Below are 55,367 nucleotides of genomic sequence, written 5' to 3' on the forward strand. Positions count from 1 at the left end.
CGGGATGGGAGAAGACGATATGAGCGAGACCCCATGCTGGAGTGAGCGCAGCGCCGGTCCGCTGCCGATGCTGCTGGTGGCGGCCGTGGCCCTGGTCGATGCCGACGGCCGGGTGCTGCTGGCCCAGCGGCCGCCCGGCAAGTCCATGGCAGGGCTGTGGGAATTCCCCGGCGGCAAGCTCCAGCCGGGGGAAACGCCGGAGGCGGCCCTGGTGCGCGAACTGGCGGAGGAGCTGGGCATCGACACGGCGGAAAGCTGTCTGGCGCCACTGACCTTCGCCAGCCACCGCTACCCGTCGTTCCACCTGCTGATGCCGCTCTTTGCCTGCCGGGTGTGGAAGGGCACGCCGCAGCCGCTGGAGGGGCAGACCCTGGCCTGGGTGCGGCCGCAGGACATGCGGGCCTATCCCATGCCGCCCGCCGACATCCCCCTGGTCGCCCTGCTGCGCGACCTGCTCTGACCGCCGCGGGAGCCGCATCGAAGCTTCTGGCTCCGGCCCCGCGGTTCGGTTATGCTGCCCGTCTGGTCGGCAGTTCACCAAGGCGTCGCCGCCCCCGCAAGGGGAAGCTAAACCTGCCATTCCGTTTCTGAAACGACCGACACCTTGTCCCGTGCCGCGTCGGAAGGGCGACCCCGGCAGTCCATCCGGCGACAGCCCGTCTGGGCAGGCACAGCCACGAGGATGAGCGATGTCCAGGACACCCCTTCCCTATCAGGCGGAGGACATCTCCGCCGTCGCCCGCGCCTTGCACCGGCAATTGGCCGGGCAGGAGCGTCCACCCGGCCATGTGGAGCTGCTGAACATGCTGGCCCGGGCGGCCGGGTACCGCAATGTCCAGCATCTGCGGGCCCAGCATCTGGCCCGGACCACGCTGGACCAGCCCCCGGCGGCGGCGGCGCCGGTGGATTATGTGCTGGTGAAACGGCTGCAGCGGTATTTCGACGACCAGGGCCGGCTGGCCCGCTGGCCCGGCAAGTTCAGCCACCAGCAGCCCTGCCTCTGGGTGCTGTGGTCGCGCATTCCCGCCCGCACCATCTACAACGAGCGTGAGATCAGTCTGCTGATCCAGGCCGAGCATGGTTTCGGCGACCATGCGCTGCTGCGCCGGGCCATGGTGGAGGACGGGCTGCTGACCCGCACCCGGGATTGCCGGGTCTACCAGCGGGTGGAACGCCAGCCCCCACCCGAGTCCCTGGCCCTGATCCGCAGCCTCTCCGTCCGGCGGATCGGTTAGGCCGACCTTCCCTGCCCACCGGCCCCGGTGGGCAGGGTCTCGTCGGCCAGGCGCTCCACATCCAGGTCGAACACCCGCTTCGGCCGCATGGCGGCATACAGCGCCACGATCCCGGCCAGCAGCAGCAGGGCCAGTCCCGGCGCGCGCCAGTCGCCGCTGACCAGCCGGTTCAGGAACAGCACGGCGCAGATGGCGGCGCCCAGCACCGGCACGGCCAGCGGCACCTCGAACCGGCCGCGCGGTTCGCCCGGCCGGCGCTTCAGCACCACCAGGGCCAGATTGACCGCCGTGAACACGGCCAGCAGCAGCAGCACGGTGGCGGAGGCCAGCTGGGTGATGTCCCCGGCCAGCATCAGCAGCGCCACCAGCAGGCCCAGCGCCATCACGGCCACATACGGGGTGCGGCGGCGGCGGTGGACCCGTCCCAGCGGGCCGGGCAGCAGCCCCAGCCGGGCCATGCCATAGACCAGGCGCGAGGCCATGACATAGTTCAGCAGCGCCGTGTTGGCGACGGCGAACACGGTGATGACCACGAACAGCCCGGCCGGGATCCAGGGGGCGGCGCGGTTGACCACCTCCACCAGCGGCCCCGGGGCCGCGGCCAGCTCGCGCCAGGGCACCACCGACACGGCGGTGACGGCCACCGCCAGATAGATCAGCGTGGCCGCCCCCATCGACAGGACGATGCCCCAGGGCAGGGTGCGGCGGGGATTCTTCACCTCCTCCGCCACATTGATCGAGTCCTCGAAACCGATGAAGCTGAAGAAGGTCAGCACGGCGCCCTGCAGCAGCAGGGACAGATCGATGCCGCCCGCCTCCGCCGGCACCTCCATCAGGTCGACCCGGCCCCAGAACGAAACCCCGACCAGGACCACGGTCACCAGCCCCCCGGCCTCCATCAGCGTGCAGACGATGTTGACCCACATGCTCTCGCGGATGCCGCGGAAGACGATGCCCGCCATCAGCAGCAGGAACCCCAGGGCCAGCAGCAGGGTGGGCACCCCGGCCAGGGCCGGCAGGCGCTGCAGGGTGGCGGCCACCACCTGGCTCTGGGTGGCGATGGAGGTCAGGCCCGAGCACATCACCGCCAGCCCCACCACATAGGTCAGCAGCGGCCGGCCATAGGCCCGCTGGGTGACGTAGGCGGCCCCGCCGGCCCGCGGATAGCGCGAGCCCAGCGACGCATAGGACAGGCCGGTCAGCAGCGCCGCCGTCATGGCCACCAGGAAGGCCAGCCAGACGGCGTTGCCCATCACCCCCGCCGCCTTGCCGATCAGGCCGTAGATGCCGGCGCCCAGCATGCTGCCCAGCCCGTACAGGGCCAGCTGCCACAGCCCGATGCTGCGTTCCAGTGCCGGTTCCGGGGCTGGCGTGCCGGTCTCATGGGTCATGGCTCTTCCCCTTTTCCTCCTGGGCCACGGCGCCGGGCGGAAGGCGGCGGGGCGCGGCGGTGGCCTCCTTGTGGGAAAGGAACTCCGCCGACCCGCAGCGGGTTCCGGCAGGGGCGGCGGCAGGGGCGGCGGCAGGGGCGGCGGCAGGGGCGGCGGCAGGGGGCGGGGCCGGTACCCGGTCTTGCCCCCGGTCCGCCCATCGGACCCGCCCATCGGACCCGGGTATCGGACCTGCACACCCGGTCATGCAGAGGGGGCCGGGCAGGCTCCTGTCCCGCACTCCGGCCTAGCCCTCCCGGACAGCCTATGCTAATCAGCCGCGTTCGACAGGTCCCGGATCCTCACCAAAGATGCACTTCCTGGAATTCGAAAAGCCGATTGCCGAGCTCGAAGGAAAGATCGAGGAGCTTCGCCATCTTGCCGATGGCGGCGACCTCAACATCGCCGACGAGGTCAAGAAGCTTCAGGACAAGGTGGACAAGCTTCTGCGCACCACCTACGCCAAGCTCACCCCGGCCCAGAAGGTACAGGTGGCCCGCCATCCGGCGCGCCCGCACTGCCTGGACTATGTCAACGCCCTCATCACCGACTTCACGCCGCTGGCCGGCGACCGTCTGTTCGGTGAGGACCGCGCCATCATCGGCGGGCTGGGCCGTTTCCGTGGCCGGGCCGTCATGGTCATCGGCCAGGAGAAGGGCAACGACACCGAAAGCCGCGTGCGGCACAATTTCGGCATGGCCAAGCCGGAGGGCTACCGCAAGGCCCAGCGGCTGATGCAGATGGCCGACCGCTTCCACCTGCCCATCATCACCCTGGTGGACACGGCCGGCGCCTTCCCCGGCGTCAGCGCCGAGGAGCGCGGCCAAGCCGAGGCCATCGCCAAGTCGATCGAGACCTGCCTGCGCGTGCGCGTCCCCATCATCAGCGTCGTCATCGGTGAGGGCGGATCGGGCGGTGCCATCGCCATCGCCTCGGCCGACCGTGTGCTGATGCTGGAGCATTCGATCTACTCCGTCATCAGCCCGGAAGGCTGTGCCGGCATCCTCTGGCGGTCGGCGGCCAACGCCGCCGACGCGGCCGTGGCGCTGCGCCTGACGGCCCAGGACCTCAAGGATCTGGGTGTCATCGACCGCATCATCATGGAGCCGGTGGGCGGCGCCCACCGCCGCGTGCAGGAGATGCTGCTGGCGGTCGGCAATGCCATCGAGGATGCGCTGGACGGTCTGCGCAGCCAGGATGGCGGGACCCTGCGCCACAACCGCCGCCAGAAGTTCCTGGATATGGGCCAGAAGGGCCTGAGCTGATCCGGCATGGCGAGGTGGGCGCGTCCGCCCACCTCCCTCTGTCCCTCGCTCCTGGCCGGTCCGCCTTCTGTCGATCTGCCCTCAGCCGGCCCGCACGCGGCCGACGAAGCGGTCCACCTGCTGGCGCAGCACATCGGCCTCCGCCACCAGGGCCTGGGCCGACCCCAGCACGTCGCCGGCCATGGCGCCGGTGCGGGCGGCGGCCTCGGTCACGCTGCCGATGGTGGCCGACACCTCCTGGGTGCCGGTGGCGGCCTGGGACACGCTGCTGGCGATCTCGCCGGTGGCGGCACCCTGCTGCTCCACCGCCGCGGCGATGCTGCCGACGATCTCGCTGATACGGGTGATGGTGCCGCCCACGCCCTGGATGGCCTCGGCGGCGTTGGCGGCCACGCTGCGCACCTCGGCGATCTGCTGTCCGATCTCTTCGGTGGCGCGGGCCGTCTGGCTGGCCAGCGCCTTGACCTCGCCGGCCACCACGGCGAAGCCCTTGCCCGCTTCGCCGGCGCGGGCCGCCTCGATGGTGGCGTTCAGCGCCAGCAGGTTGGTCTGGCTGGCGATGTCGCTGATCAGCTTGACCACGTCGCCGATGCGCCGGGCGGCATCCACCAGCCCGGCCACGGTGGTGTTGGAGCGCTCGGCCTCGCGCACGGCCTCGCTGGCGATGCGGGCGCTTTCGGCCACGCGCCGCCCGATCTCGCCGATGCTGGCCGACAGTTCCTCGGCGGCGGCGGCCACGGTGTTGACGCTCTCGGCGGCCCGCTCGGCGCTGCCGGCCACCGTCTCCGACTGGCGGTTGGTCTGCTCCGCCACCTCGTTCAGCCCTTCGGCCGTGCCGCGCATGCGGTCGGCGGCTCCGGCCACGGAGCGCACCACCGAGGCCATGCTGGCCTCGAACTCGTCGGCCAGCCGGTTCAGCGCCGTGCGCTGGTCGGCCTCGGCCCGCTGTTTCAGCGCCTCCTGCTCGGCCCGCAGCCGGCTGGCGTCCCGCATGTTGCGCTGGAACACGGTGACGGCGCGGGCGGTGGCGCCGACCTCGTCCCGGCGGTCGTCGCCGCGCACGGTCACATCCAGATCGCCATCGGCCAGCCGAGTCATGGTCTCGACCACATGGCGCAGGGGCCGCGACACCCCGGCCAGGGTGATGAACAGGGCCAGACCCAGGACCAGGATGGTGCCCACCGCCGCCACCGTCAGCGTCACCGTCAGGGCGTGGCGGTAGCGTTCGGCCGTGGCCGCCTTGCCGGCATCGATGGCCGTCTGCACGTCCTGGGTGGCCACCACCAGACGGTCCAGCAGATCGGTCAGCTTGATGTCGAAGCGGTCGACCAGGATCTGGGCGCCCTGCTGCTGTTTGCCGTTCAGGATCAGGCTGCGCGCCTGGTCCACCACATCCATCATGCGGGCGAAGTCGGCGCGGGCATTGTCCAGATCGGCCTTGCGCTCCGGCAGCAGCGACTCGACCGTGGCCAGATGGCTCTGCAGCGTCTCGGCCTTGAGGCCGATCTCGTCCTTCATGCTGTCGATGATGAAGCTGTCGGTTTCGGCCGCCATGGTATAGGCGATGCGGCCGATGTCGGTGGCGGCGGCATTGGCCATCAGGATGGCCTTGCTGGTTTCTGACCGTTCCAGCATGGCCCGGTATTCGTGTCCCACCGTGCGCATCTGCGACAGGGCGTAAAGGCTGGTGCTGACGGTCAACCCGCCCATCAGCAGCAGCGGGATCAGCAGCTTCTGCACGACGGACAGATTCCGGAACAGCGTCTTCATCATTCCTCCCTGGGGTCGGGCGGTCCCCTCCAGCGTGGGACCATGCCTCTTTATTTCTATTTTTATTGTGATTTATGCAGGACCGCTTGTGCAAGCCCGGACGCACATAGAAAAGGCGCCCGACCTTCTGCAATAGGTCGGGCGCCCCGGTACTCGTGCGATGGTAATAGGGGGGACCGGGCGGTCAGGTCCGCAGCGTGGCGCCTGTCGCCTTCATCACGGCGGCCACGATCTTTCCGGCCACGGCCTCGATATCGGTGTCGGTCAGCGTCTTGTCCTGCGGCTGCAACGTGACGGAGAGGGCGATGGATTTGCGCCCCGCCTCGATCCGCTCGCCCTGATAGACGTCGAACACGGCCACATCACTGACCAGCTGCTTGTCCGCGCCCTTGGCTGCCTTCACCAGCCGGTCCGACTCCACATCGGCGGCGACGGCGAAGGCGAAGTCGCGCTGGATCGGCTGGAACGGCGACAGCACCAGCAGCGGCTTGGCGGTGCCGGGCTTCTTCTTCGCGGCCGGGACCGCGTCCAGCATGACCTCGAACGCCACCACCGGGCCGGTGATGTCCAGCGCCTCCAGGATGGCGGGATGCACCTCGCCGAACTGCGCCAGCACCGTGGGACCCAGGCGCAGCACGCCGGACCGGCCGGGGTGGTACCAGGCGGCGGCATCGCGCGTCACCTGCAGGTTGGCGGCGGGGGCACCGGCCGCCTCCAGCGCGGCGATGGCGTCGGCCTTGGCGTCGAAGGCATCGACGGCGCGGCTGCCGCCGGTCCAGGTCCGCGGCACGGCGGCACCGGCGCGCACGCCGGCCGCCACCAGATCCTGGCCGGTCTCGCTGCCGTCGCGGAAGGCGGCGCCCACCTCGAACAGACCCACATCGGGGAAGCCCTTGGCCGCGTTGCGGGCCACGGCCGGCAGCAGTGTGGCCAGCAGGCCGGGGCGCATCACTGCCATGTCGGCGCTGATCGGGTTCAGCAGGGTCAGCTCGGGGCGTACGCTGCCGAACAGCCCGGCCACCTCCGGCGCCACGAAGGACCAGGTCACCGTCTCCAGCAGGCCGCGGGCGGCCATCTGCCGGCGCACCAGCCCGGTGCGGCGCTGGCGGGCATCGACGGCCGGCTTCGGCGCGCCCACGTCGCGGGGCAGGGGCGTGGCCGGGATATGGTCGAATCCGTGGACGCGCAGCACCTCCTCCACCAGATCGGCCTCGCCCTCCACGTCGCGGCGCCAGGACGGCGCCGTGCAGGCCAGGACCCCGTCCTGGCGGCTGACGCCGAAGCCCAGCGCTGTCAGGATGCGGACCTGCTCCGTCTCCGGCACGTCCACGCCGCCCAGATGGGCCACGCGGGCGGGGCGCAGGCTCAGACGGCGCTGCCAGGCCGGCTCGGCGCCGGCCATGACGGTCTCGCCGGCCTCGCCGCCGCACAGGTCCAGGATCATGGCCGTGGCCTGCTCCACGGCGGCGGCGACGCCGGCCGGGTCCACGCCGCGCTCGAAGCGGTAGCGCGCATCGGACGTCACCTGCAGGGCGCGGCCGGCCTCGGCGATCTTCACCGGGTCGAACAGCGCCACCTCCAGCACCACGTCGGTGGTGGTCTCGGTGACGCCGGTGCTCTCGCCGCCCATGACGCCGGCCAGGCTGACCAGACCGCTGTCGTCATAGATGCCGATCAGCCCCGCCGGCAGCGTATAATCCTTGCCGTTCAGGGCCAGGAAGCGGTCGCCCGCCGCGGTCGGGCGCAGCGACAGGTTGCCCCGCAGCTTGGCGGCGTCGAACACATGCAGCGGCCGGGCCTGGTCCAGGCTGAAGAAGTTGGTGATGTCCACCAGGGCCGAGATCGGGCGCAGCCCCACGGCCACCAGCTGGTCCTGCAGCCATTTCGGGCTGGGGCCGTTGCTGACGCCGCGGATGACGCGGGCGGCGAACTGGGGGCAGTCCGGGGTGTCCAGGCTCACCCGCAGCGGCGCGGGGAAGCGGCCCGGCACCGGGGCCGGGGCCAGGGGCTTCAGCGTGCCCAGCCCGGCGGCGGCCAGATCGCGGGCGATGCCGCGCACGCCGGCGCAGTCGGCGCGGTCGGGGGTCAGGGCGATCTCGATCACCGGGTCGGACAGGCCGCGCCATTCGGCGAAGCTGGCGCCCACCGGCGCGTCGGCCGGCAGGTCGATGATGCCGTTATGCTCGTCGCTGAGCTTCAGCTCGCGCTCGGAGCACATCATGCCCCGGCTCTCCACGCCGCGGATGGCGCCGATCTTCAGCGTGTCGCCGCTGACCGGGATCACCGTGCCCGGCGGGGCGAACACGGTCTTCATGCCGGCGCGGGCATTGGGCGCGCCGCAGACCACCTGCACCAGCGCGCCGGTGCCGGCATCGACCATGCACAGGCGCAGCTTGTCGGCGTTGGGGTGCTTCTCGGCCGAGACCACATGGGCGATGCGGAAGGCCGCCAGTTCCCGCCCGCGGTCCTCCACCCCCTCCACCTCCAGGCCCAGAGCCGTCAGCGTGTCGGTGATGCGCTCCAGCGGGGCATCGGTGTCGAGATGCGTCTTCAGCCAGGAGAGGGTGAACTTCATGGAAGGCGGTTCCGTGTCAGCGTGGAGCGGGGGTGTCGGGGCCGGACGGCCAGCTATTCAAGGCCGATCGCCTGGGCGATGCGGCGGCGGATTTCGGTGAGCTGGGATGCGCCGATGTGGGAGTCGGTCGGCGTGATCCGTCGCTTGGATGTGGTGGTCACATGGTGGGACAGGGCAAAGCAGGTTTTGGTGCAGCCATTTTCGGATGTCGGCGGGATTTCCACCGCCAGATCGGCAATCGCCAGGTCCGCATCATCGGTCAGCGGCACCAGGATCAGATTGGGATAGCTGGGATCGAACAGGTCGCTGTCTTCGACGACCACTGCCGGCCGGCGTTTGTTGGGGTCCTTGGGCAGGGCATCGCGCCAATCCACAAGAACCAGCTGACCAGGGCGCAACATCATCGCTGCGGTCCCACCGGTTCCGGCGTCGTCCACGAGTCCATGAAATCCCTGGCCTCGTCGCTGCCGGCGATGTGGGTGGCCACGGCGCGGCTCTGGGCGCGGATGCGCGCGCGCCGCACCCGCCGGGCCTCGCTTTCAGCCAGTTCCCGCAGATAGGTGGACAGGCCGACGCCGCGATCCCGCGCCGCATCTTCCAGGATGGCCTGGACCGTATCGTCCAGGCGGACGGAAACCGGATGGGCCATGCCTTCCTCCTGTCCTGCCTCTGCGATGCACCGTATGACTTCAGCGTAGTGCGCGATCGCCCTACGGGCAAGTGTGCGTCAGCGTGTCAGGCCCTGGGCCAGGTTCGGCTGGTCCAGCGGCACGAAGCCGTAATGCTTCAGCCAGCGCAGATCGGCCTCGAAGAAGGTGCGCAGGTCGGGGATGCCGTACTTCAGCATGGCCATGCGCTCGATGCCCATGCCGAAGGCGAAGCCCTGGTACTTCGTGCTGTCGATGCCGCAATTCTCCAGCACCTTCGGGTGGACCATGCCGCTGCCGCCGATCTCCAGCCAGTCGCCGAAATTGCCCAGCTTCAGCTCGCCGCCCTTGCGGGCGCAGCCGATGTCGATCTCCGCCGACGGCTCGGTGAAGGGGAAGAAGCTGGGGCGGAACCGCACCGGCAGGTCGTCGATCTGGAAGAAGGCGCGGCAGAACTCCAGCAGCGTCCCCTTCAGATGGCCCATATGGATGTCCTCGCCGATGACCAGCGCCTCGACCTGGTGGAACATCGGCGTATGGGTCTGGTCGTAGTCGGACCGATAGGTCCGGCCGGGGGCGATGATGCGGATCGGCGGCTTCTGCTTCAGCATGGTGCGGATCTGCACCGGGCTGGTGTGGGTGCGCAGCACCCGCGCCGCGCCGTCCGCCGCCGGCGGCAGATAGAAGGTGTCGTGCATCTGCCGGGCGGGATGCTCCGGCGGGATGTTCAGGGCGGTGAAGTTGTGGAAGTCGGTCTCGATGTCCGGCCCTTCCGCCACGGTGAAGCCCATGGTGGCGAAGATGGCGATGACCTCTTCCACCGTCTGGGTGATGGGGTGGACGCGGCCCTGGGCCTCGGGCCGCACCGGCAGGGTGACGTCGATGCGCTCGGCCTCCAGCCGGCGGGCCAGCGCCTCCTGCTTCAGCACGCTGCGCCGGGCCTCGATGGCCTGGCTGACGGCCTCCTTGACCGCGTTCAGCTGCGCCCCGCGCTCCTTGCGCTCCTCCGGCGACAGGGTGCGCATGTCGCCCATCAGGGCGGTGATGCGGCCCTTCTTGCCAAGGGCGGCCACGCGGGCCTCCTCCAGCGCCGTCATGTCGGCGGCGGCGTCAACGGCGGCGATCAGGTCGGATGTCAGGCTGTCGAGGGCGGTCATGGGACGAATTCCGGAAATTGGCGCCGAAACCTAGCGCGGTCGCGGCGGCGATGCCAGCCGATCCTAGGCGAGGCTGGCATGGCTGAGATGCTGGACCAGGGCGGCCCGCGCTTTCAGCGCCTCGATCAGCGCATCGTCCAGGTCGCGTACCGGCAGCGATCCCGCCGATCCCGCGCTCCTTGCTGTCACCGCGGATCGCATGGGGGCGGGACACGGCGCACGGGCAAACCCGTCCCGGGGGGGGCGGACATGAAAAAGGGCGGCCCCGCGGGACCGCCCTTTTCCAGGATCGCAGACGCGAACCGCCGATCAGGCGGCCTTCAGGGCGTCGGAAGCCTTGCCGCACAGGACGGCGAAGCTCTCGGGCTCCTGGGCGGCGATGTCGGACAGGACCTTGCGGTCCAGCTCGATACCGGCGCGCTTCAGGCCGTGGATCAGGGTGCTGTACTTCAGCCCGTGCAGACGCGCACCGGCGTTGATACGCTGGATCCACAGCTTGCGGAAATCGCGCTTCTTCGCACGACGGTCGCGATAGGCGTAACGCAGCGCCTTCTCGACCTTCTCGATCGCAACGCGGTAGCACTTCGAGCCGCGGCCGCGGTAACCCTTGGCCAGCTTCAGGATCTTCTTGTGACGGGCGTGGGTGGTCACGCCCCGCTTAACGCGAGCCATTGTTCAGACCTCCTCACACCACACGCAGGAAATTCTCAAGCACCTTCTCGCCGTCCGCCTTGAACATGACGAACGTGCCGCGAGCGTTGCGCTTCATCTTCTGGGGGCGCTTGCTCATGCCGTGGCGCTTGCCGGCGGCCTGGGCCTTCACCTTGCCCGAGGCGGTCACCTTGAACCGCTTCTTCGAGCCCGAGTGGTTCTTCAGCTTGGGCATTTTCAGTCCTTCCACTAAGGGGGCGGTTGGGCATGCCCCGGGCACACCGGCCCGGCCTCGCCGCCCGATAGAGCCGGGGTTTATACGGGGCAGGGGGCGTGATGGCAAGCTGATTCCGGCGCGGACCCTGGCCCCGCCCGTGCCATCCGCGCTACCCTGGCCTGCGTGGCGGGATCTGGTCGTCAGGGGAGGGGCGGGCATGGATCTGTTCACCATCGGCTATGAGGGCGCGTCCCAGGCGGCGGTGCTGGCGGCGCTGCGGCGGGCCGGCGTGCGCACGCTGATCGATGTGCGCGACCTGCCGCTGTCGCGCCGGGCCGGCTTCTCCAAGACGCCGCTGGCGGCCGGCCTGGCCGGGGCCGGCATCGCCTATGTCCACCTCAAGGGGCTCGGCACGCCCAAGGAGGGGCGGGTGGCCAACCACCAGGGCGACTGGCCGCTGTTCTGGCGCATCGTCGAGGACAGCCTGTCCCGGCCGGAGGGGGAGCATGATCTGGCCCGTGCCGGCGCCCTGGCGGCGGAGGCGCCGTCCTGCCTGCTGTGTTTCGAGGCCAGCCACACCCATTGCCACCGTCTGCGGGTGGCCGAGCTGCTGGCCGGCCGCCAGGGCTTTTCGGTCACGCATCTGTCGCCGGACGCCGGCTTCTGATCCCGGACGGGTCTGTTGCCGCCGGGCCACAAAGTGTCCCTTGCGCACCGGGCCTTAACCATCCGCCGCTATAAAGGGGGCCGGACTGCTGTTGAATGAACACCGGTGTTCCGCCCGTCACACCGGCAGGGCGCCGGGTGAGGCGCGGGAAGGGACCGGGGAGAGGGAATGGACGCCGTCAATCATGCCATCCTGCTGTTCGGCCTGCTGCTGCTGCTGGCCATCGCCGCGGGGCTGGTCTCGTCGCGCATCGGCGCGCCGCTGCTGCTGGTGTTCCTGGCGCTGGGCATGCTGGCGGGGGAGGAGGGGCCGGGCGGCATTCCCTTCGGCGACTATCAGCTGGCCTATCTCGTCGGCAGCCTGGCCCTGACCGTGATCCTGTTCGATGGCGGGCTGCGCACGCGGGTGGAGACCTTCCGGCTGGCGCGCTGGCCGGCCCTGGTGCTGGCCACGGCCGGCGTGCTGGTCACGGCCGGGGTGACCGGGGCCATCGCCTGTCTGGCCCTGGATGTGGGGGTGCCGGAGGGGCTGCTGGTCGGCGCCATCGTCGCCTCCACCGACGCGGCGGCGGTGTTCTTCCTGCTGCAGGTGCGCGGCATCGGCCTGCGCGCCCGGGTCAGCGCCACCCTGGAGGTGGAGTCGGGCCTCAACGACCCGATGGCGGTGTTCCTCACCCTGCTGGGCATCAGCCTGGTCACCGGGCCGGAGCCGGCCTGGTCCTGGACCTTCCTGTCCGGTTTCCTGGTGCAGCTGGTGGGCGGGGCGGCCCTGGGCGCCGCCGGCGGCGCGCTGCTGGTCGGCATCAGCAACCGTCTGACCGTGGCCGACGGGCTCTATCCCATCCTGGCGCTGTCCGCCGCCCTGTTCCTGTTCGGCAGTGCCCAGGCCCTGCACTCCTCCGGCTTCATGGCCGTCTATGTGGCCGGGCTGGTGCTGGGCAGCCGCCGGCACAAGGCCGATCTGCTGATCCGCCGCTTCCATGACGGGCTGGCCTGGCTGGCGCAGATCACCCTGTTCGTGCTGCTGGGGCTGCTGGTCACGCCGTCGAAGCTGGCGCCCTTGCTGCTGCCGGGGCTGGCGGTGGCGGCGGCGCTGGTGCTGGTGGCCCGGCCGCTGGCCGTTTTCCTCTGTCTGGCGCCGTTCCGGTTCCAGCCCGACGAGATGGGCTTCATCGCCTGGGTGGGGCTGCGCGGGGCGGTGCCCATCGTGCTTGGCACCATGCCGGTGCTGGCCGGGGTGCCGGGGGCGGAGACCTATTTCGGCATCGCCTTCGTGGTGGTGCTGGTGTCGCTGTTGCTCCAGGGCTGGACCCTGGGGCCGGCGGCGCGCTGGCTGGGGGTGCTGGCCCCGGCTGGCCCGGCCGGCCCCACCCGCGCCGATTTCGACCTGCCCGGCGCCGAGCGCCAGCTGGCCGTCTTCACCGTGGCCCCCGACAGCGAGGCGGCCGTGCGCCGCCGTGGCCGGCTGCTGATCCCGGAGACGCTCCAGGTCCTGTCCATCATCCGCGACGGCCATCCCGTGCGTCCGGACGAGGCGGAGGGGTTGCGCCCCGGCGATGCTGTCCTGGTTCTCGGCGATCCGGCCGGTCTGGGCCGCATGGACCGGCTGTTCGGGCCGCGCATGGCGGCGGAGGCGGAGGACCGGCCCGCCGGCGACTTCCAGCTCGACGCCGACACGCCGGCCGCCAGCGCCGCCCTGCTCTATGGCTTCGATTCCGGGGCCGATGCCGGCCTCGGCCTGGGGGCGCTGCTGGCCCGGCGGCTGGGGCGGCGGCCGGCCCTGGGCGACCGGGTGCGGCTGGGGGCCGTCGATCTCATCGTGGCGGCCATGGAGGGCGACCGCGTCACCAGCGTCGGCATCGACCTGTCGCCGCCGGAGCCGGGCTGGATGCGCCTCCGCCAGGGCCTGCGCCGCTGGGTACGGGACCGGCGGCTGGGGGACCGGGGGCTGGGCCGGCCTGCGCCCGTGCCCCCGGCCCGGGTGGAGACGCCGGACGCCCGGTGACCGGGCGCCCGGCCACGGGGATTACGACAGCGACTTGAACCGTTCCGTGGCCTGCACCAGGGCGGCGCGGATGCCCGGCTCCATGGCGCTGTGTCCGGCATCGGGGACGATGACATAATCGGCTTCCGGCCAGGCCCGGTGCAGCTCGTCGGCGGTGCGGATGGGGCAGACCACGTCGTAGCGTCCCTGCACGATGACCGTGGGGATGTGGCGGATGCGGTCCACCTGGTCCAGCAGCCGGGTTTCCGGGGTCAGCCTGTTGTTGCGGAAGTAATGGGCCTCGATCCGGGCCAGCCCCAGGGCATGGTTGTCCTCGCCCGACGCCGACACCAGCTCGGGGCTGGGCAGCAGGGTGGAGCAGGCGCCCTCATAGACGCTCCAGATGCGGGCGGCCTGCATGCGCACCTGCGGGTCGTCGGCGGTCAGGCGCCGCCAATAGGCTTCCAGCAGGTCGCCGCGCTCGGCCTCGGGGATATGGCTGGCGAAGCCGGCCCAGGCCTCGGGAAAGATGGTCCGCATCTCATAGAGGAACCAGTCGATCTCCTGCTGGCGCATCAGGAAGATGCCGCGCAGGATCAGGCCGGTCACCCGCTCCGGATGGGTCTGGGCATAGGCCAGCGACAGGGTCGATCCCCAGGAGCCGCCGAACACCAGCCAGCGCTGGACGCCCAGATGCTCGCGCAGGGTCTCGATGTCCTGCACCAGCGTCTCGGTGGTGTTCTCCCGCAGCTCGCCCAGCGGGGTGGAGCGGCCGGCCCCGCGCTGGTCCAGGATGACGATGCGGTAGAAGCGCGGATCGAAGAAGCGCCGGTGCGTGGGCGAGGCGCCGGCCCCCGGTCCGCCATGCAGGAACACCACCGGCACCCCGTCGGGGTTGCCGCACTGCTCCCAGTACAGGGTGTGAAGGTCGCTGACCTTCAGGCGACCGGTCTGGTACGGGTCGAGGGGGGGGAACAGGTCACCGCGATGCATGGGCTTTCCAGAAAAGACGGCCGGGGCCGGGCGTGGCCCCTGGAAGCCAAGGACTTTAGGCCGGCCCGTTGCGCAAGGCAAACCGATCCGGCAATCCCGGCTCCCCGGGGCGCCATGACCTTGGCGGAACGGCCGGGCTTGCGGCTATCCTGCGTCGGTCCGGCCGCGGGGGCGCCGGGAGGGGCCGCATCGGCGCGGCATGGAGCGTGTTGTATGGGCAGTCTGCTGCTGGCGACACTGGCCCTGGTGGCGACGCATCTGCTGTCGGCCTGGCCGGGCCTGAAGACGGGGCTGACGGCCCGGTTCGGGGCTGCCGCCTATCGCGCCGCCTATTCGCTGCTGTCGCTGGCGGCCCTGGTCTGGCTGGTGCTGGCCTGGCAGGCGGCGCCCAGCCGGATCTCGCCGCTGGATCTCGGCGCCGCGGCCAAACAGGCGGCTGTCGTGCTGATGCCGCTGGCCTGGCTGCTGATCCTGGCGCGGCTGACGACACGGCCCCCCGGACCGTCCCCCGCACCGGATTCCGGACCAGCCTCCGGTGCCGCCGCCCGCGGCATCTATTCCATCACCGCCGTGCCGGGCAGCCTGGGCGTGCTGCTGTGGTCGCTGCTGCATCTGTTCGCCCTGTCGGACCTGCGCAGCACCATCGTCTTCGCCGGCTTCGCCCTCATCGCCCTGGTGGCCCTGCTGCGCAACCTCCACGCCGCCCCGGCGCCGCTGTGGGCGGTGGGCTGGCTTCCCTTCCGGGCCGCCCTGGCCGGGCGGGTGCGGCCCGATCTGCGCGGGGTGGGCATCTGGCGCCCGGCCTTGGCGCTGCTGTTGTGGGCGGCGCTGCTATATCTCCACCCCTGGATCATCGGCCCCGACCCGGCCGCCTATCTGGGACTGTGAGCCCTCTCTGGGACTGTGAGCATGGACGCCGCCCCCCGCTTCGACCGCATCGACGAGGACAGCATCGCCGTGCTGGTGCGCGACTTCTATGCCCTGGCCCGGCGGGATGCGCTGCTGGGGCCGGTGTTCGAGCAGGCGGTGGGCCGGACCGATGCGGCCTGGACCGAGCATCTGCTGCGCGTCCATGCCTTCTGGTCCTCGGTCATGCTGGCCACGGGCCGCTATGGCGGCCGGCCGATGCAGGTCCATGCCATGATCCCGGGCCTGGAGGGCGCACATTTCCGCCGTTGGCTGGCCTTGTTCGCCGAAACCGCGGGACAGCTGTTCGTCCCCGATCTGGCCGCCCAGTTCCAGGACAAGGCCGACCGCATGGCCGCCGCCCTGATGCAGGGCATCACCCTGGTGCGCAGCGGCGCCGTCTGACCGGGGCGGGCGGCGGGCCTGGATCTGGACAAAATTCCTAATATGTGGTCCTTTGAACCCGATGCCGTCAGGGTGTCCGGTTCCTGGATAGCGTGAAGAAAAAAGGGCTTAAGGTGACATGACCGCCGCAGGCGCATTGTCGTCGCCTTTGTCACTTTAAGGACAGAAATCCCTTCGACATCAAGCCTGTGGCAGGCGACATCCGCCGGCGGCCGCGTCACCTTAAGGTCGCGTTTGTCGCCTTGGCGTCGCCTTAAGGTAACGCCAGGTCGCCTTTGCGGTGCGCCAGGACAGGCCGCGGCGGGATGCTGTCGGGACGGGGATGCTGCCGGGATCAGACGATGTCCGGCGGCAGCTCCTGTCCGCCGCCGGCATCCAGGCTGTCGGCGACGCGGCTCAGCGCCTCCCCCAGGCTGATGCGGTCGGGGGCGGCACCCAGGCTCAGGCGCAGGGCCTCATAGGGGGCGTCCGCCACGGCGAAGGCCGATCCCGGCACCACGGCCAGCCCGGCGCGGCGCATGCGCTCGGCCGTGGAGTCGGCCCGGTTGCCCCCGGCCAGGCGCAGCCAGACATGGTGCCCGGCCGGATCGGCGGCCACGCGGCCCGCCGGCAGTTGCAGGCCGGCCAGGGACTGGCGGGCCCATGCCTCCTTGCGCACGGCCTCCAGGCAGGCGGCCGCCGTCCCGTCGCCGATCCAGCGGCTGGCCAGGGCGCTGGCCAGCGGCGACGGCATCTGCTGCACGGCGCGCAGGGCCAGCTGCGCGCGGGCGTTGCTGCGTCCCTCCGGCACCACCACATAGGCCAGCCGCAGGGCCGGCATCAGGCATTTCGACAGGGTGGCGATGTACCAGGCCTGCTGCGGCACCAGGGCGGCCAGCGGCGTCTGCCGTTCCGCCGGCAGCAGCCCATAGGCGTCGTCCTCCACCAGGGGCAGGCGGAAGCGCCGCAGGATGGCGGCCAGTGCGGCCCGGCGCGACGGCGACATGGTGGCCGTGGTCGGGTTCTGGATGGTGGGGGTGCAGCAGAAGGCGGCGGGCGTTCCGTCGCGGCAGGCGGCGTCCAGCGCCTCGGGCAGCACGCCTTCCGCATCCATGGCCAGCCCCTGCAGGCGCACTCCCAGCTGGGCGGCCACGGCCCGCAGACCGGGATAGGTGAAGGCCTCGGTCAGCACGGTGTCGCCGGCCCGGGCCAGCGTGCTCAGGATGGCGGCCAGGGCGGCCTGGGCCCCGGCGGCCAGCAGCACCCGCTCCACCGGCAGGTCCGGCAGCAGCGGCGCCAGCCAGGCCGCCCCGGCCTGGCGGTCGGCATCGGCCCCGGCCGATGGCTGATAGCTCAGCAGCCGCGCCCCGTCGGGCTGGCGCAGCAGGGCGGTCAGGGATTGCGCCAGCTGGTCCTGCAGGCCGGGGGGCAGCGGCGGCAGGTTCATGGACAGATCCAGCTCCGGCGCCGTCCCGTCGTCCCGGGCGGCCCCGGACGCCGGCCCGCGGACGCCCGATCCGCGGACGCCCGATCCGCGGACAAAGGTGCCGCGGCCGGTCTCGGCCTGCACCAGCCCGCGGCGCACCGCCTCGGCATAGCCGCGGGTCACCGTGGTCAGGTCCACCCCCAGGGCCTGGGCCAGCGTCCGTTGCGGCGGCAGCCGGTCCCCCGGCCGCAGCACGCCGGCGGCGATGTCGGCGGCGATGGCGTCGGCCAGGCTGCGATAGATCGGCCCGGCCGCCAATACCGGCTGCCAGGGGCGCGCCATCGGCGTGGGCTCGCTGTCCGGTTGCGGATGGCGGACCATCACTCCGCCTCGTCGTCCTGCAACCGGCCCTGGGCCGCCTTGTTGATGTACTGGGCGCAGACCAGCCAGCCCTTCAGCGGCCGCAGCAGGGCCAGCACCGACAGCACCGCCAGCGGCAGAGTCGTCAGAAGATGCACCCAGAGCGGCGCCTGATGGGCGATCTCCAGCCAGGCGGCGAAGGCCACCAGCGGGATGCTGACGATGGACATGACGAAGAAGGCCGGCCCGTCGGCCGGGTCGGCAAAGCTGAGATCCAGCCCGCACTGGTCGCAGCGGTCGGCCAGCCGCAGATAGCCGGCGAACAGATGGCCCTGGCCGCAGCGGGGGCAGCGGCCGCGGATCCCCAGCGCCATGGGGGTGCCGGCGACCCCGGGCGTGGGCGGGATGCTGGCGGGCGGGGTATCCATACTCTTTCCTCCCGGTGTCCGGATTTTGCCGGAACATGTATGCAGACACCGGGCGCGGGGAAAGGGCCGCCGCCGGGCATGGCTGTCCTGCGCCGGCGGCGGGGGCGCAGATCCCCTTGCGGCAGCCCGCCGCCCTCCCCATCTTCCCGGACATTCCTCCTTTCGATCGAGGTTGTCCCCGGTGTCCAGCGCCCCCGTCCCCATCGTGACGGAGACTTCCCCGCCGATGTCGGCGGTGCTGGAACCCCTGCCGCCTGCGGCGGTGCCGGACAGTCTGCCGCCTGCGGCGATCTCTGACAGTCTGTCGCCTGCGGCGACGGCGGACCGCTGGGTCTATGGTCTGGTCGCCCTGGTCCTGGCCCTGATGGGGCTGGGTATCGAGTCCGACCGGACCGCCGCCGGGTCCGGCGCCGGGTCCGGGGTCGTCCTCGACGCGTCCGGCGCGGCCAGTACGGGCACAGCCGGTACGGGCACGGCCGGCGGCCGGCTGGTGCGGGCCGTGCTGGCGGCCGACATGCCGGTCCGGTCCGGGGCCGTGCTGCCGCTGGACGGCAGTGACCCGGTTGCGGCCCTGCTGCCGGCCACCACCGGGATGCGTCCGGCGTCGGGCGGGCGTCATCACTCCTTTGCCGCGCCCCTGCCGGCCCGGCCCATCCGGACCGGGGCGCACCCGCCGACCGGCCCGCCCCTCCTCTCCCGGATCTGAGTCCATCCCCCGGGGGTGTTGCCCCCCCGATCCGCCGGCGGGCCTGGTCCCGGCCGGCTCTGTCCGGCGTCGTCCCTGCTAGGGCGCGCCGGCCTCCGGGAGTTCTGTCATGAAGCGTATGCTTGCCCTCTACGGCGGCCTGCTGGCCGCCGATATCGCCGTCATGCTCACCGTCAGCCGCCAATGGGGCGGGTTCCTGCTGCTGCTGACGCTGCTGGGCTGGTTCCTGCACAGCGTCTTCGCCAGCACCGGCGAGAAATCGGCGCTCTGACCGCCGCCGTGTCGGGACGGGACCAGGCCCAGTCCCGACGCCGCATCCCGATGCGCCATCCCGATGCCCCGTGGACCCGCCCTTGTGTCGGTCGCGGCGCATCGGGCATGCTCGCCGATGGACGGCGCCGGCCGGAACCCGGCTGGCCGCCGGCCGTTCCTGGAACCATGATGTTCCCGGCCAAGGCGAGGTGCCGCATGCCCCTTTCAGCCCCGCTGCCCCGGTCCCGGCGGTCCCGGTTCCGCCTCTGCGGCGTGGCCGGCGGGCTGGCCGCGCTCCTGCTGCTGGCGGCCTGCAGCACCAATCCCGCCACCGGTGAGCGCCAGTTTGCCGGGCTGATGTCGGCGGAACAGGAAAAGGCCGTCGGGGCCGAGCAGGACCCGCAGGTGACGGCCGAGTTCGGCGGCGCCTACAAGGATCAGGCGGTCCAGGCCTATGTGGACCGGATGGGGCAGACCCTGGCCCGTGCCACCGAGCGGCCCGAGATCCAGTACCGCTTCACCGTGCTGGACAGCCCCATCGTCAACGCCTTCGCCCTGCCGGGCGGTTATGTCTATGTCACCCGCGGGCTGATGGCCCTGGCCAACAACGAGGCGCAGCTGGCCGGCGTCGTCGGCCACGAGATCGGCCATGTCACCGCGCGCCACACGGCCGAGCGCTACAGCCAGGGCACGGTGGCTGGCGTGCTGGCCTCGGCGGCCGGGGTGTTCCTGGGGCAGGAGGCGGCGCAGCTGGGACAGGCGGTCGGCCAGGGCGTGCTGGCCGGGTTCAGCCGCGGCCAGGAATTGCAGGCCGACGGGCTGGGCATCCGCTACATGGCGGCCGCGGGCTATGATCCCCGGCAGATGTCGGGTTTCCTGTCCACCATGGGGCGCCAGGCCCAGCTGGACGCCCTGCTGGCGGGCAAGCCGGGCAGCGCCGACCAGTTCAGCTATCTCCAGACCCATCCGCCCACGGGTGAGCGGGTGGAGCAGGCGTCCACCGCCGCCGCGGCCCGTCCGGGCCGGGACTGGACCGTGGGGACCGAGTCCTATCTGCGTCTGCTCGACGGCATGATCTATGGCGACAGCCCGGATCATGGTCTCGTCCGCGGCACCACCTTCCTGCATCCGTCCCTTGGCTTCCGCTTCCAGGTGCCGGATGGCTTCCAGCTGGTGAACGGCGAACAGGCCGTCCTGGCGCTGGGGCCGGGCGATGCGCGCATCATCTTCGACGCTGCGCCATCCCAGGGTGCCGCCAGCCCCGAGGCCTATCTGCGCACGGTCTGGGCGCGGGGCAGCGACCTGTCCGGCACCGCCAGCCTCAGCGTCAACGGCATGCCGGCGGCCACCGGCACGGCGCGGGTCAGCACCCGCTCCGGTCTCATGGATGTGCGTCTGGTGGCCATCCGCTGGAGCGCCGACACCTATTACCGTTTCCTGTTCGTGACGCCGCCGACGGCCACGGCGGGCCTCGATGCGGCGTTCCGGCGGACGGTGGAGGGGTTCCGCCCCTTGACCGACGCCGACCGGCAGGCCTCCCGGCCCTACCGCCTGCGCATCGTCGCGGTGAAGCCGGGGGAAACGGTGGCGGATTTCGTCCGCCGCATGCCCTTCACCGATTATGCGGAGGAGCGGTTCCGCGTGCTGAACGACATCGCGCCGGGGACCGCGCTGCAACCGGGACAGCTGGTAAAGCTGGTCGTGCAGGGCTGACCCACCCGCTCGTCACGGATTGATGACAGGGTGCATGTTGCGGCAGTCCGGGCCGGGCGGTAGGGTCGCACGTCATGACCGTACCGTCCCAGGACTTCGCTCCACCGCCACCGCCGACGTGCCGCCGCTGGAAGCGCAAGCGCATCCATCTGCCCATCGCCGTCGTGCTGATGCTGGGGTTCGGCGGGCTGATGCTGGCCGCGGTGGCCAGCGTCCTCTATCTCGGCGTGCGCGTGTCCGGTCTCAACACCACGGATCTCTTGCAGGACAAGGCCCAGCTGGTCATGGACGGGATGGAATACCGTCTCCGCGCCCAGCTCGATCCCGCCCGCGCCCAGGTGGAATTCGTCGAACGGCTGATCGTCAGCGGCCAGGTCGATCCGGACAACCCGTCGCAACTGGCCGATACGCTGCGCGCCGCCCTGGCGCCGGCACCGCAGATCACCGGAATTGCCTTCCTGTCGCAGCAGAACGGGCTGTTCACCGTCGCCATGCGCCAGGACAATGGCCACGCCCTGGTGAAGCGCGAGCACAATCCGGCCTGGGCGGAAGAGGTGCTGGCCCAGGCACGGATGACGGGGGGGGCGGTCTGGGTTGATCCCGTCTGGTCGCCGGAGGAGAAGACCAGCATCGTCAGTGTGCGCATGCCGGTACGCCGCGGCGGCAAGTTCCTGGGCGTGCTGCTGACCGGCGTGTCCTTCCGCGGTCTGTCCCGGTTCCTGGCCGATATCGACCAGGGCAGCGAGACGCGCAGCTTCATCCTGTTCGACAACCAGTATGTCCTGGCCCATCCCGCCCTGGTGGACCGGCGTCTTGATTTCTCTAAGGTCACCGACCATCCACCGCTTCCGACCTTGTCGGAACTGGGGGACCCCATTGCCGGTGGCATCTGGCAGCAGATCGATGCCGCCGGGCGCAGCACCGGCTATCGCGGGGGCAAGGCCGGCGAGCCGCTGCCCCGGGAGTTCCAGTTCAAGGGCGATCAGCCCCTGGATCTGCGGCTGGCGCAACTGCCGGTCGGCGGTTTCGTCTATCTGCTGAAGCCGCTGGCGGATTACGGGGAGAAGCCCTGGACGCTGGTGATCGCCCTCAACGAGGCCCAGGTCGATTCCGAATATCGTCGCCTGATGCGGCTGACCGTGGTCGGCCTGGGCATCCTGGTCGTCTCCGTTCTGCTGGCGCTGATGCTGGGCAAGGCGATCAGCCGGCAGGTCAAGCGGCTGGCCGGGGCGGCGGCGGCCATGCGCACCCTTGATTTCCAGCAGGTGCCGGAGCTGCAGGACAGCCGTTTCCGGGAGATCTCCGATGCGGCACAGGCCTTCAATACCATGGTCTCCGGGCTGCGCTGGTTCGAGACCTATGTGCCCAAGGCCCTGGTCCTGCGCCTGATCCGGCGGGAAGCCGGTCAGACCGGTGTGATATCGGAAGAACGGGATGTCACCGTCCTGTTCACCGACGTCAAAGGCTTCTCCGCCATGGCGGAAACCATGACCCCGCAGGAGACGGCCTGCTGGCTGAACCACCATTTCACCCGCATCGCCGCCTGCATCGAGGCGGAAGGCGGCACGGTGGACAAGTTCATCGGCGATGCCGTGATGGCGTTCTGGGGCGCGCCCGAGCAGCAGCCGGACCATGCGGTGCGCGCCCTGCGCGCCGCCCATGCCATCGCCAGGGTGATGGCGGAGGAGGCGGAGGCCGCCCGTCTGCAAGGGCGTCCTGCGGTCTGTCTGCGGATCGGTGTTCATTCCGGTCCGGTGGTCGTCGGCAATATCGGGGCCACGACCAGCCGCATCAACTACACCATCGTCGGCGATACGGTGAACACGGCGGCCCGCCTCGAAGCGCTGGGCAGCGACCTGCTGGGCGACCATTGCTGTGTCGTGCTGACCAGCGGCGACACCATCACCAGCGCCGGCGACTATGCCCGGACGATCCCGATGGAGAATATCGGCGATTTCAGCCTGCGCGGGCGTGTCGGGACCGTCACCGTCTGGCGCCTCTGCATGTGAGCGCCCGGCCTAGGCTTCCAGCAGCAGATCCTCGGCGGCGCCGACGCGCTTCATCATGCTGGCGCGCAGCTTCACCATGGCGCGGTTCTCCAGCTGCCGCACCCGCTCCTTGCTGACGCCCAGGACCCGCCCCAGCTCTTCCAGGGTGGCGCCCTCGTCGCGCAGGCGGCGCTCGGCGATGATGGTGCGTTCACGCGGGCTGAGTTCGCCCAGGGCCTCCATCAGCCAGCGCGAGCGCATGCGGCTGTCGCGCATGCCGATGACCACCGCTTCGGGCGACGGGCGCTCGTCGGCCAGGAAATCCTGCCACTCATCCTCGCCGCCATCGGCCAGCGGACTGTTCAGGGACTGATCGGCGGCGGCCAGACGCATTTCCATGGTCTCCACCTCCTTCTCATCCACATTCAGGGCCTCCGCTACCTGTCGGCGCCCTTCGGCGGACAGGCCGGAGGATGACGGATTGCCTTCGATCCGGGCGCGCAGCCGGCGCAGATTGAAGAACAGGGATTTCTGCGCCGACGTTGTTCCGGTGCGGACAATGGACCAGTTGCGCAGGATGTAGTCCTGCATGGCCGAGCGGATCCACCATGCCGCGTAGGTGGAGAAGCGCACCTCGCGGTCGGGCTCGAAGCGGGCGGCGGCCTGCATCAGCCCCACATTGCCCTCCTGCACCAGATCGCCCATGGGCAGGCCGTAATTGCGGAAGCGGCTGGCCGTGGCCACGACGAGGCGGGTATAGCTGCGAACGAGCTGGTGCAGGGCGCGTTCATCCCCGTGTTCGCGCCAGCGCCGGGCGAGTTCCTGCTCCAGATCGCGGGCCAGCAGCGGCTCCTTCATCGACGCCTTGATGAACAACAGATTTGCCCGCTGCGTCTCGGGATCGTCGATGTGCGCCATCCGCCAGCTCCCTTTGCCAACTGGAGGCGCGATCGGCCTCCTTTGTGGTCTCGCAGGCTTTTACGGAAAGGCCAGGCAGCCGGATCACCGGTCTACAGAAAAAAAGTGCAACGATCGAATGATCCGCCGGCGGGTGGTCACGCCTCGACGATTTCCAGAAGACTGCCGTCCGGGGCGAAGCAGCCGCAGATCAGGTGACCGCCATGGCCTGTGCCGCCATCCAGCGTCACCGCGTGCGGGCTCACCACCGGGCCGGGGGTGGACCGGGTCGGATCATAGCCGCGGACGATGCGCATGAACTCGCCATAGGGCGCATCGATGCGGGAAAAGCCGCTGCCGCCCCACCAGAAGCGGTCCCCTTGCACGGCCAGAGGCCGGTTGACATCCAGCCCGGCATTGACGAACAGCAGCGGGCCGGGCTGACCGGCGGCATCGCTGCTGTAGGCGGCGCGCTTCAGGGCGCTGAACAGGGCATCATGACCGGGTGCGGCACGCTGGGCGGCGCGCAACTGGTTGGTCCAGCGGGTCAGGCTGACAGCGCCATCGCGGGCGGCGGCAAGACCCTGGGCCGCATCACCGCCATAAGCGGCCAGGGTGGCTTCCAGCCCCTGGCCCAGCATCCATTGCAGCACCGACGACGGGTTCGGCGCGAACTGGAGCTGCAGCAGCTTCTGCCACATCTCCTCCTGCCCGCCACGCAGATAGACGATATCCGTGGCAATGACGCTGCGGATGGCCAGCACCTGGCGGCGGAACGCCAGCACCTCGTCCAGCGTGGCGCGGACGCCGCTCCCGCGTCCCACCATGTTGCCCAGATAGACCAGCCGGTCACCGGCCAGAAATCGGGTGCCGATATCGTCATGCAGGGCGGCGAGACGGTCGGCTTCGCCATGAATGGCCCCGACCGCCCAGATCCGCCGAGGGCGTCCGAGCAGGGCGAATTTCTGGTCGTCTGGCATCCGGTTGCTGGTCATTGCGGGCGGGACGGGGCCTGAGTGTAAGGGTCGTCCGGATACAAAAAAAGGGGCGACCGCGTGGGCCGCCCCTTCTTATCCGGAAGTGTCGCACCCTTGGGGGCGCACCTCAAAAGACAGCACGCTCCGACCGTGTCAGGCCGCCTTGCTCAGGACGGCTTCCAGACGCTCGGTGGCCTTGCGCTCGTCGATCTTCTCCACCACGGCCAGTTCGCGCGCCAGGCGCTCCAGGGCGGCATGATAGATCTGCCGCTCGCTGTAGGACTGGTCGGACTGGTCCTCGCCGCGGTAGAGGTCGCGCACGACCTCGGCGATGGAGACGGGATCGCCGGAATTGATCTTGGCCTCGTATTCCTGGGCCCGGCGGCTCCACATGATCTTCTTGACCTTGCTGGGACCGGTCAGGGTTTCCAGCGCCGCCTTGATCCGGTCCTTGGACGACAACCGGCGCAGACCCGAAGCCTTGGCTTTGGCGATCGGCACCTTCAACGTCATCCGTTCCTTCTCGAACTGGATGGCGTACAGGGTCACGGAGATCCCCGCGATGCTGTGGTTCTCGATGCCGATGATCTTGCCCACGCCGTGGGCCGGATAAACGACGTGATCCCCGGTGGTGAAATCGAAGCTATCGGACATTTTGTGTCGGCTCTCACTTTCCGCGCAGGCTGCGCGCCTCGGGAAAACACGGTGGCGATACCAGCCGGGCGAACCAGCCGGATCGAACAGACACCCATGCTTGACGAAAGCGGATAGGGCGCACACCGTCCCAGAAGCTCGGCGCGCCGAACCTGACCGACAATATAGTAGATATGACGCCTTGGTTACAGCCCCCCTACACCGGCGTTCGTGCAAAGTTCACGGCCAGGGGGTGATGTCCGGCATGCACTATATGCATGGAAGACACGGGAACTTTCCTGTCCGCGCCCGCGTGCGCCCGTGTGTAGATCACCTCTTTTCCGCCATCAGGCCCCGCAGCCGATAGAGCGCATCCAGCGCCTGCCGCGGCGTCAACTCGTCGGGATTGATGGTTTTCAGGGCCGATTCTACGGCCGATTCCGCCGGTGGCGCGGCCTGCGCAGCGGGTGTGGCGCGCGCGGCGGCGCTGAACAGCGGCAGATCCTCAGCCAGCCGGGCCACGGCGCTGCCCTGTTCCCCCGTTTCCAGCAGGTGCAGAACCTGTTCCGCCCGCGTGACCACCGACGCGGGCAGTCCGGCCAGCCGGGCCACATGGATGCCATAGCTGCGGTCGGCGGTGCCGGCCGCCACCTCATGCAGGAAAACCACGTCGCCCTGCCATTCCTTGATCCGCATGGTGTGGCAGGACAGGCGGGGCAGCTTGGAGGCCAGCAGCGTCAGCTCATGGTAATGGGTGGCGAACAGACTGCGGCAGCGGGCCTGTTCGTGCAGATGCTCGACACAGGCCCAGGCGATGGACAATCCGTCGAAGGTCGCGGTGCCGCGCCCGATCTCGTCCAGGATCACCAGGCTGCGCTCGGTCGCCTGATTGAGGATGCTGGCCGTCTCCACCATTTCCACCATGAAGGTGGACCGACCGCGGGCCAGATCGTCGGCGGCGCCCACGCGGCTGAACAGCTTGTCCACCACCCCGAGTCGCGCCCGTGCGGCGGGTACGAAGCTGCCGGTCTGGGCCAGCACGGTGATCAGCGCATTCTGGCGCAGGAAGGTGGACTTGCCGGCCATGTTGGGGCCGGTCAGCAGCCACAGGCGGCGGTCGGGCGACAGGTCGCAGTCATTGGCGACGAAAGGCCCGCCGCCATTGGCGCTCAGGGCCTGTTCGACCACGGGGTGCCGGCCCTGCTCGATCTCGAAGGCCAGACCGTCCTCCAGCTGCGGCCGGCACCAGTTGCCGGCGGCCGCCAGCTCGGCCAGGCTGCTGCTGACATCCAGGGTCGCCAGGGCGCGGGCGGCGGTGGCGATGGCGTCGGCCTCGCGCAGCACCGCCTGCACCAGGGCCGTGAACAGCTCCAGTTCCAGCGCCAGGGCACGGTCGCCGGCCTCGGCCACCTTCCGCTCCAGCTCCGACAGCTCCACCGTGGTGAAGCGCACGGCGCCGGCCATGGTCTGGCGGTGGATGAAGGCGCCGCCATGGGCGGGCGGCATCATCTTGTCGGCATGGGTGGCCGTGACCTCGATGAAATAGCCCAGCACATTGTTGTGCTTGATCTTCAGCGAGGAAATGCCGGTCTGCTCGACATAGCGGGCCTGGAGGTTGGCGATGTGGCGGCGGCTGTCGTCGCGCAGGGCGCGCAACTCGTCCAGGGTGGCGGAGTGGCCGCGGGCGATGAAGCCGCCGTCACGGGCCAGCAGCGGCAGCTCCGGCCCCAGCGCCTCGCCCAGCAGACGCACCAGGTCCTCATGGTCCCCCAGATCGCGGGCCGCCTCCGCCAAGCCGGCGGGCAGCGGGGCGATGGGGGACTGGCCGGGCGCATCCAGGCGCCGACGCAGCTCCATGGCCCGCTCCAGCCCGTCGCGCACGCAGGCCAGGTCACGGGGGCTGCCCCGGTCCAGGGTCAGGCGCGACAGGGCGCGCTCGACATCGGGGGTGCGCTTCAGCGCCTCGCGCACCTCCTGGCGCAGGGCGTCGGCACCGGTGAACCAGGCCACCATGTCCAGGCGCCGGTCGATGCGGGTGCGGTCGGTCAGCGGCGCCGCCAGCCGCGCCGCCAGCAGGCGGGCGCCGGCCCCGGTCACCGTGCGGTCGATGGCGGCCAGCAGGCTGCCCCGCCGCTCGCCGGTCAGGGTGCGCACCAGTTCCAGATTGCGGCGGGTGGCCGGGTCGATCTCCATCACCTGCCCGGCGGCCAGCCGCCGGGGCGGGTCGAAGCGGGGCAACCGGCCTTTCTGGGTCAGTTCCACATAATCGACCAGGGCGCCGGCGGCGGCGATCTCGCCGCGGCTGAAATGGCCGAAGGCGTCCAGCGTCCCCACGCCATAGAGGTCCAGCAGGCGCTGGCGTCCGTTCTCACTGTCGAAGCGGGCATTGGGCTGGACGGTCAGCCGGCTTTTCCACTCGGCCCAGAGATCGAACAGGTCCGGCTGCTGCGCCAGCCGCTCCGGCAGCAGCAACTCGCCGGGGGCCAGCCGGGCCAGGGCGGCGGGCAGGCCGGTGCGCTCCAGCGGCTGCAGGGTCAGTTCGCCGGTGGACAGGTCGAGCCAGGCCAGACCCGTCTCGCCCGCCGCCTCGGCCAGGGCGGCCAGGTAATTGTTGGCGCGGGCGTCCAGCAGCCCGTCCTCGGTGATGGTGCCGGGGGTGACGACCCGGATGACCTCGCGCCGGACCACGGATTTGGAACCGCGCTTCTTGGCCTCGGCCGGGTCCTCGGTCTGCTCGCAGATGGCGACGCGGAAGCCCTGCCGGATCAGGCGGGACAGATACTGCTCATGGCTGTGGACCGGCACGCCGCACATGGCGATGTCCTCGCCCAGATGCTGGCCGCGCTTGGTGAGCGTGATGTCCAGCGCCGCCGAGGCCTGCACCGCATCATCGAAGAACAGTTCGTAGAAGTCGCCCATGCGGTAGAACAGCAGGCAGCCCGGATGCTGCCGTTTGATCTCCAGATACTGGGCCATCATCGGGGTGGCGGCACCGGCGGCACCGGCGGAAGCGGCGGCCGTGGTCGGCGCGGGGGACGGCGAAGTCTGTGTGGACACGGGGCGGGTCGAACCGGCTGACGGGAGGACAGGGGCGGAGCGCCGCACCCTAGCATCCGCCGATCCCCGGCTCAAACCGTCAAGCTGCTCCCCTCCCAGCCGGCCAGGGCCGGCTGCAGATCCACCAGGGCGGGGAACCGGGCCAGGGTGGCCGTCCAGGCCACGCAGCCGAGGATGCGGTCGATGGTCCGGCCATCGCTGGACAGCGGCAGGAACAGGCTGCCCAACTGCACATAATCCTGGTCGACATGGAAACTGGCCCGGCACAGCACCGGTGCCCGCTCCCGGCACAGCCGGCGCAGCCAGGCCTGCCAGCCATTAGCCAGGGGTGGGGTCCAGGCGTCGCTCAGCAACAGGCCGGTGACGCCGGTCCCGAAGGACTGGTCCAGCGCCGTGCCCACCAGCCGGTAGCGGAAGCGGGGCGGGCTGTCCTCCACCACATCCAGCAAGGCGATCCAGGGCAGCAGCCGGCGCAGATCGGCGGGGTCGATGCATCGGCGCGATGGAGCGAAGGCCCCATCCCGGCGTGTGCGCCAGTAGTCCAGAAGTTCTTCCTGACGGCTGTCGAGCCGGAAGCCCATCGCACGGAACCCCTGCCGTCCCCACCCGCCCGGGTCTGGCCCGGTTCCGGTGTGCTGGCGGAATGCTAGGGAGGCTTCGTGAACAATACCTTTACGCGCAGAAGCGGGGCCTCATCGGCGGAAAACGATGGTCATGCCGGCAGGGCCAGCCGTCGCCGCAGATCCCGGACCAGCCCGTCGACTCCGCATTCCACCAGATCCAGCACGGCCTCGAAGCCCTGGGCGCCGCCATAATAGGGATCGGGGACATCCTGGCCCCGCTGCGGGGGCGGGGCGAAATCGGTGAACAGGTGCAGGCGGCCCCGCGCGCCGGGCGGGCCGATCCGGGCCAGCCGGGTCAGGTGGCCGCGGTCCATGGCCAGGATCAGGTCGAAGCGCTCGAAATCCGCCGGCTCCACCTGCCGGGCGCGCAGATCGCCGATATCGATGCCGCGCAGCCGCGCATGGGTGCAGGCGCGTGCATCCGGCGGCTCGCCCACATGATAGCCGTGGGTCCCGGCGCTGTCGGTATGGATCAGGCCGTCCAGCCCGCCCTCGCGCAGGCGCTGGCGCAGCACCCCTTCGGCCGTGGGGGAGCGGCAGATGTTCCCGGTGCAGACGAACAGCACCCCGATGCGGTCCGGCATGGCGGTCCTATGGCTGAAGCTGACTGCCGGCACCATAACCGCCGCAGCGCCGGCGGCCAACCGGCCGGGCGCGGCCGGCGCCCAGCATCGGCCCGTCCAGCATATCGCCTGCGCGCCCGCCGTTCTTGTCGCCATCCGCCGCCCCGTGCCAAGCTCCGGCCGCCGCAAGCAGGGGGCTGGAATGCAGGTGAAGATCAGGCGCAGCGACAGCATCGTGGTGCTGACCGGGGCGGGTATCAGCCGGGAATCCGGTCTGGACACCTTCCGCGACGCGGATGGGGTCTGGGCGCGGGTGCGGCTGGAGGATGTGGCCACGCCCGAGGGCTATGCCCGCGATCCCGAGCGTGTCCATGCCTTCTACAATGCCCGCCGCGCGGCGCTGGAGACGGTGACACCCAATGCCGCGCATCAGGCCCTGGCCGCGCTGGAGGCGCGCTGGCCCGGCAATTTCCTGCTGGTGACCCAGAACATCGACGATCTGCACGACCGCGCCGGCTCACGGAAGCTGGTGCCCATGCATGGAGAGCTGCTGAAGGCCCGCTGCACCGCCTGCGGCGACCTGCTGCCCTGGACCGGTGATCTGTCCACCGGCATGGCCTGCCCCCACTGTCTGCGCCAGGGCACGCTGCGCCCGCATGTGGTCTGGTTCGGGGAAATGCCGCTGGAAATGGAGCGCATCTACGCGGCGCTGGCGGACTGCGACCTGTTCCTGTCCATCGGCACCTCGGGCAATGTCTATCCCGCCGCCGGCTTCGTGGCGGAGGCCAGCGGCCATGGCGCCCATTCCGTGGAGCTGAACCTGGAACGGTCCCAGGGTGCGCACCTGTTCGCCGAAGGGCGCTACGGTCCGGCGACGCAGGTGGTCCCGGCCTTCGTGCGGGACCTGCTGGCCGCGGCCGGGCTGGACTGATCTCCCGCGCGTAGCGCGCGGCCGGCGGGACTGCGGCCATCGGCCGGCTTGCCCGACGGCGCCACAACCGCGTTTCTGACGTTCCCCCTTCAACCACGGCAAGGCATGGACGACCTCATGGCGAATTTCTTCAGTCCGGAGCGGAGCTTCGGCGCCTTTCTCTTCGACATGGATGGCACGGTCATCAGTTCCATCGCCGCCACCGAACGGGTCTGGTCGGCCTGGGCCCGCCGGCATGGGGTGGATGTCGCCCGATTCCTGCCCACCATCCATGGTGTCCGCGCCATCGACACCGTCCGCCGTCAGAACCTGCCCGGCATCGATGTGGAGGCGGAAGCCGCCGCCGTCACCCGGGCCGAGATCGAGGATGTGGACGGGATCGTCCCCATCGAGGGAGCGGCCGCCTTCCTGGCCAGCCTGCCGTCGGACCGCTGGGCCGTCGTCACCTCCGCGCCCCGCGCCCTGGCCGAAAGCCGCCTGGGCGCCGCCGGCCTGCCGCTGCCGGCGGTCGTCGTCACTGCCGAGGATGTGGCCCGTGGCAAGCCGGCACCCGACGGGTTCCAGCTGGCGGCCCGCCGGCTGGGGCAGGATCCGGCGGACTGCCTGGTGTTCGAGGATGCCCCCGCCGGCATCGCCGCCGCCGAGGCGGCCGGGGGCGGTGTGGTGGTGGTCACCGCGCTGCACCACCAGCCCCTGGCCACCCCGCATCCCACCATCCCGGGCTACAGCGCCCTGGTCGCCCGGCAGGGCGCCGATGGCCGGCTGCGGCTGGAGCACCGCGACTAAGATCTCCGGCCCCGGCGGCTTCCGCTGTGACCAGGGCCGCAATCGAAGCTGGTGCGTCCGATCCTGGATGCCCCAGCCAGGCCGGGCGCAGGGTGGCCTGCAGGCGGGCGCCGTCGGCTTTTGCTGACGGGAGCTGGGGCAGATCATTGACACCGTGGTGACTTCACTTGCATTTTTCCTTCGCACGCTCTTGGCGGGGAAAGAAAATGACGGGGTTCAGCGATATCCGGTTCCGCCGTCCTGAAAAGATCTTTGTAAAAATACCCAAAAAAGATGCCGGTATATATTGGTCTATGGCCAGTGCGTTGGCTGCTTTTATCGTTTCGCTCCGGTACTCGGAAATATTGTTTGATGTTATTTCGATGGTTTTTTCGGATAAGATTGTCGTTGATAACCAGTTTTATCTTTCGCTTATTTTGTTCTGCCTGGCGGGTCTCGTGATCGGCAGCCTGGGGCTCGGGCTGTGGTCTTTGTGGCGGCGGACCATGACAGCGGCCTGGCTGATTCTGATCATGGCGTATCTCGATCTGATCGTCCGGCTGCCGGCGGACAATGCCAGCGGACTCGTCTGGGATGTGCTGCTGATCGTCCTGCCGGTGCAGGGATTGATCGGCTGCCGGCGCCTGGCTCGGCAAAGGCGGTCGGCGGGCGGGGGACAGGGCCGTCCGGGGTGTCCCTGAGGGCAATGCGGCTGAGAGCCGGGTGCCGCGCTATTCTTGTGGACCGTCCTGGGCGCAAGAGTGGTCAGGCGCGATGCCGGCCGCCAGCTCGGCCAGTTGATGGAGCGCGGCCCCGACCAGTCCGCCGAGAATGACCTCCACGCCGCGGTCGAGTCCGGCCTCCCAGATGGACAGGGGCGGGATGGCGGTCAGGAAAACAGCCGGCACCGTCCACAGGCTGACGCGCAGGCAGGGCAGAATGCGCGACAGCGCGGCGCAGATGGCAACGGCGATGGCCATCTGCGCGGTCAGGTCGAGGTGCAGCGGCAGCAGCACCAGACCGGTCAGGACGGCCACGGCCACGCCGGCCAGGGTTCCCCCGAACCGGGTCAGCGTGGCCCGGCGCGTATCGTTCAGCCGCTCCTGCGAGACAATCAGCCCGGACATCACGGCCCACACGGGATGCGGCAGCCCAACCCATTGGGTCAGCAGATAGGACAGGGCCGCAGCGGCGGCGCAACGGCTCACGAACAGCAAGTGGCGGACGATGGGCATTGGGGTCCCGCTTGGCGTTGGCCCGGCGGCGGACACCACCGCCCCGGCGCACCAGACTGGAAGATCCGGACCACCCGGCCTGTCGCCCCGGCACGGGAGACGGACCGGGGCCGACTGGGGCCAATCATGCCACTGCAGCGCACAAACAAGAGGGCGCCATAAGGTCGCGCCGCCTGCGGCACCAAGGCGACGGACGCAGATCGCAGCGCAGCAAAAAGGGGCGCCGCAACGATGGGCGCCCCTTCCACCAGCAGGGGTCAGCCCATCGTCAGGCCGGCAGCATGCTGCCGCTGTCGCGCAGGCGCAGATGCCAGGAGAAGGCCTCCTCCAGCACATGCGGGGTCTGGCCGCCGCGCTTCAGGGCGGCGGCGAAATAGTCGCGGGCCAGGGCGCGATAGCGCGGGTGCATGCAGTTGTCGATGATGAGACCGGCGCGTTCCCGTGGCGCCAGACCGCGCAGATCGGCCAGACCGCATTCCGTGACCAGCACGTCCACATCATGCTCGCAATGGTCCACATGGGTGACCATGGGCACGACGCTGCTGATGGCGCCGCCCTTGGCCAGGGACTTGGTGACGAAGATCGACATATAGGCGTTGCGGGCGAAATCACCCGATCCGCCGATGCCGTTCATCATGTGGGTGCCGTTGACATGGGTGGAGTTGACATTGCCGTAGATGTCGCACTCCAGCGCCGTGTTGATGCCGATGATGCCCAGGCGCCGGATGATCTCGGGATGGTTGCTGATCTCCTGCGGGCGCAGCACCAGCTTGGTCTTGTAATGGTCGAGATCGGCCAGAACCGCCCGCTGGCGGGCCGCGGACAGCGTCAGGCTGGAGCCGGAGGCGAAGGCCAGCTTGCCCGCCTCGAACAGGTCGAAGGTGCTGTCCTGCAATACCTCGCTGTACATGGTCAGTCCGGAGAAGGGGCCATCGGCCAGCCCCTGCAGCACGGCGTTGGCGATGGTGCCGATGCCGGCCTGCAGCGGCCCCAGCTGGCGGCCCAGCCGGCCGCGCGCCACCTCATGGCCCAGGAACTCGGTGAGGTGGCCGGCGATGGCCAGGGTGTCGGCGTCGCCCGGCTGGTTGGCGGCGGCGCTGTCGTTCTTCTCGGTGATGACGATGGCGGCGATCTTGGCCGGGTCCACCGGGATGGCGCCCAGGCCGATGCGGCTGTCCGGCCGCACGATGGGGATCGGCTCGCGGAAGGGCCGGCGGGTGGGGATGTAGATGTCGTGCAGCCCTTCCAGCTCCGCCGGCTGGGCCAGATTGATCTCGACGATGACCTTCTCGGCCAGGATGGCGAAGGTGGCGGTGTTGCCGACGCTGGTGGTGGGGACGATGCCGCCCTCCTCGGTGATGGCCACGGCCTCGACCACGGCCACGTCGATCGGCCCCATCTGGCGGGAGCGCAGAAGCTCCACCGTCTCCGACAGGTGCTGGTCCACGAACAGGACCTCGCCCCGATTGATGGCGGCGCGCAGCTTGGGATCGGCCTGGAAGGGCAGGCGGCGGGCCAGAACGCCGCTTTCGGCAAGCACGGCATCCACATCGCCGCCCAGCGAGGCACCGGTCATCAGCGTGATCTTCAGCGGGTCCGTGGCGGCCCGTTCGGCCAGGGCCACCGGCACAGCCTTGGCATCGCCGGCCCGGGTGAAGCCGCTCATGCCCACGGTCATGCCGTCCTTGATCAGCAAGGCCGCCTCTTCCGGGCTGACCACACGGCCCCACAGGCTCTTCAACCGGATCCGGTCGCGGTACATCGTTCCTCCCGAACTTTTCTTGTCGAACAGGGTTCTTTCGCGCCCAGACCCGCTGGACGCGGCTCGACGGGAGGAAGGTAGGGGAATTGGCGCCTTCGCAGCGCTGCGAAGCGCGTATGCGTGGTGCGACGACCGAGACATTCCGCCGCAGATCGGTTAGCCTCAGCCTATTGTTCGCCCGGCATGGTTGTTTCAGCCGAAACGGCATCCGGCCCGAACCGGGCCAAGCCGAAGCGGGGCTATTCCGCCACCTCGGCCAGACGCCGGGCCGCTGCATGGGCGCGCACGGCCGCACCGAACGCCTCCAGCAGGGCGCTGCTGGCCGGATCGTCCCAGAACCGCCATTCGGGATGCCATTGGGTGGCCAGGGCGAAGGGGTGGTCCTCCACCCGCACCGCCTCGATCTGGCCGTCGGGGGCTACGGCCTCCACCGCCAGGCCCGGTGCCAGCCGGTCGATGCCCTGCTGATGCAGGCTGTTGACCTTCAGTTCGGTGCGGCCGGTCATGGCCGTCCAGCGCCCGCCCGGCGTCAGCGCCACGCTGTGCGCGGGGCCGTACTGCACCTCCAGCGGGGCGTCGTCGGGCTCCCGGTGGTCCAGGCGGCCCGGCACCGCCTGCACCTTGGGGAACAGGGTGCCGCCCAGAGCCACGTTCAGTTCCTGGAAGCCGCGGCAGACCGCCAGCAGCGGCACCTTGCGCCGCAGCGCCGCCTTCAGCAGCGGCAGGGTGGTGGCATCGCGGTGCGGGTCCAGCGGCGGCGTCACCATACTGTCGGGCAGGCCGTAATGGCTGGGGTGCAGATTGCTGGGGCTGCCGGTGAAGAACAGCCCGTCCACCCGGTCCAGCACTTCATCCGCATCGTACCAGTCGCCCAGGGCGGGGATCAGCAGCGGCAGGCAGCGCGCCCCGTGGCTGACGGCGCGGATATATTTGTCCCCCACCACATGGAAGGGGTGCGGTCCGATCTCACGGGCATCGGCGGGAATGCCGACCAGGGGAAGCGTGGACATGCGGCGGACGCTCCGGAGCCATTGCGGAGGCGGCCAGTGTGGCCCGCGGCCGCCGCGGCGGCAACGGTGCGTGCGGAACCCGGACGGCATGGCGGCCCTGCATCGGGTCCGCGACCGTCCCCCGCCAGCCGCTCTCCGCGCCCCGCAGACCGTGAGGGCAGCGGGCTAGAGCGCGGTGCGCAGGCTCAGCAGTTCGGGGAAGAAGGACAGGTCCAGCGCCTTGACCAGATAGGAGACGCCGCCGGTGCCGCCGGTGCCGGGCTTGTAGCCGATGATGCGCTCCACCGTCTTCATGTGGCTGAAGCGCCAGTGCTGGAAGCGGTATTCCAGATCCACCAGCTTCTCCGCCAGCTCATACAGGTCCCAGTGGCGGCGCGTGTCCTGATAGACCGCCAGCCACGCTGCCTCCACGCCCTTGTCCGCCCGGTAGGGAAGCGTCCAGTCGCGCTCCAGCACGGTTTCCGGCAGGGCAAAGCCGCGCCGGTGCAGCAGGCGCAGTGCCTCATCATAGAGCGATGGCTCGGCCAGGGCCTGTTCCAGGGCGGCATGGGCGGCCGGGTCGCCGCGATGGACCGGGATCATGCCGGCATTCTTGTTGCCCAGGGTGAATTCCAGCAGCCGGTACTGCCAGGACTGGAAGCCGCTGGACTGGCCGAGATGGGGGCGGATGCGGCTGTAATCCGCCGGGGTCATGGTGGACAGCACCTCCCAGCTCTGGATCAGCTGGGCCTGGATGCGGGCCACGCGGGCGATCATCTTGAAGGCCGGCCCCAGCTCGTCGCGGCGCACCTGCTCCCGCGCCGCCCGCAGCTCGTGCAGGCAGAGCTTCATCCACAGCTCGGACGCCTGATGGATGACGATGAACAGCAGCTCGTCATGTTCGCCGGAGCGGGGGTGCTGGCTGTCCAGCAGCGTGTCCAGGCCGAGATAGGCGCCATAGGACAGGTCCGGACGCTCATGCACGCCCTCGCCGGACAGGTCGACGGCGGCAGGCCGGGGGGCCGGCGGAGCGGGACGGTTGGGGGGCGGGGCGGGCATTGATCGTTCCATCCGCAACGGGATCGGCAGTATCGACGCTTCCGCCCGCCGGGGGAAGGCGGGAAAGACAGCGGCGCCGGGGACGGGGTCCGCCGGCGCCGCCTTCCTGTATTTGGGGTCGCCCTCCGGGTCTTGTCCGGAGCGCCTTACTTGCCTTCGGACTCCAGCACGAAGCGCCGGTTCAGCGGCTGCAGCGGCCGGGCATTGTCCTTGAACAGGGCGGCGAAGCGGTTGATCTGGGCGTCCGAGGCCGTGATCGGCTGCTTGAAGGTCACCCAATGCACCACTTCGGAGCAGGGCGGGGTGGTCAGCGAGCCCTCATAGCGGAAATAGTCGCGGCCGGCCGGCAGCAGCTGTGCCGGATCGACGGTGGCGGGCGACTTGGCCGTGCCCTCCTTGTCCGGCATGACCGTCCAGACGGCGTCCAGGGCCGGATTGGCGGCACCCGGAACGATCATCACGCCCAGCACCACCAGGTCGCCGGTTTCCTGGTTCTTGTGGACCAGGTGCAGCTCCATCGGCGCGCGCTTGCCGTTGACGGCATGCTCGCTGGGGTGATGGAAGTGGAACTGCAGCAGGTCGTAGCGCTTGCCTTCGACCTCGATGGACGAGGTGGCCTTGGGATTGGCCTGGATGGTGTGGCCGTTGTTCACCACCTCCACGGCGCCGCCCTGGTAGCTGACGGCCACAGGCCCCAGCTTGGCCGGGATGGTCTTGGCGATGTCCACCGGGGACTGGGCCTTGCCGCCCTCGCAGGCGGCGAAGTCGGGGGACAGATGGCCCCAGTCCGCCGGGCCCGCGGCCCCTTCATACCCCCAATGGGTGTGGGCGGGCTCGGCCGCGGCAGCGGCGAAGCCGAACCCGCAGGCCACTGCGATGGAGGCGGTCATCGCCAAACGCGCGATCTTCATGGTCTCACCAGAAAAGTTGTCCGTCGGATGGCCGTAGCCCGAAAGCGCGGCCGGTGCCGACGGTCCCTCTGTTCCGGCCGGCTGGATAGATGTCCGAAGGATCATATCCGGGGACGTGAACGGCCCGGGCAGCAGCACCCTTGCCGGCTGCCGTCCGCCCCGGTCCGCGCGTCGGGGCTGCGGCCGGCCGGGCCGGGGCGGCCTATGCCGTATCGCAGGCGGAGATGTCGGGGTGGAGCAGCGGCGGCGGACGGGGGCTACAGCGGCTCGCCGCGCACGAGTCGTGGCAGGGTCCCGACGATGCCCATGGCATGGCGCATGAGCAGCCGCTTCATCGGCCGCAGCGGCGGCAGGCCGTTGATGGCGGCCATGCCCAGCCGCCGGGCGGCGGCCAGGGGCGGGATGTTGTTGCTGAACAGCCGGGTCAGCAGGTCGGTGGTGGCCAGCAGCGACACGGTGTCGAACCGGCGCCAGCGCTGATAGCGCTCCAGCACGTCGGCCGCACCGGGGTCCAGCCCCAGCCGCAGCGCGTCGACCACCACCTCGGCCAGGGCGGCGATGTCACGGATGCCCACATTCAGGCCCTGCCCGGCGATGGGGTGCATGGCGTGGCTGGCCTCCGACACCAGGGCCAGCCGCCGGTCGATATAGCGCTCGGCGTGCATCAGCCCCAGCGGATAGGCCGCACGGGGACCGATGGGCCGGATCTGGCCCAGCCAGTCACCGACACGGGTCCGCAGCTCGGCGGTGAAACGCTCCTCCGGCAGGGCCAGGTACCAGCCCGCCATCTCGGCCCGCTCCGACCAGACGATGCTGGTGCGGTTGCCGGTCAGCGGCAGCATGGCGAAGGGGCCGCTGGGCAGGAACAGTTCCACGGCGACACCGCCATGGCTGAACTCATGCTCGATGTTGGTGATGATGGCGTGCTGGCCATAGCTCCAGCCGTCCAGGCGGATGCCGGCATTCTCCCGGCACAGGCTCTTCTTGCCGTCGGCGCCCACCACCAGCCGTGCCGCCACCGTGCGGCCGTCGGCCAGGGTCAGGCGGGCGGAATCGGCGCCGCGCATCAGCCCGGTGACGGCCACCGGGGCCAGATGCGTCACGGTGGGCAGCGCCGCCAGCCGCTGGAACAGCGCCTGGCGCAGCACCCGGTTCTCCACGATCCAGCCGAACGGACGGTCGCCCACCTCGCGGTGGTCGTAATGCAGGAACAGCGGGTCGTGCTGGTCGGTGACGCGGATGTCCAGGATCGGCCCGGCCTCCGGCTCCACCGCGGCCCAGATGCCCGCCCCCTCCAGCACCTTGGCCGAGCCGTAGGCGATGGCGGTGGTGCGGCCGTCGAAGCTGCCGGCCAGCTGGGCGCCGGGCGGGTCGCGGTCGATGACGACGGTGGACACGCCGGCGCCGCCCAGGGCGCAGGCCAGGGTCAGCCCGGCCAGCCCGCCGCCGACAATAGCGACATCGGCAGCGACATCGGCAGCGACATCGGCGTCACTCATGGTGACGGCCGGCGGGGCGGGGGTGTGGGGATCGCGGCTCATGGCGGGAAAGTTAGACGGCTGATCCCGCTTGTCCAGCGCAAGTGCAGTCAATCTCTGCCTAAAAAAAAGGCAGGCACTGCCCATGGTTGAGCCGCTGCACGGTTGCGGCCCGGCCGGTTCACGGGTTTCAGGGCGGAAAGGCTGGTCTCCCGCGGGTCGGCACGGTTCTTGTAAGTCCATCCGGCGCAGCCGCCGTCCCGGTCCGTCCGGGCGGCACAGGGGCCGGATCGATCAACAGGGAGAGAGCGCGATGAAGCTCGTCATGGCCATCATCAAGCCGTTCAAGCTGGACGAGGTGCGCGAAGCCTTGACCGCGCTCGGTATCCAGGGGCTGACCGTGTCGGAGGTCAAGGGATTCGGCCGGCAGAAGGGGCAGACCGAAATCTACCGCGGCGCCGAATATTCCGTCAGCTTCCTGCCCAAGGTGAAGGTGGAGGTCGCGGTCGCCGACGAGCAGGTCGACGGCGTGGTCGAGGCCATCCAGAAGGCTGCCAACACCGGCCGCATCGGTGACGGCAAGATCTTCGTGCTGGATGTGGTCCAGGCCGTGCGCATCCGCACCGGCGAGCAGAACGCCGACGCGCTCTGACGCGTCGCCAAGGGAGCCGGCGTCCGGGGATCTGGTCCCGGGGGCCGGACCGGCATCGGCCGGCCTGTGTGGCCGGTCCCGCCTAGCGAGCGGCCCGGACCTGGTCTCCGCCGTCGCTCGTGTCACCCCGCGGGGGCGCATCCGACCCGTTTGTCCGTCGGGTCCGATGGCGCCCCCCGCGGGGACGACCTGGGCTTGGCCCCCGGGCTTGGTCCCTGGGAGGGAAGCAACGCCTTTGGAACCCCGCCGGAACGGGCGGCGAACGGCCCTTCATGATTCGTTCGCCGGGAAATTCCCGATTCGGATCAAGGGCTTGCGCGTGTTTTCAACGTTTTTCTCAGGTCCTGTCCACAAGCTGTGGATTCCACTGGCTCTTTGCGCAGAGGGCCGGTGCTTGTGCCCCGCTGCCGCCGCCGCTACACTTGTTTTCGTTTCGTACTGTCCTGCCGGCGCGGCACATGGGGTTTGGATCTGAGATGACGGAAGCGGCTGTCCAGCGCGCTGTTCCGGCCCTGAACGGCCGGCTCGACGCGCTGACCGACTATCCCTTTCCCCGGCTGGCGGCTCTGCTGGCCGATGTGACGCCGCGCGCCAACCAGCAACCGGTGCTGCTCAGCGTGGGCGAGCCGCAGCATGCGCCGCCGGCCCTGCTGGAACAGGCGCTGCGGGACAATGCCCATCTCTGGGGCAAGTACCCGCCGGTGGCCGGCACGCCCGACTTCCGCGCCGCCGTGGCGGCCTGGCTGACCCGCCGCTATGCCCTGCCCGAGGGGTTCATCGAGGCGGACCGCATGATCCTGCCCGCGTCGGGCACGCGTGAGGCGCTGTATCTGCTGGCCCAGCTGGCCGTGCCCGAGCGCAAGGCCGGGCGGCAGCCGGTGGTGCTGATCCCCAACCCCTTCTATGCCGTCTATCAGGGCGCCACCGTCATGGCCGGGGCCGAGCCGGTCTATCTGGCGGCGACACGGGAGACGGGCTGGCTGCCCGATCTGGCGGCGGTGACGGAGGAGACCTGGGCGCGCACGGCGCTGTTCTATCTCTGCACCCCGGCCAATCCGCAGGGCGCCGTGGCCAGCCTGGAGTATCTCAAGCAGGCCCTGACCCTGGCCCGCCGGCACGGCTTCGTGCTGGCGGTGGACGAATGCTATGCCGAGATCTGGGACAAGGCGCCGCCGGCCGGTGCCTTGGAGGCGGCCAGGGGCCTGGGCGGCCCGGACCCGCTGGCCAATCTGCTGGTCTTCCATTCCCTGTCGAAACGGTCCAGCGCCGCCGGGCTGCGCAGCGGCTTCATCGCCGGCGACCCCAATTTGATCCAGGCCTTTTCCCGCCTGCGCAACTATGCCTTGGCCGGCAATCCGCTGCCGGCGCTGGCGGCGGCCGCTGCCCTGTGGCGGGACGAGGCGCATGTGGAGGAGAATCGCCGTCTCTACCGCGCCAAGACCGATGCGGCCGAAGCCGTGCTGGCGGGGCGCTTCGGCTTCTACCGCCCGGCGGGGGGATTCTTCCTCTGGCTGGATGTGGGCGACGGGGAGCAGGCCGCCCGCGTGCTCTGGCGCGAGGCGGCCATCCGGGTGCTGCCGGGCGCCTATCTGACGCGGCCGGATGCCGACGGCCGCAACCGCGGCCAGGCGTTCATCCGCGTGGCCCTGGTGCATGACACGGAAACGGTCGCCCGCACGCTGGAGCGGATGGCCCGTCTGCTGGCATGATGCCGGCCGGCACCCGGAGCCGGTCCGTTGAGTGCTGATCCGATACGCAGTCCTGGGAATGTGTCCATGACGACCCGTGCCGCCATGTCCAACCGACCCGCCCCGCGGGGGAGCGCACCGCGCCCGCCCTCCGGCAAGGGGCGGCTGCTGCCGGAGGGAACCGCCCGGTTCCTGCGGCAGCGCCTGATCGAGCTGGGCGGACTGGCCGTGCTGCTGCTGGCGGTGCTGCTGGTGGCCGCCCTGGTCAGCAACAGCGATGGCGACCCCTCCCTGAACACGGCGGCGTCGGAGCATGCGGCGGTGCAGAACTGGCTGGGCCTGCCCGGCGCCTATCTGTCCGACCTGCTGCTGCAGACCCTGGATCTGGCGGCCTGGCTGATGCCGGCCATCATCGCGGGCTGGGGGATCTCCATCGCCCGCCACCGTCCGGTGCGGCGCTGGACCCTGCGTGTCCTGGCGGCCCTGCTGGCGGTGCTGCTGATGGCCATGGTGCTGGCCGGCCTGTCCGGTCCCGCCCTGCTGGGCGGCAGCGCCGGGCGCATCCTGCTGTTTCCGCTGGCCGATCTCCTGTCCGGTCCGCTGGGTGCCGGGGCGGAGCCGCTGCTGGCCCTGGTGCTGGCGGTTCCAGCACTGCTGCTGCTGCTGGCTGCTCTGGCCGTGTCGCCCCGGGGAGTCCTGGCCGGGCTGAAGTCCCTGGGGCAGCGTCCGCGGCGGGCAGAGGCGCCGGATGCGGCGCCGGATGCGGCGCACCCGTCCGCCGGAGCCGTCGGGCCGGGGCTGGAGCGGCTGCGGCTGGTTCCCACTGCCATCGGCAGCCCCCTGGCCGCGCTGCTGGCGCGGCGGCGGACCGGGGCGCCCGTCGTGGCCTCCGCCGGCCGGGTGGAGCCGGGGCTGTCGCGTTACGACCCGCCGCGCTTCGACCGTGGCCCCGCCGCCGTCCGGGAGACGGGCGACGGAATGGCGGCGGAGGAGCCGCCCTTCGACGGTGGCGAGCGGCGGTCCAGGACGGCTGCCGTGGTGGTGCCGCGGCCCAAGGCGCCGGAACCGCCCCGCGGCAAGACGGCGGAGAAGGCCCGGCATCCCGTGCTGCCGCTGGAGGCGCGCGAGGACGGCACCTATGAGCTGCCGCCGCTGGACATCCTGCAACCCACGCCCCATGGCGCCGGTCCGGCCATGGACGAGGAGGCGCTGCAGCGCAATGCCAGCCTGCTGGAAGGCGTGCTCGAGGATTTCGGCGTCCGCGGCGAGATCGTGAAGGTCAGCCCCGGCCCCGTGGTCACGCTGTACGAGCTGGAGCCGGCTCCCGGCACAAAATCCAGCCGCGTCATCGGTCTGGCCGACGACATCGCCCGCTCGATGAGCGCCATCAGCGTGCGCGTGGCCGTAGTGCCGGGCCGCAATGTCATCGGCATCGAACTGCCGAACCAGAAGCGCGAAACCGTGTATCTGCGCGAACTGCTGCAGGCCGACGCCTATGCCCGCAGCCAGGCCAAGCTGGCGCTGGTGCTGGGCAAGGATATCGGCGGCGGTCCGGTCATCGCCGATCTGGCCCGCATGCCGCACCTGCTGGTGGCCGGCACCACCGGCTCGGGCAAGTCGGTGGCCATCAACACCATGATCCTGTCGCTCCTGTACCGGCTGCCGCCGGACAAGTGCCGCTTCATCATGGTCGATCCCAAGATGCTGGAACTGTCGATCTATGAGGGCATCCCGCATCTGCTGGCGCCCGTCGTCACCGACCCGAAGAAGGCGGTGGTGGCGCTGAAATGGGCGGTGCGGGAGATGGAGGACCGCTACCGCGCCATGTCGAAGCTGGGTGTGCGCAACATCGACGGCTTCAATGCCCGGCTGAAGGAGGCGCGGGAAACCGGCGAGGTGCTGACCCGCCGGGTGCAGACCGGCTTCGACCCGGACACGGGCAAGCCGATCTTCGAGGAGCAGCCCATCGACCTGACCGAGTTGCCCTATATCGTGGTCATCGTCGACGAGATGGCGGATCTGATGCTGGTGGCCGGCAAGGACATCGAGGCCGCCATCCAGCGTCTGGCCCAGATGGCCCGCGCCGCCGGCATCCATCTGATCATGGCCACGCAGCGCCCGTCGGTGGACGTCATCACCGGCACCATCAAGGCCAATTTCCCCACCCGCATCAGCTTCCAGGTCACCAGCAAGATCGACAGCCGCACCATCCTGGGCGAGCAGGGGGCGGAACAGCTGCTGGGCCAGGGCGACATGCTGTACATGGCCGGCGGCGGCCGCATCACCCGCGTCCACGGCCCCTTCGTCCGCGACGAGGAGGTGGAGCATGTGGTGAAGTTCCTGAAGTCCCAGGGCGAGCCGCTGTATGTGGACGCGGTGACCGAGGAGGAAGAGGAGTTCGACCCGGCCGAGGCCGAGGGCGGGTCCGGCGGGGGCGGCGGTGCGGGCAGCGGCGACGATCTGTACGACCAGGCCGTTTCCATCGTCACCAAGGAGCGCAAGGCCTCCACCAGCTTCATCCAGCGCCATTTGCGCATCGGCTACAACTCCGCCGCCCGCCTGATCGAGCGCATGGAGAAGGAAGGGGTGGTCAGCAAGGCCAACCATGTGGGCAAGCGCGAGGTGCTGGCCCGCGACATCGATGACCACGAGCGGGTGAACTGAAACGCCCGCCCCGGCTCCTGTCGGTGCAGGAGAGCCGGGGCGGGTCAGACCGCATGGTCCCCGCCGGGATCAGGCCGCGGTCGGCAGCACCGGCACGGGGCGGTGCTGGTCGTCCACGGCGACCATGACGAACTCCGCCGTGCCGCACTGGCGCCGGTCGCCGCTGTGCAGCGTCTCGGCAAGAAGATCGACGACCACGGTCATGGAACTGCGGCCGGTGGCGGCGATGCGGGGTGTCACCTCGATGATCTCGCCGGGATGGATCTGACCGGTGAAGTCGGTGCGCTGGGACGCGGCCATGACCACGGGCTTGCGGGCATGGCGGGTGGCGGCGACGAAGGCGGCCTTGGCCATGCAGGTCAGGGCATGGCCGCCATAGAGGCTGCCGTAATGGCTGGTCTGTTCGGGAAAGACCATTTCCACCATGCGCAGGGGGCCGCTGTCCGCCGGCGTCGCGTCGCCGACCGGCGGCAGGCGCCCGCCCATGGCCTCCAGCCCCGCGCCGACGGCCACCATGTTGAAGATGCCGCGGCAGCAGCGGCGGCGCTCGCCGGTGGTCAGCACCTCGGCCACCATGTCCACCTCGATGGCCAGGGAGCGGCGCCCGGCCCGGACCGGCCGTCCGGTCAACTCCACGATCTCTCCGAGATGGGCGGGGGCGACGAAATCGATGCGCTCGCAGGATGCGGTGACGAAATCCACCCGCGCATGGCGGGAGGCGGCGATGAAGGCCACCTTGTCCATATGCGCCAGCCCGGCCCCGCCGAACAGCGTGCCGTGATGGTTGGTGTCGCCGGGAAAGACGATGTCGATCAGCCTGGTCACGGCGCCGCCAGCGGGCGAGGCGGGACCAGGGCTGGCCGCCGCAGCGGCAGCAGGGTCGGAAGAAAAGGAAGTCATCGGCTTGAACCCCAATCGTTGGGGGCAAAGGCCGAGCGGACGCATGGCGAACCTCCCGCAGCCGGAGGGCGCGGGCGCACAGGCGTTCCACCGGGACACCCCGCCCAGGGACGTTGCGTTGGCCGCGGCAGGTCTCCTGGCTTGCGGGTCGTCGCCCCGTCCGGCCTTCCCGGGACCGGGGTCCCAGTGGACTGTGATGGACGCAAGGCTCGCCGCTGACAGTTGCGGGGGCAGCTCCGGACTTGCACCGGATTCCCTCTTCGCTCCAGGTCCGTCCGCGGGGCAGGCCCGACAGGTCGGCTGGAGAACCGTGACCCCCCAGAACTAGGCGGCCCTGTCGTCCGCTGTCAACGGCGGGCTGCGCCGCTGAGGTCTGGACAGGGGGGCGACGCTGGCCCATGGTGCGCCCCCGATGGCGCGCGGCGGCCGACAGCCGCTCCGCCCCCGATGTCTGCAGGGCCGTCCTTCATGAAGGATCTCATCCGCGGGTTCCAGGAATTCCGCCGCACCAACTTCCAGCAGCATGAGGAGCGCTTCCGCATGCTAGCCGAGGGGCAGCGTCCCAAGGCGGTGCTGATCACCTGCTGCGACAGCCGTGTCGACCCCACCCTGATCTTCGCGGCCCCGCCCGGCGACCTGTTCGTGATCCGCAACGTGGCCAATCTGGTGCCGCCCTACCGTCCCGACGGCGATTATCACGGCACCTCGGCCGCGCTGGAGTTCGCGGTGCGTGAACTGGGCGTGCGCATGGTGGTGGTGATGGGTCATACCAAATGCGGCGGTGTCCACGCCCTGACCCGCGACCGCACGGCCGAGCAGACCGACTTCATCGGCGCCTGGATGACCATGGCCAAGCCGGTGCTGGCCGACCTGCCGCGCGGCGGCCAGCCGCCCGATCTGCGCGCGCTGGAGCGGCAGGTGGTGGCGCTGTCGTTGCAGAATCTCCGCACCTTCCCCTGGATCGCCTCGCGCGAACAGGCGGGGACGCTGGCGCTGCACGGGCTGATGTTCAATGTGGCCGATGCCGAACTGTACCAGCTGGACGAATCCAGCGGCCGCTTCGATCCCGTATCCGCCGCCGATCCGGGCTGAGGGGCGGCGAAGCCCCTTGAAACCGCGCCGGACCGGTCCTTCTATGGGACGGGCCGGCCCCACGCTTCCGCCACAATGGCGTCCGCAAAGCCGCCATGAACCTCCGCTAGACCGGGCTCCATGCGCACCACCCTGACGGCCGTCCTGGCCCTGACCGCCACCCTGTCGCTTCTTCCGCCGCTGCTGGCGCCGCAGCCGGCCCTGGCGGCCGCCAAGACCGCGGCGGTCAAGGCGTCCGCGGCCAAAGGCGCCCCGGCCCTGACCGATCAGGACCGGGCCGACCTGAAGCAGGTTGAAGACTATCTCAACGGTATCACCTCGCTGAAGTCGGAGTTCCTGCAGGTGACCGATGACGGCAAGGCCACGCGCGGGACCTTCAGCCTGCTGCGGCCGGGGCGCATGCGCATCGATTACGAGCCGCCGGTGCGCAACTTCATCGTGGCCGATGGCAGTTTCGTCTATTTCTGGGATGCCGAGCTGAAGGAGCAGTCCAACGCCCCGATCGGCAGCACCCTTGCCGATTTCCTGCTGCGCCCGCAGATCGTTCTCTCCGGCGACGTGACGGTGACCGATATCACCCGCGACGGCGGCACGCTGGAGGTGACTCTGGTGCAGACCAAGGATCCCGGTCTGGGCCGTCTGACCCTGGTGTTCGAGCAGCATCCCTTCGCCCTGCGCAAATGGCGGGTGCTGGACGCGCAGGGGCTGACCACCCAGGTGGCGCTGATGAGCCCGGAATTCGGGGTCACGCTGGACCCCGGCCAGTTCTATTTCCGCGATCCCGGCCGCCGGCGCGAGCGGGACTGAGGGCGGTCGGGGCGTACCGGCATCAGGGTGAGCCAGGCAACGGCAGCTCCGTCGTCTCCTTGACGGCGGAGACGGCGATCATGCTGTTGATCTCGCGCACGCCGGGCAGCTTCGACAGCCGCTCGAAGAACAGCTTCTCATAGGCCTCGATGTCGCGGGTGACGATGCGGAGCAGGAAATCCACCTGCCCCATCAGCACGAAGCATTCCTGCACCTCGGGAATGCGGCGGATGGCCTCGCGGAAATCGTCCAGCGTGTCGCCGCTGTGCGCCTCCAGCTTGACATGGCTGAAGATCAGCACGTTCAGGCCCAGGGCCTTGCGGTCCAGCAGCGCCACCCGGCGCTTGATCACCCCGTCCTCCTCCAGCCGCTGGATGCGGCGCCAGCACGGGCTCTGCGACAGGCCCACCTTGTCCGCCACCTCCGCCGCGGTGGCAGCACCGTCCTTCTGCAGCTCGGCCAGGATGTGCCAGTCGATTCCGTCCAGAGGCTTCTGCATGGTTCATTCGTGGAAAATGGATGTTGCGCATTCAGCATGCAGGAAGTGAGCCTCAAAAAGCAACTTTGCAAAGAAATGCCCAGGCGTCCGGCGTAGTCTTCCACCCGTTGCCGCTGCCCGCGCCGCAGCCATCATCCGGGGGATAACACCATGCAGAACGCCGCCAACCACGCCACCCTGACCGTCTATACCGACGCCAGTTCCGGCACCCGCATCGCGCTGGCGGTGAAGCGGGCCGGGCCGTCGAGCGTGCCCTGGTCGCGGCTGGACGGCGCCAGCCTGGATCAGGCGGTGGATGGTGCTCTGCGCGCCGCCGAGCAATGGCCGGCCTTCGCCGTGGTGGTGCCCGGCCGCGACGAGTCCGACACGCTGCGCGCCCTGACCCGCTGCCTGCGCCGGGCCGAGATGGAGGGCTTCGTGCCCGGCCGTGAGCTGACGGTCGCCTCGGCGGTCCCGGCGGAGTGAGCATGATGGCCGCGCCTGCCCTGACCCCACCGCCGGCGGAGGCCCGCCCCACCGATCCCGACCGCACCGCCTGCTTTGCCATCGTGGCCGAGGCTGATCCGGGGGTGCTGCCGCGGCTGCTGGAGCATTTCGCCAAGCGCGGGCTGGTGCCCAGCTCGGTCCAGGCCCGCCTTGTCGAGGCGGAGGCGGAATTGCTGGTCGATGTGCAGGTCCGTACCCTGACCCGGGCCGAGAGCGACTATGTGGCCCGCTGCCTGCGTGCCATGCCGCTGGTGCGGCAGGTGCTGACCTCGGAGCGGCATCCGGCCCCGGCCATCCAGGCCATCTGCGCCTGAGCCGGGCGGCCCGGCCGGCGGCGGGGGTGTGGCTCCGGCAGCAGCGGGCTTGCCGGCCGGGCAGGCGGCTTTTAAAGCTGGGGCTTCCCCGATCAAGGATGCCGCCCCATGCCCGACCGCCGCCTGTGGGACATCACCCAGCCCATCCGCACCGGCATTCCGGTCTGGCCCGGCGATACCGCCTATCAGGAGCAGCGGACCTGGGCCATCGGCCCGGACTGTCCGGTCAATGTCAGCCGCCTGACCCTGTCCAGCCACACCGGCACCCATGCCGATGCGCCGCTGCATTACCAGTCCGGCGGTGCGGCCGCGGCGGGGCTGGACCTGTCGCGCTATATCGGCCCGGCCCTGCTGCTGCATCTGCCGCCGGGGCTGGCGGCGGTGGAGGCGGCGCATCTGCGGGGGCGGGTGCCGGCGGGGACGCAGCGGCTGCTGCTGCGCACCTATGCGCGCTTCCCCCATGAGGCCTGGGACCCCGGCTTCACGGCCATGACGGCCGCCGCCATCGACTGGCTGGCCGGGCAGGGGGTGGCGCTGATCGGTGTCGATGCGCCGTCGCTGGACCCGCAGGAAAGCAAGAGCCTGGAGGCCCACCATGCCGTGTGCCGGCACGGCATGGGCATCCTGGAAGGGCTGGTGCTGGACGGGGTGCCGGAGGGCTGGTACGAGCTGATCGCCCTGCCGCTGGCCCTGGCCACGGCCGACGCCGCCCCGGTGCGGGCGGTGCTGCGGGCCCTGTGACCGCCTGGACCCGCAGCACCGCGTCCGCGCTGTCCTGCCCCGTCCCCTGTCCTCGGCTCAGGCCGCCCGCCGCAGCGTCTGGATGAAGGCGGTGATGGCCGTGCCCAGATCGGCGGCCTGGGCCGCCAGCCCGTCGGCGGTGGCGCGCACCTGGGTCGAGGCGGCACCGGCGGATTCGGTGGCACGCGACACGTCCAGGATGGTCCGGCTGACCTGGGCCGTGCCGGTGGCGGCCTCCGCCACATTGCGGGCGATCTCGCGCGTGGCGGCGCCCTGTTCCTCCATGGCGGCGGCGATGGCGCTGGAAACCTGATCCACCTCGCGGATGGTGGCGGCGATGCGGTCGATGGCGCCGACACTGCGGCCGGCGCTGTCCTGCATGGCGGCGATCTGGGCGCGGATCTCCTCGGTGGCGCGGGCCGTCTGCACGGCCAGGGCCTTGACCTCCGACGCCACCACGGCGAAGCCTTTCCCCGCCTCGCCGGCACGGGCCGCCTCGATGGTGGCGTTGAGGGCCAGCAGGTTGGTCTGGGCCGCGATCTCCTGGATCAGGGCCACCACATCGCCGATGCGGGTGGCGCTGTCGGACAGGGTCGACATGGTCTCCCCGGTCTGGGCCGCCTCTTCCACGGCACGGCCGGCGATCTGGCTGGAGCGGGCCACCTGCTGGCTGACCTCGCCCACGGAGGCGGCCAGCTGCTCCGCCGCGGCGGCCACCGTCTGCACATTGGCCGAGGCCTGTTCGGCGGCACCGCTGACGGCCAGGGACTGGCGGCCGGCGGCATCGGTGGTGGTGGTCAGGGTGTTGGCGGCCTGGCGCATCTCCTCGGCGGCGCGGGCAAGATCCTCGGCCACGCGCTTGACGCTGGCCTCGAACGTGTCGGCCAGCCGGGCCTGTTCGGTCACCGGGGTCCAGGTCACCATGGGGCCGAGATAGGTGCCGGCGGCATCCATCACGGCGCTGACGCGCAGATCCAGAACCTCCTGGCCCAGATGGATGCGGCCGGTCCAGGGCAGGCGGGTCGGATCGCGGATGATGCGCATCATCTGTTCGGCATCCCGGTGGAACACGCCCACGGGCTGTCCGACCAATGCGTCTGCCGTACAGGGCAGGTGCTGTTGCATGGCCGTGAAGAAGTCGCGCGTGGTGCGGTTGGCGTAGCTGATGCGGAAATCATTGCGGGCGTCGGCCTGCATGACGCTGAGCGGCATGGTCTCCACCATCTGCTTCAGGCGGAACACATCGGCCACGGCGGCCTGCAGGGCGGTGGCGGCGCGCTGCATGCGCCCGACCTCGTCGCGGCGGCCGCTGTCGGCCACCCGGCCGGCGGTGTCGCCCGCCGCCAGCCGCTCCAGCAGGCCGGTCACCGCGCTGACCGGACGGCCGATCCAGCGCCGCCCGCCCCACCAGCCCAGCGATCCCAGCACCAGTGCGGCGATGACGCTGTAGAGCAGCGTCAGCTGCCGCAGCCGGGTGGCGCTGGCGGTGAAGATCTCCTTCTTGATCCCGGTATAGAGCACGCCGACCACTCTGCCCGAGGCGTCCTTGATCGGGTCGTAGGCGGTGAAGAAGGGCACTCCCAGGATCTCCGCCTCGCCGCGGTAGGGCCGGCCCTGGACCACGACGCTGTCATAGGCGGCGTTGCGGGCCAGCGTGGTGCCGACGGCCCGCTTGCCCTCGGGCGTCATCACGTTGGTGCTGATGCGGACGGCATCCTTCCCCTGCATGGCGAAGATGGTGGCGGTGCCGCCGACCAGCCGCTTCACCGTGTCCACCGGCTCGCTGAACCCGTCCAGGGCCACCTCGCCCACGGACAGTTTGCCGTCGCGCAGGCTGTAGCCGCTGCCGTAGCGGGACAGGACCTCCCAGGCCACGCGCATGTTCGAATCCTGGCGGTCATCGGCCAGTTCCTGGGAATAGCCGGACAGCAGCACGAAGTTGGTGGTCAGCAGGATGGCGGTCAGGATCGACAGGGACCCGATCACCAGCAGGGCGATACGGGTGGCGATCGACAGGGTCAGGCGCGGCACGGCGGGACTCCACTGAAATGCCGGAAGTCCGAAAATTCTAATCTGCCGCGGAGAAAATTTTTGCGACCAAATGTTTGTTGTTTTGGTGATGGCTAAGAATTTTCACGCATAGCTGATAATATTTTCCGTGTAATAGCGCTGCGATAACTGTCTTTGTAACAAAATTACCGGAATTGAGATCGATGTATACAGGGGTAATTTTCCGGTAATAGTACCTGATGCGATGTAAATTGTGGGTCTGGTCACGGAGATTCCCGTCATTCCGGCGGGGTGCCGGCGAATCGCCGCTTCCCCTCGTGCCGGCCCTCTGCCGTCGGCGCTCAGGTGACGGCGGCGCGCACCTGGAAGGCGGGCTGGCGGTAGCGCTCCTCGCGCATGACCCGGCCCAGCGCCTCGGCCGCGTCCCAGACGTCCCCATGGCGGAGATAGAGCGGCGTGAACCCGAAGCGCAGCACGTCGGGCGCACGGAAATCGCCGATGACCCCGTCGGCGATCAGGGCCTGGACGATGGCATAGCCGTCCCTGTGGGTCAGGCTGACCTGGCTGCCGCGGGCCGCACTGTCGCGCGGGCAGGCCAGACCGAACTGGCCGGGGCACAGCGCCTCCACCCGCTGCAGGAACAGATCGCCCAGGGCGCGGGATTTGGCCCGCACGGCCCGCATGTCGGCCTCGGCCATGATGGCGGCCCCTTCCTCCAGCGCCGCCAGTCCCAGGATGCCGGGCGTGCCGCAGAGCTGGCGGCCCATGCCGGCGGCCGGCTGGTAGGCATCGCTGAAGGCGAAGGGGGCGGCATGCCCCATCCAGCCGGACAGGGGCTGGCGCACGCTGTCCTGGTGCCGGCGGGCCGCATACAGGAAAGCCGGGGCGCCGGGACCGCCATTGAGGTACTTATAGCCGCAGCCCACGGCGAAATCGGCGCCGTCGCGTGACAGCTGCAGCGGCAGCGCGCCGGCGCTGTGCGACAGGTCCCACAGCGTCAGGGCGCCCACGGCATGGGCACGGGCCGTCAGGCCGGGCAGGTCGTGCAGGGCACCGGTCTTGTAATGCACCTGGGTCAGCAGCAGCAGCGCCACCTCGTCGGTCAGCGCGTCCGCCAGCCGGTCGCGTTCGGCCAGCCGCAGTTCCACCCGGCCGCCCAGCAGCTCGGCCAGCCCCTGCATGACATAGAGGTCGGTGGGGAAATTGCCGGGTTCCGACAGGATGATCCGGCGGCCGGGGCGCAGCCGCACGGCCGCGGCCGCCAGCTTGAACAGATTGACGGAGGTGCTGTCGGCGGCGATGACCTCATCGGCGTCGGCGCCGACGATGCGGGCGATCAGGGCGCCCACCCGGGCCGGCAGACCGATCCAGTCGGCGCTGTTCCAACTGCGGATGAGGTCGCGCCCCCATTCCTGCTCCACCACCTGGGCCAGCCGGGCCGTGGTGGCCTTCGGCAACACGCCCAGGGAATTGCCGTCGAGATAGATAACCCCGTCCGGCAGGGCGAAGCGGTCGCGGAATCCGGCCAGCGGATCGGCGGCATCCAGGGCTTCGGCATCGCGGCGGGTCAGGGCCATGGGGCATGCTCCTCGGGGCGGACGGAACCGGGGCGGGCGGCGCCGGATCGACCGGACCATATCGTTCGGCCGCACAGGATGCCATGGCGGCGGCCGGGATGCTGGCGTTGCGTCCTACCGTCAAGCAAAGCCGGCCATGTCGTGGCATGGCACCCAGGGCGCACAGCCGGCGGCAGGATTCGGCCCGGCGCGAAACGGCGATGGTCCCGCCGTCGAAAGATGCGGCATGCGTCCGCGGCATCTCCCCCGCCGGACGGGCCGATGGGGTGCCCGTGCGGGAAATGGCGGCTTGACGGCACGCCTTGCCTGTCCGACCGTCGCCGCAGACAGGGTGACGGGCGGGACGCCGGTCCTATCGGCCACCCGGTGCCGACCAGCGGGGATTTGTCTGATACTGTCCATTTCGATCGGGAAAGGTGGTCTTTCTCTCCGGATGATTGCCGTCGTGACGGCGGTGATATCCATCCACTCGACGGCACTCGCCGCCCAATGCCCGGGAAAGGAAGGGGACTATCCCATGGGCTGCACGGGGCCGCGTCTGCAGACATTCGGGGAAAAATCCAAACCGTCGCAGACGTCCAAGGATCGGGATGACCGGCAAGCCGACGACTGCAAGAGCAACGACGACTTCATCTCCCAGGCCAGGGAGCACAACGACCTGGTGCGGCAGGTGGGCAATGCCAAGAGTTGTCTGGCTGGCTATCCCGTCTACCGCGGTTATGTTAAGTCCCTTGCCGACCGCTACAACAAAAGCTATGGCCGTGTGACCAGGGCCAAATGTTCGCCCACGGCGATGAAGCGCTACCGGGATGAGGTGGCGGACATCACGGCCGACTGGCGCAAACTGCACGCCGATACGCTGACGACGCTGATGCAGGCTTCGACCGAAGGCTTCGCCAAGAAGGGCGAAAAGATCGGCAAGCGCCTCGGCGCCCTGGATTACGCTAGCGGGGACGCTCTCGTCACCAAGCTGATAACCGATGGCGCCGCGGCCGGGGCCACCGGGGGTGACACGATCGACACCAACCTGCCGCGGGACGTGGCCGGCCTTATGGGGGCGTATCATTCCACGGCTTTGCTGAACGCGCCGTGTCTGGACACCAAGTGATCTCCGCCCCTGGCGGGGGCTGGCGTCCGCCGTGCGGATCGCTCTGAAACCGGCCCGCTTTACGGGCGATACCGCCGGCCGGACGATGGTTCATCCCCCGCCCGTGTGCGGCACGGCGCGGCCATCCGGCGCCTGCACCCCTGGCCGCCGTGCCATGTCGCTGCCCGCGGCGGCCGGACCATATCGCCCGGCCGCACAGGATGCCATGGCGGCGGCCGCGCCGACGGGGTAATGCTGGAGACCGATCATTCGGGCGAAGCGGGGGGATGACCATGGGCAGCAGAACCGGGCGCATCGGGCGGCGCGTGGCCAAGGGGGCCGTCTATACGCTGGCCGGTGTCCTGGGGGTGGGGCTGGTGGCGGGGGCCGCCTTCACCCTGGTGCTGCTGCGCGGGGAGCCCCGGCTGGAGGGGGCGGTCACGACCGCCGGCCTGTCGGCCCCGGTGACCATCCTGCGCGATGTGGCCGGCGTGCCCACCCTGCGGGGGCAGAGCCGGGCCGATCTGGCCCGTGCCCTGGGCTTCCTGCATGGGCAGGAACGCTTCTTCCAGATGGATCTGATGCGCCGCTCCGCGGCCGGCGAGCTGTCGGACCTGGTGGGATCGGCGGCGCTGCCGCTGGACCGTGCCCGCCGGCTGCACCGCATGCGCGCCCGCTCCGCCGAGGCGGTCAAGGCCATGGACGCGCAGGAGCGTGCCCTGCTGGAGGCCTATGTTCAGGGCGTCAATGCCGGTCTGCGCGACCTGTCGGCCCGCCCCTTCGAATATGCCCTGCTGCTGCAGGCGCCCAGACCCTGGACGGCGGAGGACACGATCCTGGCCGTCTATGCCCTGTATTTCGATCTTCAGGATTCCAGCGGTGATCTGGAACGTGCCTTCGACCAGGCCGTGCGCCGCGTCGGGCCGGAGATGGCGGCGGCCCTGCTGCCGTCGGGCACCGCCTGGGACAGTGCCCTCGATGGTAGCCTGCTGCCGGAGCCGCCGCTGCCGGACCGGCTGCCCGGCCGCCAACCCGCCGCGCCGGCTGCGGGTGGGGCCGCAGGCAGCGCGGCGGAGCCGGCGCCGGTGAAGGGCAGCAACGCCTGGGCCGTGGGCGGCGCCCTGACCGACAGCGGGGCCGCCCTGGTGGCCAACGACATGCATCTGGGCCTGCCCGTGCCGGCCACCTGGTACCGGGCGCGGCTGATCCTGCATCCGGACGGGGCGGCGGCACCCACGCTGGACATCACCGGCGTCACCCTGCCGGGAACGCCGGCCGTGGTGGCCGGCAGCAACGGCCACATCGCCTGGGGCTTCACCAACAGCTATATCGACACCGGGGATCTGGTGGTGCTGGAGCCGGCGGACGGCGACCGCTACCGCACGCCGGACGGCCCCAAGGCCATCGAGCGGGTGGAGGAACGGCTCTGTCCCGCCTTCGCCGACTGCGAAACGCTGGTGGTGGAGAACACCATCTGGGGGCCGGTGGTCGGCACAGGCCCGGACGGGGCCAGGCTGGCCTATCGCTGGACGGCCCATGATACAGGCGCCGTCGATCTGGGCGGCTTCCTGGGGCTGGAACAGGCGGCCGATGTGCCGGCGGCGATCGCGGTCGCCCACCATGCCGGCATTCCGCAACAGAATCTCGTGGTGGGCGATGGCATGGGCAATGTGGCCTGGACCATCATCGGCCCGGTGCCGGCCCGCTTCGGCCATGATGGCCGCCGCCCCACCAGCTGGGCCGACGGCACGCGCGGCTGGCTAGGCATGCTGCCGGCCGACGAGGTGCCGGTCATCCTCAACCCCGATGACAACCGCATCTGGACCGCCAATACCCGCGTGGTCGGCGGGGCCGCCTTCGCCAAGCTGGGCAATGGCGGCTACGATCTGGGCGCCCGTGCCAAGGGCATCCAGGAAGCGCTCTATGCCCAGGACCGGTTCGCGCCGGAGGACATGCTGGATATCCAGCTGGAGGACCGGGCTCCCGTGCTGGAGTTCTGGCAACAGCTGCTTCTGGCCGTGCTGGCGCGGCAGGAGGAGGCGGGCACGGCGCCCGCCGGCTGGGTCGCGGCCGTGCAGGACTGGGGCGGGCGCGCCGCGGTGGATTCGGTCGGCTACCGTCTGGTGCGCGGCTTCCGCGCCGCGGTGTTGCAGACGCTGAGTTCCGCCTATCTCGGCGATCTGGGCCGCCGCCCGCGCACGGCCCAGATGGAGGGGG

Annotated in this window: 53 protein-coding genes and 1 riboswitch (2 of these 54 cut by a window edge); of the genes, 25 read left to right on the forward strand and 28 right to left on the reverse strand. The window is 70.2% G+C overall.

Annotation, left to right across the window (positions count from 1 at the left end; translation table 11 throughout):
• The 3 genes from DK368_RS04055 to DK368_RS04065 form a co-directional block, all read left to right on the forward strand.
• On the forward strand, positions 1 to 23 hold the 3' end of the coding sequence (locus DK368_RS04055; RefSeq protein WP_114392282.1) for a GNAT family N-acetyltransferase. The gene continues 535 nt to the left of window position 1, outside the view; the window shows 23 of its 558 coding nt (coding positions 536–558); its start codon lies beyond the left edge, outside the window; it ends in the stop codon at positions 21 to 23.
• Positions 20 to 460 carry a (deoxy)nucleoside triphosphate pyrophosphohydrolase gene (locus DK368_RS04060; RefSeq protein WP_162305857.1) on the forward strand — a complete coding sequence of 147 codons (441 nt, stop codon included), beginning with the start codon at positions 20 to 22 and terminating at the stop codon, positions 458 to 460. The genes DK368_RS04055 and DK368_RS04060 overlap by 4 nt, the downstream gene beginning before the upstream one ends.
• A 229-nt stretch (positions 461 to 689) precedes the next feature.
• On the forward strand, positions 690 to 1,235 hold the full coding sequence (locus DK368_RS04065) for a DUF2087 domain-containing protein (protein ID WP_114392283.1): 546 nt from the start codon (positions 690 to 692) through the stop codon (positions 1,233 to 1,235).
• Here the strand turns inward: DK368_RS04065 and DK368_RS04070 are convergent.
• Complete coding sequence (locus DK368_RS04070) at positions 1,232 to 2,626, reverse strand: APC family permease (protein WP_114392284.1); 1,395 nt, start codon at positions 2,624 to 2,626, stop codon at positions 1,232 to 1,234. The two genes, DK368_RS04065 and DK368_RS04070, sit on opposite strands and share 4 nt — an antisense overlap.
• 350 nt (positions 2,627 to 2,976) lie before the next feature.
• On the opposite strand from DK368_RS04070, the gene DK368_RS04080 reads away from it, so the two are divergent.
• Positions 2,977 to 3,930: an acetyl-CoA carboxylase carboxyltransferase subunit alpha gene (locus tag DK368_RS04080; protein ID WP_114392286.1), complete on the forward strand. Its 954-nt coding sequence runs from the start codon at positions 2,977 to 2,979 to the stop codon at positions 3,928 to 3,930.
• A gap of 81 nt (positions 3,931 to 4,011) precedes the next feature.
• On the opposite strand, the gene DK368_RS04085 is transcribed toward DK368_RS04080, so the two are convergent.
• The 8 genes from DK368_RS04085 to rpmI all read right to left on the reverse strand — a co-directional run bounded on the left by DK368_RS04085 (position 4,012) and on the right by rpmI (position 10,965).
• Entirely contained in the window at positions 4,012 to 5,700 is a 1,689-nt protein-coding gene (locus tag DK368_RS04085; protein WP_114392287.1) for a methyl-accepting chemotaxis protein, read from the reverse strand.
• A 184-nt stretch (positions 5,701 to 5,884) separates the two neighbouring features.
• Positions 5,885 to 8,275, reverse strand: a complete 2,391-nt coding sequence (gene pheT, locus DK368_RS04090; protein ID WP_114392288.1) for a phenylalanine--tRNA ligase subunit beta — start codon at positions 8,273 to 8,275, stop codon at positions 5,885 to 5,887.
• A gap of 53 nt (positions 8,276 to 8,328) precedes the next feature.
• Complete coding sequence (locus tag DK368_RS04095) at positions 8,329 to 8,712, reverse strand: type II toxin-antitoxin system PemK/MazF family toxin (protein WP_240002327.1); 384 nt, start codon at positions 8,710 to 8,712, stop codon at positions 8,329 to 8,331.
• Entirely contained in the window at positions 8,676 to 8,924 is a 249-nt protein-coding gene (locus DK368_RS04100) for a hypothetical protein (protein WP_114392290.1), read from the reverse strand. Before DK368_RS04100 ends, DK368_RS04095 begins: the two co-directional genes overlap by 37 nt.
• Positions 8,925 to 9,002: 78 nt before the next feature.
• Positions 9,003 to 10,079: a phenylalanine--tRNA ligase subunit alpha gene (gene pheS / locus DK368_RS04105; protein ID WP_114392291.1), complete on the reverse strand. Its 1,077-nt coding sequence runs from the start codon at positions 10,077 to 10,079 to the stop codon at positions 9,003 to 9,005.
• A 63-nt stretch (positions 10,080 to 10,142) separates the two neighbouring features.
• The gene (locus tag DK368_RS22220) at positions 10,143 to 10,268 is read right to left on the reverse strand and encodes a hypothetical protein (RefSeq protein WP_275668467.1); all 126 of its coding nucleotides are present in this window, start codon (positions 10,266 to 10,268) and stop codon (positions 10,143 to 10,145) included.
• 120 nt (positions 10,269 to 10,388) lie between these two features.
• Positions 10,389 to 10,751, reverse strand: a complete 363-nt coding sequence (gene rplT / locus DK368_RS04110; protein WP_114392292.1) for a 50S ribosomal protein L20 — start codon at positions 10,749 to 10,751, stop codon at positions 10,389 to 10,391.
• Positions 10,752 to 10,764: 13 nt separating this feature from the next.
• On the reverse strand, positions 10,765 to 10,965 hold the full coding sequence (gene rpmI / locus DK368_RS04115) for a 50S ribosomal protein L35 (protein WP_114392293.1): 201 nt from the start codon (positions 10,963 to 10,965) through the stop codon (positions 10,765 to 10,767).
• A 199-nt stretch (positions 10,966 to 11,164) separates the two neighbouring features.
• Between rpmI and DK368_RS04120 the strand changes: the two genes are divergently transcribed.
• Together DK368_RS04120 and DK368_RS04125 are read left to right on the forward strand one after the other, a co-directional pair.
• The gene (locus DK368_RS04120) at positions 11,165 to 11,614 is read left to right on the forward strand and encodes a DUF488 domain-containing protein (protein WP_114392294.1); all 450 of its coding nucleotides are present in this window, start codon (positions 11,165 to 11,167) and stop codon (positions 11,612 to 11,614) included.
• 168 nt (positions 11,615 to 11,782) lie between these two features.
• Positions 11,783 to 13,618 (forward strand): potassium/proton antiporter, encoded by a 1,836-nt coding sequence (locus DK368_RS04125; protein WP_114392295.1) that lies wholly within the window; start codon positions 11,783 to 11,785, stop codon positions 13,616 to 13,618.
• A gap of 21 nt (positions 13,619 to 13,639) precedes the next feature.
• Here the strand turns inward: DK368_RS04125 and pip are convergent, their stop codons facing one another.
• A complete protein-coding gene (pip, locus tag DK368_RS04130) occupies positions 13,640 to 14,590 on the reverse strand; it encodes a prolyl aminopeptidase (RefSeq protein WP_114392296.1) in 951 nt (316 codons plus the stop codon).
• Positions 14,591 to 14,803: 213 nt separating this feature from the next.
• On the opposite strand from pip, the gene DK368_RS04135 reads away from it, so the two are divergent.
• Entirely contained in the window at positions 14,804 to 15,478 is a 675-nt protein-coding gene (locus DK368_RS04135; protein ID WP_162305858.1) for an NnrU family protein, read from the forward strand.
• 21 nt (positions 15,479 to 15,499) lie between these two features.
• Positions 15,500 to 15,901: a group III truncated hemoglobin gene (locus tag DK368_RS04140; protein WP_114392298.1), complete on the forward strand. Its 402-nt coding sequence runs from the start codon at positions 15,500 to 15,502 to the stop codon at positions 15,899 to 15,901.
• A 334-nt stretch (positions 15,902 to 16,235) separates the two neighbouring features.
• Here DK368_RS04140 and DK368_RS04145 read toward each other — a convergent pair whose 3' ends face one another.
• Both DK368_RS04145 and DK368_RS04150 read right to left on the reverse strand, forming a co-directional pair.
• Positions 16,236 to 17,687, reverse strand: a complete 1,452-nt coding sequence (locus tag DK368_RS04145; RefSeq protein WP_205028035.1) for an aminotransferase-like domain-containing protein — start codon at positions 17,685 to 17,687, stop codon at positions 16,236 to 16,238.
• Positions 17,687 to 18,094 (reverse strand): DUF983 domain-containing protein, encoded by a 408-nt coding sequence (locus DK368_RS04150; RefSeq protein ID WP_193552245.1) that lies wholly within the window; start codon positions 18,092 to 18,094, stop codon positions 17,687 to 17,689. The genes DK368_RS04145 and DK368_RS04150 overlap by 1 nt, the downstream gene beginning before the upstream one ends.
• 181 nt (positions 18,095 to 18,275) lie before the next feature.
• On the opposite strand from DK368_RS04150, the gene DK368_RS04155 reads away from it, so the two are divergent.
• From DK368_RS04155 to DK368_RS04165, 4 genes are all read left to right on the forward strand, one after another.
• On the forward strand, positions 18,276 to 18,800 hold the full coding sequence (locus DK368_RS04155; protein WP_155524462.1) for a hypothetical protein: 525 nt from the start codon (positions 18,276 to 18,278) through the stop codon (positions 18,798 to 18,800).
• Between the two features lie 109 nt (positions 18,801 to 18,909).
• Positions 18,910 to 19,071 (forward strand): hypothetical protein, encoded by a 162-nt coding sequence (locus DK368_RS21245; protein WP_155524463.1) that lies wholly within the window; start codon positions 18,910 to 18,912, stop codon positions 19,069 to 19,071.
• A gap of 197 nt (positions 19,072 to 19,268) precedes the next feature.
• Positions 19,269 to 20,765 (forward strand): M48 family metalloprotease, encoded by a 1,497-nt coding sequence (locus DK368_RS04160; protein WP_240002328.1) that lies wholly within the window; start codon positions 19,269 to 19,271, stop codon positions 20,763 to 20,765.
• 74 nt (positions 20,766 to 20,839) lie between these two features.
• Positions 20,840 to 22,774, forward strand: coding sequence for an adenylate/guanylate cyclase domain-containing protein (locus DK368_RS04165; protein ID WP_114392300.1), 1,935 nt, complete (start codon positions 20,840 to 20,842; stop codon positions 22,772 to 22,774).
• 9 nt (positions 22,775 to 22,783) lie between these two features.
• On the opposite strand, the gene DK368_RS04170 is transcribed toward DK368_RS04165, so the two are convergent.
• From DK368_RS04170 to DK368_RS04195, 6 genes are all read right to left on the reverse strand, one after another.
• A complete protein-coding gene (locus tag DK368_RS04170; RefSeq protein ID WP_114392301.1) occupies positions 22,784 to 23,671 on the reverse strand; it encodes an RNA polymerase factor sigma-32 in 888 nt (295 codons plus the stop codon).
• Between the two features lie 137 nt (positions 23,672 to 23,808).
• Positions 23,809 to 24,630: a metallophosphoesterase family protein gene (locus tag DK368_RS04175; RefSeq protein WP_114392595.1), complete on the reverse strand. Its 822-nt coding sequence runs from the start codon at positions 24,628 to 24,630 to the stop codon at positions 23,809 to 23,811.
• Positions 24,631 to 24,780: 150 nt separating this feature from the next.
• Entirely contained in the window at positions 24,781 to 25,281 is a 501-nt protein-coding gene (locus DK368_RS04180; protein WP_114392302.1) for a CarD family transcriptional regulator, read from the reverse strand.
• 309 nt (positions 25,282 to 25,590) lie between these two features.
• Entirely contained in the window at positions 25,591 to 28,239 is a 2,649-nt protein-coding gene (gene mutS, locus DK368_RS04185) for a DNA mismatch repair protein MutS (RefSeq protein ID WP_114392303.1), read from the reverse strand.
• Positions 28,240 to 28,388: 149 nt separating this feature from the next.
• Positions 28,389 to 28,898 (reverse strand): PAS domain-containing protein, encoded by a 510-nt coding sequence (locus tag DK368_RS04190; RefSeq protein WP_114392304.1) that lies wholly within the window; start codon positions 28,896 to 28,898, stop codon positions 28,389 to 28,391.
• 131 nt (positions 28,899 to 29,029) lie between these two features.
• A complete protein-coding gene (locus DK368_RS04195; RefSeq protein WP_114392305.1) occupies positions 29,030 to 29,524 on the reverse strand; it encodes a low molecular weight protein-tyrosine-phosphatase in 495 nt (164 codons plus the stop codon).
• Positions 29,525 to 29,705: 181 nt separating this feature from the next.
• Here DK368_RS04195 and cobB point away from each other — a divergent pair, with 181 nt between their 5' ends.
• The 3 genes from cobB to DK368_RS04210 all read left to right on the forward strand — a co-directional run bounded on the left by cobB (position 29,706) and on the right by DK368_RS04210 (position 31,900).
• Positions 29,706 to 30,434, forward strand: coding sequence for a Sir2 family NAD+-dependent deacetylase (gene cobB, locus DK368_RS04200; RefSeq protein ID WP_114392597.1), 729 nt, complete (start codon positions 29,706 to 29,708; stop codon positions 30,432 to 30,434).
• Between the two features lie 117 nt (positions 30,435 to 30,551).
• A complete protein-coding gene (locus tag DK368_RS04205; RefSeq protein ID WP_114392306.1) occupies positions 30,552 to 31,220 on the forward strand; it encodes an HAD-IA family hydrolase in 669 nt (222 codons plus the stop codon).
• A gap of 206 nt (positions 31,221 to 31,426) precedes the next feature.
• Positions 31,427 to 31,900, forward strand: a complete 474-nt coding sequence (locus DK368_RS04210; protein ID WP_155524464.1) for a hypothetical protein — start codon at positions 31,427 to 31,429, stop codon at positions 31,898 to 31,900.
• A 30-nt stretch (positions 31,901 to 31,930) separates the two neighbouring features.
• Here the strand turns inward: DK368_RS04210 and DK368_RS04215 are convergent, their stop codons facing one another.
• The 6 genes from DK368_RS04215 to DK368_RS04240 all read right to left on the reverse strand — a co-directional run bounded on the left by DK368_RS04215 (position 31,931) and on the right by DK368_RS04240 (position 38,654).
• On the reverse strand, positions 31,931 to 32,434 hold the full coding sequence (locus DK368_RS04215) for an FUSC family protein (RefSeq protein ID WP_114392308.1): 504 nt from the start codon (positions 32,432 to 32,434) through the stop codon (positions 31,931 to 31,933).
• Positions 32,435 to 32,702: 268 nt separating this feature from the next.
• On the reverse strand, positions 32,703 to 34,196 hold the full coding sequence (locus DK368_RS04220) for a succinate CoA transferase (protein WP_114392309.1): 1,494 nt from the start codon (positions 34,194 to 34,196) through the stop codon (positions 32,703 to 32,705).
• Positions 34,197 to 34,435: 239 nt separating this feature from the next.
• On the reverse strand, positions 34,436 to 35,206 hold the full coding sequence (locus tag DK368_RS04225; protein ID WP_114392310.1) for a gamma-glutamyl-gamma-aminobutyrate hydrolase family protein: 771 nt from the start codon (positions 35,204 to 35,206) through the stop codon (positions 34,436 to 34,438).
• Positions 35,207 to 35,371: 165 nt separating this feature from the next.
• Positions 35,372 to 36,244, reverse strand: coding sequence for a tryptophan 2,3-dioxygenase (kynA, locus tag DK368_RS04230; protein ID WP_240002329.1), 873 nt, complete (start codon positions 36,242 to 36,244; stop codon positions 35,372 to 35,374).
• A gap of 146 nt (positions 36,245 to 36,390) precedes the next feature.
• Positions 36,391 to 37,155 (reverse strand): carbonic anhydrase, encoded by a 765-nt coding sequence (locus tag DK368_RS04235; protein ID WP_114392312.1) that lies wholly within the window; start codon positions 37,153 to 37,155, stop codon positions 36,391 to 36,393.
• A 257-nt stretch (positions 37,156 to 37,412) separates the two neighbouring features.
• Positions 37,413 to 38,654: a UbiH/UbiF/VisC/COQ6 family ubiquinone biosynthesis hydroxylase gene (locus tag DK368_RS04240; RefSeq protein WP_114392599.1), complete on the reverse strand. Its 1,242-nt coding sequence runs from the start codon at positions 38,652 to 38,654 to the stop codon at positions 37,413 to 37,415.
• Positions 38,655 to 38,946: 292 nt separating this feature from the next.
• On the opposite strand from DK368_RS04240, the gene DK368_RS04245 reads away from it, so the two are divergent.
• The 3 genes from DK368_RS04245 to DK368_RS04255 all read left to right on the forward strand — a co-directional run bounded on the left by DK368_RS04245 (position 38,947) and on the right by DK368_RS04255 (position 43,637).
• Complete coding sequence (locus DK368_RS04245) at positions 38,947 to 39,285, forward strand: P-II family nitrogen regulator (RefSeq protein ID WP_114392313.1); 339 nt, start codon at positions 38,947 to 38,949, stop codon at positions 39,283 to 39,285.
• Between the two features lie 476 nt (positions 39,286 to 39,761).
• Entirely contained in the window at positions 39,762 to 40,994 is a 1,233-nt protein-coding gene (locus tag DK368_RS04250; protein ID WP_114392314.1) for an aminotransferase class I/II-fold pyridoxal phosphate-dependent enzyme, read from the forward strand.
• A 66-nt stretch (positions 40,995 to 41,060) separates the two neighbouring features.
• On the forward strand, positions 41,061 to 43,637 hold the full coding sequence (locus DK368_RS04255) for an FtsK/SpoIIIE family DNA translocase (protein WP_114392315.1): 2,577 nt from the start codon (positions 41,061 to 41,063) through the stop codon (positions 43,635 to 43,637).
• 69 nt (positions 43,638 to 43,706) lie between these two features.
• Here the strand turns inward: DK368_RS04255 and DK368_RS04260 are convergent, their stop codons facing one another.
• Positions 43,707 to 44,537: an acyl-CoA thioesterase gene (locus DK368_RS04260; RefSeq protein ID WP_114392316.1), complete on the reverse strand. Its 831-nt coding sequence runs from the start codon at positions 44,535 to 44,537 to the stop codon at positions 43,707 to 43,709.
• Between the two features lie 109 nt (positions 44,538 to 44,646).
• Positions 44,647 to 44,865: riboswitch (cobalamin riboswitch) on the reverse strand.
• Positions 44,866 to 45,005: 140 nt separating this feature from the next.
• Here DK368_RS04260 and DK368_RS04265 point away from each other — a divergent pair.
• A complete protein-coding gene (locus DK368_RS04265; RefSeq protein ID WP_114392317.1) occupies positions 45,006 to 45,629 on the forward strand; it encodes a carbonic anhydrase in 624 nt (207 codons plus the stop codon).
• A 120-nt stretch (positions 45,630 to 45,749) separates the two neighbouring features.
• Positions 45,750 to 46,436: a LolA family protein gene (locus tag DK368_RS04270; protein ID WP_114392318.1), complete on the forward strand. Its 687-nt coding sequence runs from the start codon at positions 45,750 to 45,752 to the stop codon at positions 46,434 to 46,436.
• A gap of 22 nt (positions 46,437 to 46,458) precedes the next feature.
• Here DK368_RS04270 and DK368_RS04275 read toward each other — a convergent pair whose 3' ends face one another.
• A complete protein-coding gene (locus tag DK368_RS04275; protein ID WP_114392319.1) occupies positions 46,459 to 46,935 on the reverse strand; it encodes an Lrp/AsnC family transcriptional regulator in 477 nt (158 codons plus the stop codon).
• A 150-nt stretch (positions 46,936 to 47,085) separates the two neighbouring features.
• Here DK368_RS04275 and DK368_RS04280 point away from each other — a divergent pair, with 150 nt between their 5' ends.
• The 3 genes from DK368_RS04280 to kynB all read left to right on the forward strand — a co-directional run bounded on the left by DK368_RS04280 (position 47,086) and on the right by kynB (position 48,476).
• A complete protein-coding gene (locus DK368_RS04280) occupies positions 47,086 to 47,400 on the forward strand; it encodes a hypothetical protein (protein ID WP_114392320.1) in 315 nt (104 codons plus the stop codon).
• Positions 47,401 to 47,402: 2 nt separating this feature from the next.
• Complete coding sequence (locus DK368_RS04285) at positions 47,403 to 47,735, forward strand: hypothetical protein (RefSeq protein WP_114392321.1); 333 nt, start codon at positions 47,403 to 47,405, stop codon at positions 47,733 to 47,735.
• Positions 47,736 to 47,843: 108 nt separating this feature from the next.
• Complete coding sequence (kynB, locus tag DK368_RS04290) at positions 47,844 to 48,476, forward strand: arylformamidase (protein ID WP_114392322.1); 633 nt, start codon at positions 47,844 to 47,846, stop codon at positions 48,474 to 48,476.
• 57 nt (positions 48,477 to 48,533) lie between these two features.
• Here the strand turns inward: kynB and DK368_RS04295 are convergent, their stop codons facing one another.
• Complete coding sequence (locus tag DK368_RS04295; RefSeq protein WP_114392323.1) at positions 48,534 to 50,507, reverse strand: methyl-accepting chemotaxis protein; 1,974 nt, start codon at positions 50,505 to 50,507, stop codon at positions 48,534 to 48,536.
• Between the two features lie 320 nt (positions 50,508 to 50,827).
• Positions 50,828 to 52,063: a kynureninase gene (gene kynU, locus DK368_RS04300; RefSeq protein WP_114392324.1), complete on the reverse strand. Its 1,236-nt coding sequence runs from the start codon at positions 52,061 to 52,063 to the stop codon at positions 50,828 to 50,830.
• Between the two features lie 433 nt (positions 52,064 to 52,496).
• Here kynU and DK368_RS04305 point away from each other — a divergent pair, with 433 nt between their 5' ends.
• Together DK368_RS04305 and DK368_RS04310 are read left to right on the forward strand one after the other, a co-directional pair.
• Positions 52,497 to 53,171 carry a hypothetical protein gene (locus DK368_RS04305; RefSeq protein ID WP_155524465.1) on the forward strand — a complete coding sequence of 225 codons (675 nt, stop codon included), beginning with the start codon at positions 52,497 to 52,499 and terminating at the stop codon, positions 53,169 to 53,171.
• A gap of 272 nt (positions 53,172 to 53,443) precedes the next feature.
• Positions 53,444 to 55,367, forward strand: the 5' portion of a protein-coding gene (locus DK368_RS04310) for a penicillin acylase family protein (RefSeq protein ID WP_162305859.1). 470 nt of this gene lie beyond the right edge of the window; the window shows 1,924 of its 2,394 coding nt (coding positions 1–1,924); its start codon is at positions 53,444 to 53,446; its stop codon lies beyond the right edge, outside the window.

The sequence above is a fragment of the Oleisolibacter albus genome, assembly GCF_003336875.1.
GTDB classification, from domain to species: domain Bacteria; phylum Pseudomonadota; class Alphaproteobacteria; order Azospirillales; family Azospirillaceae; genus Niveispirillum; species Niveispirillum album.

Bases quoted from the DNA above. Each gene is read 5' to 3' on its own strand.
- DK368_RS04255 (WP_114392315.1), top strand. From the start codon at position 41,061: ATGACGACCCGTGCCGCCATGTCCAACCGACCCGCCCCGCGGGGGAGC.
- pheT (WP_114392288.1), bottom strand. From the start codon at position 8,275: ATGAAGTTCACCCTCTCCTGGCTGAAGACGCATCTCGACACCGATGCC.
- rplT (WP_114392292.1), bottom strand. From the start codon at position 10,751: ATGGCTCGCGTTAAGCGGGGCGTGACCACCCACGCCCGTCACAAGAAG.
- DK368_RS04275 (WP_114392319.1), bottom strand. From the start codon at position 46,935: ATGCAGAAGCCTCTGGACGGAATCGACTGGCACATCCTGGCCGAGCTG.
- DK368_RS04180 (WP_114392302.1), bottom strand. From the start codon at position 25,281: ATGTCCGATAGCTTCGATTTCACCACCGGGGATCACGTCGTTTATCCG.
- DK368_RS04205 (WP_114392306.1), top strand. From the start codon at position 30,552: ATGGCGAATTTCTTCAGTCCGGAGCGGAGCTTCGGCGCCTTTCTCTTC.
- DK368_RS04260 (WP_114392316.1), bottom strand. From the start codon at position 44,537: ATGACTTCCTTTTCTTCCGACCCTGCTGCCGCTGCGGCGGCCAGCCCT.
- DK368_RS04065 (WP_114392283.1), top strand. From the start codon at position 690: ATGTCCAGGACACCCCTTCCCTATCAGGCGGAGGACATCTCCGCCGTC.
- DK368_RS04175 (WP_114392595.1), bottom strand. From the start codon at position 24,630: ATGCCAGACGACCAGAAATTCGCCCTGCTCGGACGCCCTCGGCGGATC.
- DK368_RS04125 (WP_114392295.1), top strand. From the start codon at position 11,783: ATGGACGCCGTCAATCATGCCATCCTGCTGTTCGGCCTGCTGCTGCTG.
- kynA (WP_240002329.1), bottom strand. From the start codon at position 36,244: ATGCCCGCCCCGCCCCCCAACCGTCCCGCTCCGCCGGCCCCCCGGCCT.
- DK368_RS04145 (WP_205028035.1), bottom strand. From the start codon at position 17,687: ATGGTCCGCCATCCGCAACCGGACAGCGAGCCCACGCCGATGGCGCGC.
- DK368_RS04215 (WP_114392308.1), bottom strand. From the start codon at position 32,434: ATGCCCATCGTCCGCCACTTGCTGTTCGTGAGCCGTTGCGCCGCCGCT.
- DK368_RS04210 (WP_155524464.1), top strand. From the start codon at position 31,427: ATGACGGGGTTCAGCGATATCCGGTTCCGCCGTCCTGAAAAGATCTTT.
- DK368_RS04305 (WP_155524465.1), top strand. From the start codon at position 52,497: ATGATTGCCGTCGTGACGGCGGTGATATCCATCCACTCGACGGCACTC.
- kynU (WP_114392324.1), bottom strand. From the start codon at position 52,063: ATGGCCCTGACCCGCCGCGATGCCGAAGCCCTGGATGCCGCCGATCCG.
- DK368_RS04100 (WP_114392290.1), bottom strand. From the start codon at position 8,924: ATGGCCCATCCGGTTTCCGTCCGCCTGGACGATACGGTCCAGGCCATC.
- pip (WP_114392296.1), bottom strand. From the start codon at position 14,590: ATGCATCGCGGTGACCTGTTCCCCCCCCTCGACCCGTACCAGACCGGT.
- DK368_RS04225 (WP_114392310.1), bottom strand. From the start codon at position 35,206: ATGTCCACGCTTCCCCTGGTCGGCATTCCCGCCGATGCCCGTGAGATC.
- rpmI (WP_114392293.1), bottom strand. From the start codon at position 10,965: ATGCCCAAGCTGAAGAACCACTCGGGCTCGAAGAAGCGGTTCAAGGTG.
- kynB (WP_114392322.1), top strand. From the start codon at position 47,844: ATGCCCGACCGCCGCCTGTGGGACATCACCCAGCCCATCCGCACCGGC.
- DK368_RS04080 (WP_114392286.1), top strand. From the start codon at position 2,977: ATGCACTTCCTGGAATTCGAAAAGCCGATTGCCGAGCTCGAAGGAAAG.
- DK368_RS04165 (WP_114392300.1), top strand. From the start codon at position 20,840: ATGACCGTACCGTCCCAGGACTTCGCTCCACCGCCACCGCCGACGTGC.
- DK368_RS04170 (WP_114392301.1), bottom strand. From the start codon at position 23,671: ATGGCGCACATCGACGATCCCGAGACGCAGCGGGCAAATCTGTTGTTC.
- pheS (WP_114392291.1), bottom strand. From the start codon at position 10,079: ATGACCGCCCTCGACAGCCTGACATCCGACCTGATCGCCGCCGTTGAC.
- DK368_RS04245 (WP_114392313.1), top strand. From the start codon at position 38,947: ATGAAGCTCGTCATGGCCATCATCAAGCCGTTCAAGCTGGACGAGGTG.
- DK368_RS04085 (WP_114392287.1), bottom strand. From the start codon at position 5,700: ATGAAGACGCTGTTCCGGAATCTGTCCGTCGTGCAGAAGCTGCTGATC.
- DK368_RS04270 (WP_114392318.1), top strand. From the start codon at position 45,750: ATGCGCACCACCCTGACGGCCGTCCTGGCCCTGACCGCCACCCTGTCG.
- DK368_RS04235 (WP_114392312.1), bottom strand. From the start codon at position 37,155: ATGAAGATCGCGCGTTTGGCGATGACCGCCTCCATCGCAGTGGCCTGC.
- DK368_RS04280 (WP_114392320.1), top strand. From the start codon at position 47,086: ATGCAGAACGCCGCCAACCACGCCACCCTGACCGTCTATACCGACGCC.
- DK368_RS04220 (WP_114392309.1), bottom strand. From the start codon at position 34,196: ATGTACCGCGACCGGATCCGGTTGAAGAGCCTGTGGGGCCGTGTGGTC.
- DK368_RS04160 (WP_240002328.1), top strand. From the start codon at position 19,269: ATGCCCCTTTCAGCCCCGCTGCCCCGGTCCCGGCGGTCCCGGTTCCGC.
- DK368_RS21245 (WP_155524463.1), top strand. From the start codon at position 18,910: ATGAAGCGTATGCTTGCCCTCTACGGCGGCCTGCTGGCCGCCGATATC.
- DK368_RS04120 (WP_114392294.1), top strand. From the start codon at position 11,165: ATGGATCTGTTCACCATCGGCTATGAGGGCGCGTCCCAGGCGGCGGTG.
- DK368_RS04285 (WP_114392321.1), top strand. From the start codon at position 47,403: ATGATGGCCGCGCCTGCCCTGACCCCACCGCCGGCGGAGGCCCGCCCC.
- DK368_RS04240 (WP_114392599.1), bottom strand. From the start codon at position 38,654: ATGAGTGACGCCGATGTCGCTGCCGATGTCGCTGCCGATGTCGCTATT.
- DK368_RS04150 (WP_193552245.1), bottom strand. From the start codon at position 18,094: ATGGATACCCCGCCCGCCAGCATCCCGCCCACGCCCGGGGTCGCCGGC.
- DK368_RS04250 (WP_114392314.1), top strand. From the start codon at position 39,762: ATGACGGAAGCGGCTGTCCAGCGCGCTGTTCCGGCCCTGAACGGCCGG.
- DK368_RS04135 (WP_162305858.1), top strand. From the start codon at position 14,804: ATGGGCAGTCTGCTGCTGGCGACACTGGCCCTGGTGGCGACGCATCTG.
- DK368_RS04060 (WP_162305857.1), top strand. From the start codon at position 20: ATGAGCGAGACCCCATGCTGGAGTGAGCGCAGCGCCGGTCCGCTGCCG.
- mutS (WP_114392303.1), bottom strand. From the start codon at position 28,239: ATGATGGCCCAGTATCTGGAGATCAAACGGCAGCATCCGGGCTGCCTG.
- DK368_RS04070 (WP_114392284.1), bottom strand. From the start codon at position 2,626: ATGACCCATGAGACCGGCACGCCAGCCCCGGAACCGGCACTGGAACGC.
- DK368_RS04190 (WP_114392304.1), bottom strand. From the start codon at position 28,898: ATGGGCTTCCGGCTCGACAGCCGTCAGGAAGAACTTCTGGACTACTGG.
- DK368_RS04140 (WP_114392298.1), top strand. From the start codon at position 15,500: ATGGACGCCGCCCCCCGCTTCGACCGCATCGACGAGGACAGCATCGCC.
- DK368_RS04265 (WP_114392317.1), top strand. From the start codon at position 45,006: ATGAAGGATCTCATCCGCGGGTTCCAGGAATTCCGCCGCACCAACTTC.
- DK368_RS04195 (WP_114392305.1), bottom strand. From the start codon at position 29,524: ATGCCGGACCGCATCGGGGTGCTGTTCGTCTGCACCGGGAACATCTGC.
- cobB (WP_114392597.1), top strand. From the start codon at position 29,706: ATGCAGGTGAAGATCAGGCGCAGCGACAGCATCGTGGTGCTGACCGGG.